Below are 57,671 nucleotides of genomic sequence, written 5' to 3' on the forward strand. Positions count from 1 at the left end.
AGGGCAGCGATCATTGTCCCGTTGAGCTGGATATTGAATTGGAGTAATTAATAATAACCTCTGACTGAGTGTTTATTCTGGCAACTGCTGTATGTTTCAGCGGCTGTATACTACAGCTGCCGAAGTACAAATCTGCTCGCAGACAAAATACGGAGACCGTTATTTTGCAAAGTGGATACAAGAAAAGTAAGGTGTATTTTCTGCAAAGTTTATATATGACAATAGCGAATGAAAGAATTATGCAATTTCAACATATGAATAATATACACGTCTTTTCATAAATACAGGTGCGTTTGAGGGGATTTGAGAATAAATGAAAAAGTTTAAGCTGGTTAATGAATATATATTCTCATTTTTAGGTGTAAAAGAAGCAAGTAACGGTATAACAATAATTGAAACTGAAAAAAGACATAACTGTATGCCAAGTTATGGAATGATTCATATGTTCTATATTGTTAAGTTTTATGATGGTTCCATTATTGCAAGTGTGCCATTGAATACTTCTGAAAAAACAAAAAAATTTTTATGTGAAAATTTTAATAAATATGATATTGATGATAACCTCTTTATTTCACCATTAAAAGAATTGGCGAAGGAAGAAGCGAAATTAATGTTTAATAAAGAGATAAAGAGTTACTGGAACTCTTTAATTTTTGCGTGTGATGCTGAAACTATAGCAAAGCCAAACTCAAACATAACAACAGTAAAAATTACGGATAATAGTTTTGAATGTTATGGGGATGTGAATTTCCCCGAGCATTGCATACCAAACGGCATTGTATATAGTGTTATCGAAAATAATAAAATTGTTTCTTTGGCCCATGCACATAAAACAGGGGAGTATCAAGACATAGTTGCCGATATTGGGGTAGATACTTCGAAAGATTTTCGGAAAAAAGGATATGCCCGGGAGTGTGTTAATTCCGTAGCTCGTCACGTTATAGAGGGTGGCGGTGAGTCAGTTTATATTTGTTCCCCTAATAATACCGCTTCAATTGGAACAGCTTTATCAGCGGGCTATAAGCCTTACGGAAAAATACTAATTTTCACTATTGAAGCGGATTAGTACCATAACAACATAACCGAGTTTAAGCCAAAATGGAGAAGTGTATGAAAATATATGATATTACGCAGGAAGTATTTACCTGCAGGACCTATCCGGGAGATCAGGTACCTGCATTTACAAGGGTAAGTGATATGGGGCAGGGAGCGCCCTGTAATGTTACGGTTTTTTCCATGAATGCACATAACGGTACGCATCTGGATGCACCTTTTCATTTTGTAAAGGACGGAAAAACCGTGGAGGAACTGGATCTGTACCGTTGTGTAGGCAACTGTACGGTAAAAGCTTTTGACAGTCAGCCAACACCAGAGGAGTTAAGAGAAGTCCTTAAGAACAGCGAGAAGAAAGTAATACTGAAAGGGCCGGTTACCATAACAATGGAGCTTGCCAGATGTATCAATGAATTCAGACTGGAGCTTATTGGTGTGGAAAGTCAAAGCGCTGCTCCCATGGATGCTCCACTGGAAGTGCATAGAGAGCTTCTGGGGCAGGAGGTCATATTACTGGAAGGTCTTAAGCTTGAGGAAATTACCGACGGTAGCTATTTTCTGATGGCGGCTCCCTTAAAATTGGGAGGCAGTGACGGAGCTCCAGTAAGGGCGCTGCTCCTGGACATGAAATAAAAAGAAAGAGAGAGTATCTGTATGGAAACCATGAAATATATTATTGAAACTATAAATAAGCTTGTTAATATCCCAAGTCCCTCCGGCTATACCAGAGAAGTAATGGAGTATGTAAGGAAAGAAGCTGAGGGGTTCGGATATTCCTGGGAATACAGTAACAAAGGTGGTCTTATTATCTCGGTACCTGGTAAAACGAAAGAAACTCTCGGTCTGTCCGCCCATGTGGATACCCTGGGAGCTATGGTTCGTTCCATTACACCGGGAGGGATGCTTAGGATTACACTGGTTGGCGGCTTTACCATGCACAGTATTGAAGGCAGCTACTGCAAGATACATACCAGAGAAGGAAAGACCTATACCGGCACGATTCTAAGCAAAAGCCCTTCGGTTCACACCTACGATGATGCCAGAACGCTGGAACGTTGTGAGAAGAATATGGAGATTCGTATTGATGAACAGGTGAAAGATAAAGAAGGCGTTTTGGCACTTGGAATCAATACAGGTGATTATATCAGCTTTGATGCTAATTTTCAGTATACCGATACTGGCTTTGTGAAGTCCAGACATCTGGATGACAAAGCGTCTGTAGCAGTTCTGCTAGGTCTGTTAAAGGATATGCATGAAGACCATATTATACCGGAGAGATGCTTAAAGCTTGTAATAAGCAATTACGAGGAAGTTGGTTTTGGAGCAAGCTGGATTCCGGAAGAAATAACGGAGTTCATTGCCATTGATATGGGAGCAATGGGAGAGGATCTCAACGGCAGTGAGTATGCAGTCTCCATCTGTGCCAAGGATTCTTCCGGTCCCTATGACTATGAGCTTACCACAAAACTAATCAATTTAGCCAAAAAGTCCGGAATTGATTATGTGGTAGATATATTCCCTCATTATGGTTCGGATGTTTCCGCAGCATTAAGAGGCGGAAATAATATTAAGGGAGCCTTGATTGGACAGGGAGTACATGCTTCCCATGGAATGGAAAGAACTCATGTAAAGGGTCTGGAAAACACATTGAAACTGCTGGAGAAATACATTCTCGAGTAAATCCTTACAGGTATTCCTGTACATGAATGATAGAGTTAATTACTTTTCCCATATCATTAAGATTAACAATGCCAAAGCCCCAATTTGGATTCGGATAATCTTCCCCCGGCTTCCTGCTGGCGCTTTGGGTGATGATTTTCTTCATAAGTGCGTTGTTCATGGTAGGGAAGTTACCTTCTGTTATGCCCCATTCCATCAGAAGAGCCATTACCCCTGCTAAATAGGCAGCGGAAATACTGGTGCCGGTTACCTCAAGAAAGGTATTGTTTAAGAACGGACTTATGGAATGGACACCCGGAGCAGTGATGTCGGGTTTGGGGTGATTATTTGGCGCCTTTCTCTTATTTCTCTATAATTCCCATACTCTGTTAATAAACCAAAGCAGGAAGGAATACTGTTAACCCCAAATTTATCAATACTGTCAAAGGTCATATTATCAACGGGTATATGAATTATTGAAAAATCGGAAAAGTCCAGACTTATAGTGCTGTCAGGAAAGTTATCTAAGACGTCCTGCCGGTTGGTTTCGTTGACAATAAGATCTGCATATTCTTCATTTATTATCTTAAAATTCTCAGAATAGGTCATATTGCCGCCTCGGATGTATCTTTACTTCATTTATATGAATATAACTTCATTTATATGAAGTAGGATGTCAGGAACATGGATAATCTCTTTATTTCATGTCCTGCACTCTTAGGATAGAATTAATCACACTGCCCATATTACTGATATCTACAATACCATAACCCCAATCCGGGTTGGGATAACTGTCTTCCGGTCTTCTGCTGGCACTTTGAGTAATGATTTTTTTTAGCAGAGCATTATTCATTTCCGTGTAGTTACCATTGGTAACACCCCATTCCATTAACAGAGCAAGTACACCTGCAATGTAGGAAGAGGAAATACTGGTACCTGTTGCTGTTACATAATTACCATTGATAAAAGGAGCTACGGAATTGACACCGGGTGCGGTGATATCTGGTTTGGGAAAGTTGGTGATGGTATTACCTTTGCTGGCATAAAAATAGAGAGTAGCATTCTGGGGATTGTAAGCGGTAGCGCAGATTAAGCTGCTGTTGTTACCCGGGGCAACTATGGTTGTATAATTATTGGGATTGCCGAAGACTGTTCCTGTTGTAAGAAAATTATGGAGCGGCAGCCAAAAATGAAAGCGCATGGGCAAATCCCCTGTAAGACCGTATACATAGAAGTGCCAGTCACCGGGTATGGGATTACTGAAACGCATAACAATAAATTGCTCTGTGGTAAAGGGTTCCTTTATCTGACTGTCTATAATAATTGACATATCTTCTAGAACAAAGAAGATACTTTTGTTAGGAACTGGCGGAACTCTGGAAATAAATCCTCCATCAGGGGCGTATAAATCAATCCAGAACAGGTTGGGAGAGGTTCCCCAGAACTGCAGTGTAAAGCCATAGCTATCCTTTCCAACCGTCAGCACTACATCGTCAAAAGAGTCAGGTGGTTTGATATCCCCATAGTAATGACTTCCCCGGTTGCTTTCATTACCAGCGGAGACTACGACACCTCTTCCCGGTAATTCACCTATGGAGGAGAGGTAGCGGCTTAATGCTCTGTTACCGGTATGGTCACTTTGACTGGTACCAATACCAAGGCATAAAACCAGAGGTTTCTTTAACTGATTTGCAAGCTGGTTCAGATAAGTGACACCATTAATAATGTCATTTTCCTGAAAACAGATTGACTGGGGAGGAATGACGAAAAATTCCTTGAGATAAGACTTGGCAGGCTTTAATTTAACCATAGCAATGTTAATATCGACAGCAACGCCAGAAAAACCGAAACTGGCATTGGGATTACCGCCTGCGATGCCGGCTAAGATAGTTCCATGTCCGATTTCATCAATACTTGGTACAATCGTAAGAGGTTCCGTCGATGTCAAGGCTGTATTGATTTGAGCATTGCCATATTGGGTACCGTAGAAGAAGCCTTCGGGGTAATTCGAACTTTCGATTGTCTGATCCCAAATAGATAAAATCCGGCTGGTACCGTCACTTTTGATAAAGGCAGTATTTCGGTAATCAATTCCTGTATCAATAAATCCGATTAATACCTCTTTACCGCTGTAGCCATCTTTTATTTGAAAGGGTTCAGGAAGAGCCCCCAAACTAATATCAGGTATAAAGGTATCAGCTGTTAGGAGACCGAAGCAGGCAGGGATACTGTTATAACCAAATCTATTAATACTGTCAAAATCCATATTCTCGACAGGTAAATGAACAATAGAAGAATTGGCGAAGCTCGAACTAACAGAACTGTCAGGGTAAGTCCTTAAGAAGTCATCCCTATTGGTATTGCTGATGATTAGATCTGCAAAATTCTCACTTGTAATTTTTAACCGTTCGGAGTCGGTCATGGAACTACCTCTGATGAATTATTTATTTAATTTATATGAAAGAAAGAGATAGAACTGACCAAAAACTTTTGAAAGATTAGTGGATGGATTTCTTGATACCACTACAGCGCCTAAACGTAACCTACTCTCATCTGTTTATTTCAAATAAATCCTTTACGTGTTACCGTAGATAACAAACAAATAGACTAGAATCACCAGCCTGTGTTATGATAGACAGGTAGTAAATTAAAACGCAGATACAACGTTAGGAAAAAAGAATGGAGCATAAATACATAACCAGGGAAATGTTATTACAAATTCCCCGGCAGCCGGGAATATACAAAATGCTGGATGCTAATGGGAATATTATATATGTAGGCAAGAGTAAATGTCTGCGCAACAGGGTACAGTCCTATTTTGTGAAAAATCCGAAGTGGGAAAAGGTCGGCCGTATGGTATCCATGATAAAAGATATAGATTATATAGTAACGGATACCCATCTGGAGGCCAGGCTCCTGGAATGCACCTTAATAAAAGATATCAGACCCCGTTTTAATGCCCAGATGAAAAATGACGGCAGATATTTTTATATCAGGGTAGAGAATTATAATAAGCATAATGCCTTATCAATAACAGATGAAAGAACGGACAACTGCTTCGGACCCTTTCGCAGCAGGTATACCATCAGTGATTTTCTTGGAAGGCTTAAGAACCTCTATCCCATAAGAAAAAGCAACGGCAGGTATGAAGTGGAATATCATATGTTTCCTTTAACCATGGAGCAGGATACCTTTAATGAGAACAGAGAAGTTCTCCTGGAGCTTCTTAATGAGGAGGAGAATATTGTCCTGCTGACAGAAGCCCTTCAGGAGAAATTGGAGGAAGCTGCCACGGCCTGCCGGTTTGAGATGGCATCCGTATACCGGGATATGATTATCTGTTTCGGTATGTTAAGGAACGGACTGAACGGTTACAAAGCATTGGCTTCAAGAGATATACTCATTAAACTTCCGGTAGGAGATGGCTGCAAAATGTTCTATGTATCCGGCGGAAATGTAATTAATACTTCTTATATGGAGACTATTACGGAGAAAGAGAAGAAAGTATTCATAAAAGAGAGCAAGGCAATTTTCAAAGCTAAAATACCATCGGAAAATGAAAAAGCAGGGATAGACTTTAGAGATGTACTTTACTCTGAAATATCGGACCTGCCCATGGAAGCGATAGAATTCTTATCCTGACAGGATTGTTTTGAAGGCTCTTTAGCTGGCAGCGGAAGAAGCCGCCAGCTAAAGCAAAGCAAAGGCTTATGTAACAGCGGAGCAGCTTAAAAGACAACGAAGCCTTTAAGAAACAGAACTCTGTACGGTCAGGTATTCTGTTCCATAACCATGCATTAATTCAAGAATCGGTATAATTTTTTGGCCCATTTCCGTCAGGGAATATTCAACCTTTGGCGGAACCACCGGGTAAACATTTCGGAGGATAAGTCCGTCATCCTCCAGGCTTCTAAGCTGTTGGGTAAGCATTTTCTGCGTAACATCCGGCAGCTTCTTTTTGATTTCATTAAAACGAAGTGCTCTATAGCTGAGATACCATAGAATGAGAATCTTACGCTTACCGGACAGAATATCCTGAACCAGAACCATGGGGCATTTGTCAAACTTTATGCATTTATCACGCATATGGCACACTTCATGCATGTCTTCATTAATTGTCATAGAAACTCCTATCTGTAGGTTTGAGCAGTTTTAAGTATCTTTTTGGGTACTATAGTACTTTTTAGTGCCTACTTGTCTTAAAGGTACCGTATGTTATAATTATAACAGTCTTGATCATAAAATCAATGGTCAGTCTTCATATTGCACTATGGATAAAAGGAGGCATTCATGGCAAATATTAATAAGGCGATTAACAGCTTGCTTGATATCTGCACAGCCTGTGCAAACTTTGGCACCGAAAAGTGCCTTCGGGATAAATGTAATATTGGATATTCCCTGACACTTTTAGAGAATCTGAAAATTCACAACCGTATGTTTCTGGATGAGGAGATCTCACTTATACCAAGTGAAGATACCAAATATTATGATGAAAAGAAACTGGCAGTGAGCATAGCTTCAATTTGTAAACTATGCAGAGAATGCAATGCTATGCACCGGGAATCCTGTGCCATCTCTTTGGCCAGAAAATCCGTAGAGGCTGTAATCTTAAAGGATATGGAAGATTATCCGGGAAATGTATTTACTTACCTGGTTAATGTGAGCCGGCAGAATGCAGATTTCTCGAATCTGGTTATGGAGGAATACCGGAAGCAGTAAAATCATCCGTTTACTGATATATAGTAACCAGAGACTATGGGTAAAACTATAAAACCTGAGGTTGAAGAGTGAAAGAAAATTATAAATTGAAAGAATGTCACGCTGAGATTCTTTCACTCCTTATTATTTGTGGCACTATCGCAGGCCAGCCTGCGGTATGCAATGGGTAAATAATGCAACCTACTATTAGGAGTGTACTTAAGCACACAGAATGGAGAGTAAATGAGTAAAGTACTTTATATTAAAGCAAATGCAAAACCTGAAGGTATATCAAGAACCTATAAAATAGCAGATGAGTTCATAGAAAGTTATAAAAAGAACCATCCCTCCGATGAAGTTATCACACTGGATTTATATAAAGAAGGAATTGACAGCCTTTCTGTAGAGGATTTACAGAAATTAAGAGCAAATACAGGAGACAACAATGAAAACCCTGTTATGAAATATGCATATCAATTTCTTGAGGCAGATAAATATGTATTTGCAGAGCCTTTATGGAATTTAGGCGTACCTGCAATTCTAAAAGCCTATATCGATTATATCTGTGTTGCTAATGTAACTTTTAAGTATACCGCAGAAGGCCCTGTTGGTTTATGCAAGGATAAGAAGGCAGTTAATATTACCTCCCGCGGCGGAGATTATACTTCCGGTTATATGGCTGAAATAGAGATGGGAGATAAATACCTTAAGACGATCCTGGGATTTATGGGAGTGACAGATTACACCACTATAGCTGCTAACCAGCTGGATGTAATCGGACAGGATGTTGACGGTATTATCGGAAAAGCTATTGAAGAAGCAAAGAACCTGGCCAAAGAGTTCTAATCTGATTATTGTTAATCCATAAATTTATTTACAAAAAAGCAGTAAGAAAGGGATTTTCCTGTCTTACTGCTTCTTTTGGTGATTATCTGATTGCAGCTTTCGGTAATCGGTGGGACTCAGACCAAGATTCTTAAGGAATACCCGGGAGAAGGTCTTATAAGATTTAAAACCTGTTTCATAGCAGATATCAAGGACAGAGGAATCTGTGGAAAGGAGCAGGTCACAGGCTTGAGCCAGTCGTATCTTCTCCAGATATTTGTGAAAGTTTTCCCCTAACAGCTGGTGAAAGGAGGAGCTGATATGAGAAGCACTCATATGAAAGCGCTTGGAAAGCAGCTCTAAGGTGATATCCTCCTGATAGTATTGAGATACATAGGTAATAATATCCCATACACCGCTCTTCTGGCTTAGGATACGCTTTCCATCAGCCTGCAGCTGATTGGGGGTACGGTTTCTGTCATAGGTAATCAGCAGCTCCATCAGCTTGCTTTTAAACATCAAAGCACTCCATTTGCCTCGCTCCATAAGCTCTTTTTCCATGGATTTTAAAATATCAGTCAGTTCTTTCTTGATATCTTCCCCGAATTCATTATAAGGAGTTTTGTCCAGGGCTGCCTGGCTTAAGAGCTCCGTCAGAGCAAGAAAATCTCCTTTTTTATCATAAAAGCTTTCAATTTTTATGCTTCCTACAATTACGGTAACCGGGGATTCTGGTGCTGCCAGGATTTCATGAATGTGATGAGGGAATAATAATGTAAAGGTACCGGGCCTTAAGGTATGTTCTGTTCCGTTGATTTTTTCTATGGCACTGCCGGCCACTGTAAAATTGAATTCAATGTAATTATGGCAGTGGGGTATCACATGTGCTGTTATAATATCAGTTCTTAATGCAAAGGGGAGGTCTTTGCTGATCCACTCCTCATGGGAAACCAATAGAGGGTTCATTGATGGATTTCACCTGCCTTTCTGGAATGTTATAAAAAAATATGATATTGGTGTGGTAAAAGGGAGGGGCTCACAAGGGGACGGCAAATTGCGCAAACCAGAAAAACGATTGCTTCAATTCCAAGGTATAAGAAGTCCTAATTCTCTGAATACTTTGTGCTTGGCATGTTATAAAACAGATAACTCGCTTCGCTCAAACAATCTGCTTTATAACATAGCACAAAGCATCCAGAGAAAAGGACTTCTGTTATGTAGTGACTTTTGTCAAGTGTAAATTTTGAAGAAATCACTTTTGGGTTTTCCAATGTCTGAGAGCATATGGAAAAAGCCTTAGACGTAACAGCTTCCGGCTTTGACCACTCTGTTATACGTGGATTGGTTACCACAGGTCAATGGTCCGCCGTGAGTTCTACTGTCTAATGGCGTGAATCAAAGTATTTTATTACAATGTCACATAGAAGTCCCGTAGATAACTCGAACCATAAATGTTTTCTAAAGCTTCTTCCATATGTCCTCAGTCGTTGGTTGGGCAGATGGAAAGCTGACATAGTCTGCCTTACATCTGCTTAACTACCCTGCATGTTATCCGGCGGCTCCTGTCAAGGTCTCTTGCCGCTTTAGCGGTGCGAAGCAGCCTTGACCGGAGTTGCCAGATAACATATCTCTTTTTATGCCATGTGATCTGTCATCAGACCCCATATGAAACAAGCCAATTCTCTAGCGACTGCTGTTGCTGCTACATTTCGATTCGTGTTATTTTTTAATGTCATCCTGTAAAACTTCCTTCGGAGTCTTTCGTTCGCTTTATCTGCATAGGCTATTACTTGTGCAGAATTTCCCTTCTGTCTTCTCTTTAGATCTAACGACTTATGTCCGATGGCACCTCTTGTATAACTTTGTGCCGATTCTACTAAAAGCTTTCTGATATGAGAATTTCCAGCTTTGGTAATACCTATTCGTTTCTGCTTTTCTCCACTGGAATCTTCCCCGGGTACAAGTCCCAGGTAGGCAGCATATTTTTCTGCTTTGGCGAATCGCACAAAATCGCCTGTCTCAACTACAACAGATAATGCCGTATGTGTTTTTACACCTATAAAACAACGAAGCTTCTTCACTTTTTCCTGATACCTCTCACCGCAAGCCAGTTCCTCTATTCTTTGGTCAAACCTTGCAATTTTATCGGTAAGATATTCGTAGGTAATAAAATATTCCTCCAGACTTTCTTGTATAAGGCCACCCAGATTTAAAGATTTTAACCAATCTATATGCTTAAGGGTCCAGTAGTTTTTACCCTCTGTAAAATGAAACCCTTGCCGGAGAACCAACGCCAGAATCTGTTGTTTTACGATTTTTAATGCTTTCTTGTTATCGTCACGCATACGGAGATATTCCTTTACCGCTTCGTCCTCTTCCGTTGGTATATGCACCGCACTATAGGTGTGAAATGCGAGGCATCTGGCTATATTACCTGCATCCTTTTTATCTGTTTTAACCCGGTTTGTATTAGTTATTCCCATGGTTGTCGGTGCTAGTATGATACATTTAACACCATGGTCTGTCAGCTGATGATATAACGTATAGCCAAGACATCCTGCTTCATATCCACAAACAAAGGTTACATCGTCTGTAAAACGAGCCCTTACCTGCTCCAGATATTTTAGAACCTGCCTATAATCAGGAGCTATCTTTTGGTGGTACTGAAGTTTATCCTCCTCAAATCTGTAGCAGCAAAGGTTGTAACTTTCCTTATGGACATCCATTCCGATATAAACTATACTATTCATTGTAGTGGCCTCCTTTTGTATGCGGTAATTCCTATCACCATTATTCTTAACAAGTAATAGTATATAGGTAAATCCACGATGGTGCAAATGTGTGGTCACTACATATTGTCTAATACCTTTCCATAGGCGCATTCGTTCTTTCTGGTTTGCGCAATTTGCCTGACACATGTGGGTTGAGGTTTTTTCGCTTTAATTATAAGGTTATCAATATGGACTTGTGGTAATAAGGACTTATGTCTATTAGGGCATAGGGTTTGATTTTTGGATGCAGTTATGCTGCTTTAGAGCAGCCTGGTGAGTTAAGTTATTAATGGCACCATGAATCATTTTTTTATATTTTATCGTGTAAACTTTTAATTTTTCTGTCCAGGCTTATATAGTAATATCATATATACTAACACCCAAAGTTTAAAATCAGTATTTATTATAATATAAAGTTTGTAGGAAATAAAAATTTTATACTAACAAGAAAGTTGATAGTAATAAGGGACTATGCTGGCACCTGTACTATAGTCAAGTGAGTTTTTACTAGCTCCAAAGTTGATAGAAATAAGGCTTTATATAACATTACAGATTATAGGAATAAGGTTTTTGAATAAAGGTTGCTATACCTATAAAATGGAGATGTTAGTTTGGTAGCAGTTTAATTATAAGTGTAAGTGTTATGTCCGTCAATTGCTGTTTATTATTTTATTGTGAAGGTATTAAGAAAATTAAAAGAGATAAAAAAATGAGATATTTTGAGTTGTTATTGGCATGAAAATAATGCGGGTCTTTATTATGATAAGGATACAAGAATGTTAAGGATATTGAATGATTGGATACAGAATGATAGGACACAGAATGATATGGATACAGACTATGATAAAATTATTGCTATGATAAAACTATAAGGAGGTTATTATGCCATACTATTTGCCTAATATGAAAGAAAGACTGCCCGGGGTACAGGATAGAATTAAGAAAGCCATATTTCAAATAATAGCACCTCTGGATATGAAGGTTTATCTGACACCGGAACCGGTTGCTTTTATGAACAGAACTACGGGTAAAGAGAAGAAGATTGAGATAGGTGATAGCTGGGGAGGCCTGTTTGAATGCGGGTGGTTTCATTTTACCGGTACCGTACCTGAGGATTGGGAGGCTGCAGCAGCTGGTGGTAATGATTTAGAGGCTATGGAATCTGTTCTGCTGATTGACATTAACGGAGAGCTTTGCGTAGTGGATGAGGAGGGGAAACCGGTAAGAGGTCTTACCAATGTTTCCTCAGAATATGACTATTCCTTAGGAAGGCCGGGAAAGACGGTGTTCCGCTTTAACAGAACTCTTAAGGCGGGGGAAAGGATAGATCTGTGGGCGGATGCCGGTTGTAATGACCTCTTTGGTAAATACCAGGACAGCGGAATCGTAAGGCAGGCTTTTATTGCAGCCTGCAACAAGGACTTAGAGCAGCTTTATTATGATTTCGAGGTGCTTCAGGAATTGATGCTTTTCTTAAGTGAGGATAAGGCCAGATATCACAGCCTCCTCCACAGCCTTAACCGGGCTGCCAATGAGCTTCGTCTCTATAACAATGAGGAAGCCAGAAGGGCGAGAGATATACTGAGCAAAGAACTGAAGAAGAAGGGCGGTGATCCTTCCCTTAAGATTAATGCCTTAGGACATGCACATATTGATCTTGCCTGGTTATGGCCGATAAGAGAAACCATTCGTAAAGGTGCCAGAACCTTCTCTACTGTACTCAGGAATATGGAAAGATATCCGGATTATGTCTTTGGTGCCAGTCAGGCCCAGCTGTATCAATGGGTCAAGGATTATTATCCTGCCCTCTATGATGAGGTAAAAGAGCGAATCAGAGAAGGCCGCTGGGAGGTTCAGGGTGCCATGTGGGTAGAAGCAGATACCAATATCTCCGGCGGTGAAGCACTGATTCGCCAGGTACTCCTTGGCAAACGTTTCTTCCAAGAGGAATTCGGTAAGGATATAAAGAATCTCTGGCTGCCGGATGTTTTTGGCTATACCGCTGCTTTACCTCAGATTTTAAAGAAATCCGGTGTGGATTATTTTATGACAATTAAGCTCTCCTGGAGTAAATTCAATAAACATCCCCATCATACTTTCTGGTGGGAAGGACTGGACGGCAGCAGGATTCTGGCACATATGCCGCCGGAGGGGAATTATAACAGTTCAGCAGCACCCCGAGCCGTTGTTAATTCTGAGAAGGAGTTTCTGGATAAGGGTATCGGCGACGAGTGTCTGCTGTTATTCGGAATCGGTGACGGCGGAGGCGGACCGGGAGAGGAGCATCTGGAACGACTTAAGAGAGAGAAGAACCTGGAGGGTCTTATTCCCGTATCCCAGGGACCGGCGCAGGCTTTCTTTGATAGAATTGATACAGAGGATTCTCTCTATAAGACCTGGAAGGGAGAACTGTATTTAGAGTTTCATCAGGGTACCTATACTTCTCAGGGGCGTAATAAAAGGTATAACAGGAAGATGGAGCTGGCTTTAAGAGAGCTTGAATTCGCAGCTGCATGGAATGTTTTAAAGACTGGTAATAAGAAGATTACAGAAGATATATATCCTTCTGACTTCCTTGACAAGACCTGGAAGGAAACCTTGCTATATCAGTTCCACGATATATTGCCAGGGTCCTCCATTGCCAGGGTATACAATGAATCTCTTGAACGATATGAGAAAATGCTGCTGGAAACAGAAGTGGCAGTAAAGGGAATGTATACTGCTCTTTATAACTTTAAGGAGAAGCAAGAGACAGGTACAGCTGGCAGTAAGGCAGCTGCCGGTAACTGTGTACGTGTCTTTAACTCCTTATCCTGGGAAAGGGAGGAATGGCTGTCTTATAATGATACCTGGATAAAAGCTAAGGTTCCGGCTATGGGATACCGTGTTCTGGTTGTTGAAGACCTAAAGGGTGGTACAATAACAGATACAGATACAGATACAGATACAGATACAGATACAGATACAGATATAGATACAACTATAGATACAGATACAGATATAGATATAAATATAGATACAGCTACAGTTGCAGGGCAGATCTTAGCTGACGGAACACCTGCAAGGCTGCCGTACAATGATAATATCCTCTATAATTCTAAGATTTCAGAGAAGCAGAATACACTTGAAAATGAAAGCTATGTTATAGTATTCTCACCCGATGGTTTCATCCAGTCTATCTATGATAAAGAAGAAAAGAGGGAAGTTATAGCGGCAGGAGAAACTGCAAACAAGCTGGTTATATATGAAGACCAGGGAGATGCCTGGGATTTCCCCATCTATTATGATGAGATACCCGGAGAGGCTTTAATTCTCACGGAGAGCAAAGTTTATCGTGAGGGGCCGAAGCTTATAAGGCTGAATCGTTTCCGCACTGCCTCCGGTGAATCTCAGTTGGAGCAGAAAGTAATCCTGACAGGAGAAAGCCGTCGTATTGACTTTGTAACCCAGGCGGATTGGAAGGAATGTGCTAAGATGCTTCGTACCTCCTTCCCTGTAAACCTAAGAGCCCAGGAAGCCACCTGTGAAATACAGTTTGGCAATATTAAACGTCCTACTCACCGAAATACCTCCTGGGATATGGCTAAATATGAAGTCAGCGCCCATAAGTGGGTGGATATGTCCCAGGGAGATTACGGAGTGGCTCTTTTGAATGATTGTAAATATGGTCATAAATTAAAGGATAATGTCATTGATCTGAATCTGTTAAGAAGCACTGCGTATCCAGATACAGCTGCTGATAAGGGAAGACATGAGTTTACTTATTCCCTGTATCCGCATAAAGGGGATTATATGGAAGGCAGAGTGGTTAGGGCAGGCTATGAACTGAATGTACCTCTTCAGGTTCTTCCGGCGAATGATTGTCCTATGACAGGAGAAGCTGAATCACTGGTATCAGTAGAGGCAGAGAATGTTATTATAGAAGCTGTTAAGAAATGTGAGGAAAGCGGGGATTTGATCCTGCGCCTGTATGAATGCCATGGAAGAGGAGTCAGAACCAAAATAAATCTGGCTTTTGAACCAGAAGATATACAGCTGGTAGATCTGATGGAAAAGGAGACCAGTCAGGCGGGGCTTGTGAAAGATACGGTAACAGGTAATTCCTGTACACTGGAATTCAAACCATTTGAGATAAATACCCTGAAAGTATCTTTGGGTTTAAAAAACTAAAGACTTTATGAAAGACTTTAAGAAGAAACTGATAGCTATTTTGGTTTAATCATTGGCTCTTTCATCGAGACTGTAATAGAATTGTGTATTTACTGATTTTCAAAGCATAGAACTACAAAATCCCAGAAATGCAGTAAAGGCTGAACACTTGCCTTGACTGCATTTCTGGGATTTTTTTGTTGAACTGTTAAGCCGAAAATCAGGGTTTGTGTAAAAAGCACCAGCACAAAGAACTTAAGATGTTCTGTGCTGGTGCTTTTTAGCATCACATAAATTATTCTGATTTTGAACTTCTTTTTAAGACCGTTCGGTTTGAATGACCAAGGATCATTGGAACCTTTTCAATATAAACATCACTGGTGTCAAGGCCAAACCAGTTTGACGGAGATACCGTGAACTTCTGTATAAAGAATTTGGTTCTTAACAAAAAGGAATCCCAGCCGGATAAAGAAGATTCATGGGAAAGCACTTCTTCAATAAACACAAAACGGAAGTCTCCCAGCTTACGATTGGGTATAATGGAATAAATATTGCACTGTTGCTCAATTTCCTTATTGTTTACTAGCTCTGTTGATATCTGCCGTAAGAATATATTAAGATTCTGTTCAACACGAAATCCAAGATTGATCTGGATATTAACAATATAGGAAGTCTTGAATTTTTCAACTACATAATCTGCCTGATAAGGCTCATCTGTTACATATACATTTACAAACCAATAGACATCCGCTTTTTTGGGCTTTTTATCCAGCAGGAAGTACATTACCTTACGTTCTACTTCTTTTGGATTGGGGCAGTTTGTCAGGCACACAAGGTTACTTGCATATTTCGGGATGTCCGGGTCATGGCGCAGCTGACTCAGCTGTTTGATATAATTTTCAATGGGCACGATTTCACGGTGACGCATCTTAATAATATGTGACCTATCCCAGATGTACATTATAAAGAGTATTGAAACTGCAATAATTACCGCAACAAAACCACCATGAAAGAACTTTATAATATTTGAGAGGAAGAACGATACCTCAAAGGACATAAAGAAAACCAGCATGATGACTGCAAGTATAACAGGTGTCTTTTTCTTCAGCATATAATTATATAACAGGATGGTGGTCATAAGCATGGTAACTGTAATGGCAAGACCGTAGGCCGCTTCCATTTTCTCAGAGCTTCGAAAGTATAGAACAATTCCGATACAGACCACACATAATATCCGGTTAACGGCAGGTATATATAACTGACCTTTTGTAGAGGAAGGGTATAGTGTATGTAGTCTTGGAAACAGATTCAGTTTTATTGCTTCTGATACTAGCGTAAAGGAACCTGAGATCAAAGCCTGGGATGCTATGATTGCAGCAAGGGTAGAGATTATAATGCCATACATTAAAAATCCTGAAGGAATCATCTGGTAAAACGGATTGATATCCTCTAACATTGCATGGGAAGGATTGTCTTTCGCTGATAAAATCCAGGCACCTTGACCAAAATAATTTAATAATAAGCTTATTTTAACAAAGGGCCATGTAAAATAGATGTTCTTCCGTCCAACGTGCCCAAGATCAGAATAGAGAGCCTCAGCACCTGTTGAACAAAGAAATACACTACCCAGTATAAAAAAACCAAGCTTATTATCATCACTGAACAGGATACTAATGGCATAATGGGGTGATAATGCCCGCAACAGAGAAAAGTTTCCTGCAAGGTTGATAATACCAAATAAAGCCAAACTGCCGAACCATAAAAACATAATAGGACCAAAGAGTCTTCCGATAAATTCAGTACCTATATGCTGAATAAAAAACAGCAGGCAGATGATTACAATAACAAGAATAACGATATTATTCTGATTGCCATAAAAAAAGTCATGAAAAACCGGGAGCAGCTTTAAGCCCTCTACAGCTGAAGTCACGGTAACTGCCGGTGTAAGCATACCATCTGCTAACAGGGCGGACCCGCCAATCATAGCAGGGATGACCAGCCATTTGGAACGGCTTCTTACCAGCGTAAAAAGAGAGAAGATACCACCTTCTCCATTGTTATCAGCTTTTAGTGTTATAAATACATATTTTATTGTTGTTAAAATAGTTAGCGTCCAAAATACCAAAGATAAGGTACCGAGAATAAAATCTTCTGATATATTTTCTAAACCACCGTTCCCGATAAGAACGGATCTTATTACATAAAGCGGTGAAGTACCGATATCTCCGTATACTACACCCAATGTTACTAGAATTCCACCCAGTGTAAGTTTGGACATTCTAGATTTTTTTGATGAAACTTCCATCTTAGGCTCCCGTCTGCGTGCTTTAACACGCGTACATTATCAGGGGGAGTGAAAGTGTCTCCGAGTGGCAGCCTTTCGATATTAAATTTAATTTCACTCTTTTACCCCTTTGCAAAAATGTTAATTAACCTTTCCAGCGCGTCAAAATGCTGGATTATAATTTTTCTTCATTTATATAGCACGAACTTGATCGAATATTTTCGGCTAAAAATATACTTGACCTTGTAAAGGCATTATAATGATATTGTTTACCTCTACCTTAAAAAATATTTTTATAATTAATGCCGTTTGTATGTTATAGCATAGCTGGCTGGCCTTATAAACTATGCTGCGGCTGTTTGATCATCTCCTGATTCTTACTTGAAATTATTAAGAAAAAACAACTTGCTTCTTTGGAATTATGACATTTTGAACTGAGGTTGCTTTGCTTAACGACGGAGTGAATTTTGTAACTCTTAACACTCCTGTAATATATTATAGTAATTGCTGTCATTTGTCTATTACTTAAGAGTAAAAGTGGAACAAAAATTATCAAAATTTCAGGTGTCTGATGTTAGCACCAGAGTATGCTTGAAAAATACCTGTGCCGGGTTCAGGTTCCGCTTTGGAGGCAAAGCAGTCAGAATGGTATAAGGATTTATCAAACCTGCTCTAGCATATTGATTTTACCGAGCATATATATTCAGAGGGAGTCATTCCTGTTGACTTTTTAAAATGCTTGGAGAAATAATGAACCGAAGAATATCCAAGCTTTTCGGAAAGTTCAGTAAAATTCAATTCCTCCTCCCGCATTATTCTTTTGGCTTCTTCAATCTTTAATTGCTTATAATATTCAATCACACCGGTACCGGCCCGGTTCTTAAAGGTAATTTTTAGGTTTGTCCTGCTCATATTTGCAAATCTGCATACATCTTCAAAAGTTATCCTGTCATAAATATTACTCTGCAGATAATTAATAATTCTATTGGTGATATTCTCTTCGGTTCTTTCCTTTGCTGCCGATGAGAGCCTGATTTCTTTTGTAATACTGGAATCCTTTCTGACCAGGTGGATAAGAAACATCTCAAGGTACAGCTTGATCAGCTGTTCACTACCAAAGGGTGAGGATTCCTGTCTTTCCAGTTTTTCCAGAGTTGAAATATTAAGAGGAGAAGAAAAGGAATTTTCAGCCTCCTTCATAATTTTCGCTAAGAGCTGTCTTTCACTGTCACCAATGGATAAGAGTTTATTTTCAAAAAATGACATGGAGGGTGAGGTACAGTAGAAAGATATGACCATCAGATTGGGAGCGGTTCTGCCATTTGCCCAGAGATTATGAAATTCATTGGGCTTATGAAAGATGACCTCTCCCTGCTTAAGCTTGTAACCTTCCGTATCTGCCATGATCTCAACCTCGCCTTTATCTACATAGACGAACTCCCAGAAATCATGGGATTCCCCTTCATAAATATAATCCCTGGCAAATTCAAAGTAATGAACTGTTACAATATCTTTTATTGTAAATTCCTCCGTAAGAGCTGTTTTCATATAATTCATAATATCACCTGAGTTTAAGATTATTAATTCGTAACCAAAATTCTTATCCTCCATAGATTACGATGGCATCAGACCTTTACCTGACTAAAATTACAAAATGATAGGCCTTTTCAACAAAGAATTTACGGTAAGAAAGAAATATAATTTATTGTAACAGACATAGAAATTTACTTCAATATAACGATTTATTTAACTAAGTGAGAATAGGAATATCAGCCATCATGAGTTTAGTGTCTGCCTTTGGCGGGGAAAGAGAGGAAGCAATGAACAAACCAACACTAGTGGTTATGGCAGCCGGTATGGGCAGCAGATATGGGGGCTTAAAGCAGATTGACCCAGTCGGACCAAATGGAGAAATAATTATGGAGTACTCCATTTACGATGCCCTGAAAGCAGGCTTTGGCAAAGTCGTATTTATAATCAAAAAGGAAACGGAGCAAATATTCCGGGAAGCAATCGGGGACAGGGTAAGTAAATTTATTGATACGGCTTATGTTTATCAGGAGCTGACGAAGGTTCCAAAGGGGTATGAGGTTCCGGCAGACAGAAGGAAACCCTGGGGTACAGGGCATGCGGTATTATGCTGTCAGGAGGTTGTAGATACTCCCTTTGCCGTAATCAATGCAGATGATTATTACGGTCTGTCCTCTTTTCAGGAGCTTGCTGATTTTCTTAGGAAAGCAAAAGATACGGAAAAGTATTTTCAATATGCCATGGTTGGATATATCCTGGAAAATACACTTACTGAATTTGGTACAGTGGCACGTGGTGTATGCGCTGTGGATGAAAGCGGTTATCTATTGGATATACAGGAAAGAACAAAGATTAAAAGAGAGGGAGACCGGGCGATGTATTACAGTGAGGAGGGAGACTTAGTAGAGCTTCCCCGGGAAAGTACGGTTTCCATGAATACCTGGGGATTTACTCCGAGTATCTTTCAAGGGCTTGAAGCCGGATTTAAGGAGTTTTTGGATAGTAATTCTGACAATATTCTTACTGCAGAGTACTTTTTACCCAATCTGGTCAATGCTATGATGAAGGAAGAGAAAGCCAAAGTAAAGGTGTTGACTTCAAGAGAACAATGGTATGGAGTAACCTATAAAGAGGATAAACCTGCGGTAAAAGCTGCAATCAGCCATCAGATTCTTACAGGAGTTTATCCGGAAAGATTATGGGGTAAGGAATAATGGAGCCAAAGTATAACTTTCAGGAAATTGTAAAGTCCTTTCAATACCAGGGAAATTTTATAAAAGCAGAACCCTATGGTTTTGGCCATATTAACAATACCTATGCAGTTTATTTTAAGAATCCCGAGGAAACCATACACAGGTATATATTGCAAAGAATAAATACCGGTATTTTCAAAGCACCTGAAAACCTGATGGAAAACATAGAAAATGTTACAGAACACATCAAAGGAAAGCTCAGGGACAAAGGTGGTAATCCAGAGCGGGAGACCTTAACCATAGTTAAGACAAAGGACGGCAATAGCTTCCACAAAAGTGAAAATGGAGACTATTGGAGGAGTTATTTGTTTATTGAAGAGGCACAGACCTATCAGCTGGTGGAAAACCCAAGCCATTTTTATAACGCTGGAAAGGCATTTGGAAGATTTGGACAGTACCTGGCGGATTATCCGGCTGAGAGCTTGTATGAGACAATCCCTGATTTCCATAATACCAGGAAGAGATATGAGGATTTTCTGGAAGCTGTAAGAAGGGATGCGAAAGGCAGGGTCAAAGAAGTACAAAAAGAAATACAGTTCATTATGGAAAGAGCTGATGATACGGAGGTTCTTGTGTCTCTTTTGGAGGCAGGAGCACTTTCCCTTCGTGTTACGCATAATGATACAAAGTTTAATAATGTTATGATCGACGATGCTACAGGGGAAGGTATCTGTGTTATTGATTTGGATACGGTAATGCCTGGGTTGCTGCTTTATGACTTTGGAGATGCAATCCGTTCCGGTGCAACAACTGCCAGGGAAGACGAGGAAGACTTGTCTGAGGTATGGCTGGATCTCACCTTGTTTGAAAGCTTCACGAAGGGATTTATAGAAACTGCCGGAGAAGCAATGACTGAAACGGAACTTGAGTATCTGCCTTTTTCAGCCAGGCTGATGACCCTTGAATGCGGTATGAGGTTCCTTGGGGATTATCTGAATGGCGATATCTATTTTAAGATCAGCAGGGAGAAGCACAATCTGGACCGTGCCAGGAATCAGTTAAAGCTGACGGCTGATATGGAGAAGAAGTTTGAGCTAATGAAGGAAATTGTAAACCATTCGAAGGGCAGATAAGCGTCTAGTCATTTGGGAAGAATGAACTCTTAAGACAATGGCGGGGAATATTTATAATAAAGAAAATGTTAGGTAGTTCCTGGTATACACTTTATTGAAAAAGTTCCGTAAGCAATTAAATAGTAAAAAAGAAAGAATATAAAAATCAGCAGTAATCTGATTTTTATATTCTTTCTTTTATTATACTATAAAGCGCCTCTGATGTTGGGTATTATAATATTCTATAATCAATAACTGAAATCGGTGTTTTCCAATTTTATGAACGTTTGAAATCTTTTTGATTACAGGAAAATTTTAAAATAGCTCTTGCATTTAATAATTACAAGTGTTATATTAGTTATAGAACAACCGAAAGTATTTAGAAGGGGGTAGTTAAATGAATATTAGCAAATTCACTCAGAATTCCATTCAGGTAGTCCAAAGCTGTGAGAAGCTGGCAATGGATTACGGACATCAGGAAATTGACCAGGAACATCTGCTGCTTAGTCTGCTGACCATAGAGGACAGCCTTATCATGAAACTCCTTAAGAAAATGGAGATAGTAGGAGAAGTCTTTACTGCACAGGTAGAGGGGCTTTTAAATAAAAGGCATAAGGTATCTGGCGGTCAGGTTTATATCAGTAATGATCTAAATAAAGTACTGATTTATGCGGAAGATGAAGCGAAGCGTATGGGAGATGAATATGTCTCCGTGGAGCATTTGTTTCTGAGTCTGTTTAAACAGCCGAATAAAGCCTTGAAGGAACTCTTTCAGACCTTTGGCATCTCCAGGGACAGCTTCTTAAAGGCTCTGCAATCTGTTAGAGGCAATCAGCGGGTAACCACTGACAATCCGGAGGCTACTTATGATACGCTGGAGAAATACGGCTCTGACCTGGTAGAAAGAGCGAAGGAACAAAAGCTTGATCCTGTAATCGGAAGAGATGCTGAAATTCGTAATGTTATAAGAATTTTATCCAGAAAGTCCAAGAATAATCCGGTTTTAATCGGAGAACCCGGTGTAGGTAAGACTGCCGTGGTGGAAGGCCTTGCTCAGAGAATTGTAAGAGGAGATGTTCCGGAGGGACTTAAGAATAAGAAGGTATTTGCACTGGATATGGGTGCACTGGTTGCAGGAGCGAAATACCGTGGTGAATTTGAAGAGAGATTAAAGGCTGTTCTTGAAGAGGTCAAAAACAGTGAAGGTGAGATCATTCTCTTTATCGATGAACTTCACACCATAGTAGGTGCCGGTAAGACAGAAGGTGCCATGGATGCCGGAAACATGTTAAAGCCTATGCTGGCAAGAGGCGAGCTTCACTGTATCGGTGCGACTACACTAAATGAATACCGCATGTATATTGAGAAGGATGCAGCACTTGAAAGACGTTTTCAGCCGGTTATGGTGGAAGAACCAACCGTTGAGGATACTATCTCTATTCTAAGAGGCTTAAAGGACCGTTATGAGGTCTTTCACGGAGTAAAGATAACAGACAGTGCCCTGGTGTCTGCCGCAGTCTTATCGAACAGATATATCTCTGACCGTTTTCTACCGGATAAAGCCATTGACCTGGTGGATGAAGCCTGTGCCCTCATTAAGACGGAACTTGATTCCCTGCCTACGGAGCTTGACGATATCAGCAGGCATATCATGCAGCTTGAGATAGAAGAAGCAGCCCTTAAGAAAGAAACAGACCGTTTAAGTCTGGAGCGCCTTGAGAGCCTGCAAAGAGAGCTGGCAGAAGAAAAAGAACAGTTCGCAGCGGGGAAGGCAGTATGGGACAATGAAAAATCCTCCGTGGAAAAAGTGCAGAAGTTAAGGGAAGAGCTGGAGAGTCTGAATAATGAGATAGAGATAGCTGAAAGAAACTATGACCTGAATAAAGCCGCAGAATTAAAATACGGTAAGCTTCCCCAAATAACCAGGTTACTGCAGGAAGAAGAAGAGAAGGTTAAAAAGGAGGGTCACACGCTTGTCCATGAGAGCGTAAGTGAAGAAGAAATCTCAAAGATCGTATCCCGATGGACCGGTATTCCTGTTTCCAAGCTGACGGAAAGCGAGAGGGCGAAGACCCTTCATCTGGATGCAGAACTGCATAAACGTGTAATGGGACAGAACGAGGGAGTAAGACTGGTTGCAGATGCTATCCTAAGGTCCAAAGCCGGTATCAAAGACCCTTCTAAACCCATAGGTTCCTTCTTATTCCTGGGTCCTACCGGTGTTGGTAAGACAGAGCTAGCCAAAGCACTGGCAGAAGCTCTCTTTGACAATGAGCAGAATATGGTTCGCATCGATATGAGTGAATATATGGAGAAATATTCGGTATCCAGGTTGATCGGAGCACCTCCCGGTTATGTAGGTTACGAAGAAGGAGGACAGTTGACGGAAGCAGTCAGGAGAAAACCTTATTCCGTAGTACTGTTCGATGAGATTGAAAAGGCTCATCCCGATGTGTTTAATGTACTGCTCCAGGTATTGGATGACGGACGTATTACAGATTCACAGGGAAGAACCGTAGATTTTAAGAATACCATTCTTATAATGACCTCCAATATAGGCTCTTCCTATCTTTTGGAAGGTATCGGAGAAACGGGAAATATTATGGAGGGCTGCAAAGAACTTGTAATGAATGATTTGAGGAACCATTTCCGGCCGGAATTCTTAAACCGTCTGGATGAAATTATCCTGTTTAAACCATTATCACCAAAGGATATCAGAGGAATCATAGAACTGTTGATTGGTGAGCTTAACAAACGGCTGTCCGACCGACAAATAACCATAGAGCTGACGGAAGCTGCCAAGGATTTTGTAGTAGAAGAAGCATATGACCCTGTCTATGGTGCAAGGCCACTAAAACGGTATCTGCAAAAGAATGTGGAGACCTTAAGTGCCAGATTAATCTTAAGTGATGAAGTGGATGCGGAAGATACAATAGTAATTGATGTAAGCGATAACAGGCTTACAGGCAGTGTCAGAAAAGCAGTGTCTGTCTAATTATAGTTTGAGTCCTGCCCCCTGTGAAGCTAACAGCGCTTAGTTAATCAATTGCAAAGTCTATGTAATTAAAATCAGAAGGCAGTACTATATATAAGCAGTATTATATATTATTGGTAGTATTATCATTTGTAGAAGAAGTGAAGAAGTAGAAAAAGTATAGTATTTGAAAACTGTACAATTTGAGGGATAGGCTATATCAGCGGGAGAAAGACTCGCTGATAAACCTATCCTTTTTTGATGTCATTGAGATATGCGTCCTGTTATAAAAGCCCTGCCGGCCTGGAGGCGCAGGACACCCTGAAGGAGGATAATCAGCTATGGTAACAGCACATTATGTTAGTATCTGGGCAAGTCAGACTCTTTGTTGCATTTCAGCATAAGGCAATAAACCTCAGAGTAGTGTATAAAATGTGTAAATAATGGTTTTTCGTGCATTTTACCATGTAATAGTATATAATACCCATAAATGGCATATCAGCAGCATATGTTATAGAAGGCTTTGGTGACTGGGGGTATGAAAGTGACAAAGTTAGATAACCTGATATCGTTAATAAAAAATAAACATGTTTATATACAAACACATAATTATCCGGATCAGGATGCTTTGGCTTCCGCCTTTGGTCTGGCAGCACTCTTAAAGAACAGGGGAATTAACGCAACCATCTGTTACAGCGGACAGATTGATAAGTATAATACCCTTAAGATGGTGGAGCTGATCCCCATTCCTGTCAGGAGAGGAGAAGAACTAATCATAACAGCAATGGATGAGATTCTTTTGGTGGATTCCCAGGAGGGAAATATTAATGTAAAGAAGTTCCCCGGGAAAATCATAGCCTGTATAGATCACCACCCTCTGCAGGAGACAGACAGCTATCGTTTCTTTGATATTCGCAGTACCATGGGTTCCTGTGCTTCCATTATCGGTGAATATTTTATGGAAAATGACATAGAGCCGGAAGAGCCGGTAGCAACGGCCCTTACCTATGGAATTAAAATGGATACAGGAAATCTGACCAGAAGAGTATCGGAGCGGGATGTAGAAGTATTCAGCTTTCTCTTTAGAAGGGCAGATGAAGAGAAATTGCGGGAGTTAGACAAAAGTTCCCTAACAAAAGATGATCTCAATGCCTATAAAGAAGCAATAACCAATTTAAAGATCTATGGCAGGTTAGGAATCGTAAAGATTGGAAATGATTACTCCGAAGCTATCCTTGCCAGTATTTCAGACTTTCTCCTTAGTCTCTCGGAACTGGATGTGACTTTAGTATATGCTTACCGGGTAGGGGGCCTGAAATTTTCCATCCGCAGTGCGACTCCTTTGATTGATGCCGGAAAAGCAATTAAATGGGCACTGAAAGGACTTGGTGACGGAGGCGGTCATGCCGTAATGGCAGCAGGCTTTATTCCGGGACTTGATACGGAAACTTCTATCTATAATATGTCCTCTCTGGTAGAACAGCGCCTGATTCAATATGTTGCGAAAAAAATAATTGACTAATGTATTTAATCGTGATATAATACCAACGGTACATTTATCTGGATTAAGCATCTGGAGCAAAGGAATAATTACGGAATACAGCTAATATAAGATATAGAGCTCTCTGTCCTAATCGACCAAGAGCTTTTTTTATGGGTTAAAGCTCCTTTTATAGATGAATATCTTTTTACAGATGCTTATATATAAGTTACAATTATTTTATCCAAATTTCACATAAAAGCTTTGAGATGCAGAATGAAACTTCTAACAATAATAAAGGAATGAAGTTTTATAAAAATTAAAAGACCGGCAAAACTTTAAGTGTTAAAGTATTGCCACGGAAAATGGAGAAATATAACTTATACAGCGGTTCTAATAACTTAATGGAAGTCTGTGTGCAGTAAAGATTAGCAGTAAATTATGTAAGGCTGCACATTAAGACTGATAAGAGCGGGATACTAATTATAAGCAGATTGATGAAATTATACAGCCGCAGCAGGATAAACACTGAAAGAATTCAAGAATAGAAAGGGTATATTTATGAACACAGTTAGATTTGAAGAGTTAGGGCTCAGCGAGCCGATATTAAAAGCTATCGTAGATATGGGCTTTGAAGAAGCCTCTCCCATACAGGCCAATGCAATACCGGTTATACTGGAGGGAAAAGACATTGTAGGACAGGCACAGACAGGTACTGGTAAAACAGCAGCCTTTGGTATACCTCTGTTAGAGGCAATAGATATGAAGAATAAACATTTACAGGCAGTGGTATTAAGCCCCACAAGAGAGCTTGCCATTCAGATAGCCGAAGAAATAAGAAATCTCGGTAAATACATGCATGGAATCAAAGTACTTCCTATATACGGCGGACAGGAAATTTCCAAGCAGATTCGTTCCTTAAAGGCTGGAACACAGATCGTAATCGGTACTCCTGGCCGTGTAATGGATCACATGAGAAGAAAGACCGTTAAGTTCGATGAAGTAAAATTAATTGTATTAGATGAAGCAGATGAAATGCTTAACATGGGATTCCGTGAGGATATCGAGACCATCCTAAAGGATGTTCCCGAAGAGAGACAGACAGTACTCTTCTCCGCTACCATGCCAAAGCCTATTATGGACATTGCAAGAACTTATCAGAAGGATGCCCAGATTATCAAGGTGGTTAAGAAGGAACTTACAGTTCCCAAGATTGAGCAGTATTATTATGATGTAAAACCTAAGAACAAAGACGAAGTATTATGCAGACTTCTTGATATGTATGATCCTAAGTTATCCCTGGTTTTCTGTAACACAAAGCGACAGGTGGATGAACTGGTATCCGTTCTTCAGGGAAGAGGATATTTTGCAGAAGGTCTTCACGGAGATTTGAAGCAGCAGCAGCGTGACAGGGTTATGCACAGCTTCCGTAACGGCAAAACTGAAATTCTGGTAGCTACAGATGTTGCAGCCAGAGGTATAGACGTTGACGATGTAGAAGCGGTATTTAACTTTGATGTGCCCCAGGACGATGAATATTATGTTCACCGAATCGGAAGAACCGGAAGAGCCGGAAGAACCGGAAGGGCCTTTACCTTAGTAGTAGGTAAAGAAGTATACAAATTAAAAGATATCCAGAGATATTGCAAGACTAAGATATTAGCACAGCCCATACCGTCCATTAATGACGTAACAGCAGTAAAAGCTGAAAAGATCCTGGATCGTATTCAGAACATTCTCGCTGATGAGGACTTGACAAAAATGGTGGAAATCATTGAAGAAAGAGTTAATACGGCGGATTGTACTGCTCTTGATATTGCAGCAGCTTTCCTTAAGCTGTCCATGGGCGATGAGAACGAGCAGATTGAAGAAAAAGCAGCTTTTGAAGATTACGGTGATACCGGAGCAGAAGCCGGAATGGTAAGGCTCTTTATCAACATCGGAAAGAAGCAGAACACAAGACCGGGAGATATCCTGGGTGCTATTGCCGGTGAAACCGGAATGCCTGGTAAATTAATCGGCTCCATCGATATGTATGATAAATATACCTTCGTGGAAGTACCAAGAGAATATGCTTCTGATGTAATCCAGGTAATGAAGGATGCAAAGATTAAAGGCAAGAGCATTAATATCGAACCTGCCAATAGAAAGTAATATGTAATATGTACAGGCTGTTCCTTTTTGGAACAGCCTTATTGTTGTATTTTCTCATATTTGGTTGAATTATGAAGTATATAATTGTAAACTGAGATATTTTATAATATAATGAAAAAAATACAAAGATGGGTATTTATGAGAAAGAAGTTTAGTTATATCATTGTCAGCGGTATTTTATGCTGCAGTTTATTTTTCAGTACACAGGCAGTTACAGCCAAAACAGCTGATACGAAGGAAAAGGCGTTAAAAGCCTATGAAGAGCTCCTGGTAAAGGACCCCTATGCAGATGACATGGAGGGAGGATTCTCCGCAGAAACCTTCAGCGTTAAGGATATAACAGGAGATGACCTTCCGGAACTCATTATAAACGGTGATGCTCCTCAAATCTTTACCTACAAAGATGGTGAGGTTAGATGGATTTACAATTCCTGGGTTTTAAGCACTATGTATTATTCCGAGAAGACAAATAATGTAATGAACTATTACTCCTGGAATGGAGAAAGTAGCTACAGTATTTATAAATACGATAAAAAGACCGGTGAGTATTCATCCATAATCAGCCTTACCAGCAAAAACAAAAAATACTATACATATAAAGATGGTAAAGAAGTAAAGATTACAAAAAAAGAGTTTGACAGCTATATTAAAAAATATATGCCTAAAAAAGAAGAGCTAAAGACTCCTAATAAGAATACTGATAAAAACAGAAGCAAGTATTTAAAATAACGAAAGCTTTGTTAAGCTCTTTGAGATTAATTAAGATTACTACTAATTACATAATAAGTAAATATGATCCCTTACTACTTAATTAAGGATATACTTCTTGTATTAAACAGTTCGAATATAGACTGTCTGTTACAAAGGAGATTAAGTAGTAAGGGATTATTTTAAGGGATTACAAGATAACATAATCCAGAGCGGCTCTCCTCCTCTCTCCATAACTTACCGGAGCCGTAACATATAGCGAATTTAAGAAAAAAGATAATTTTAAGAAGATAATAAGTTAAGTAATTTTTTCTTTTTAGATTAGGATATACTATCTTTAATCCCTGAGAACCAGATAAAGAAAAATAAAATGCACTAAATATGCACTATAAAATCACATATAAATATGCAATAAAAGTGAACTAACTTCTTGTATTTGCTCAAAACTATGTTATAATAACCATGAAAGCGAAGGTAAAAATTTGAAAGGACGTGAAGATACAGTGTTTATTAATGAAGTTAAAGAGAATCTAACACAGCAGATAATTCCCTTCTGGAAGAGTTTTAAGGATGAAAAATTCGGGGGCTATTACGGATTTTACGATTTTGACTTAAATTTGCACAAAGAAGCAATAAAAGGTGTAATATTAAACAGCAGAATATTATGGTTTTTCACTAATGCATATACCACAATAGGAGATAAAGAGTGCTTAGAGCATGCAAAACATGCATATGAATTTCTGAAAGACCATTGCCTGGACAAGGAATACGGCGGTGTATACTGGTCACTTACCTATGACGGCAAGCCAGAGGATTCCATAAAGCATACCTATAATCAGGCTTTTGCTATCTATGCCCTGTCTTCTTACTATGGAGCCACTGGTGACAAAGAGGCTCTTAGCATCGCGTATGACTTATACAAACTTATTGAAAACAAATGCAAGGACTCTGTTGGATATCTGGAAGCCTTCGACAGAACCTTCCAGCCTGTAGATAATGAGAAATTATCTGAGAACGGACTGTTAGCCAGCAAGACTATGAATACCCTGCTTCATGTATTTGAAGCATATACAGAACTTTACCGTGTGGATAAAAATCCCCAGGTAGGTGAGGATTTAAAATGGATGATGGATCAGTTTGCGGATGCGCTTTACAATAAAGAGAGCAGGATTTTAGAGGTATTCTTTGATGAGAACATGAAGTCTATTTCGGATCTTAACTCTTATGGACATGATATAGAAGCTTCCTGGCTGATTGACAGAGGCTGTGAAGTTCTTGGAGATGAAGCGTATACAAAGAAAATGTTTGCTGTAACCGAAGCCTTAAGACAGCACATATTAGAGGTAGGATATGACGGTTTCTCTTTGAATAATGAGGATTTTAAAGGTGAGATAGATACAACCAAGATCTGGTGGGTACAGGCAGAGGCACTCCTTGGCTTTATCAACGGCTATCAGCTTACACCTGAAAGAGAAGATTACTTAAGTGCTGGAAAGACTATCTGGAATTTCATCAAAGAGTATATTATCGATAAGAGAGAAGGCTCTGAATGGTTCTATGACCTTGATAAAGATGGACATCCTGTTAGCAGGAAGGAAATCGTCGGACCTTGGAAATGCCCTTATCACAACGGAAGAATGTGCTTTGAAGTTATTAAGAGAGGCATTGACTGGTAAGAAGCGACCATTGATAGGAAGAAAAATAATAAAAAGAAATATTTTTTAAATCAAGTTTAAGAAGCAGTAACGTAAAAGAAGAAATCAAGTTTAAGAAGAAGTAATGTAAAAAAGAATCATATTTAAGAAGAAATAATATAAAGAAGAAATCGTGTTTAGGAAGTATTAAGTAAAAATGTGTTCGATGTAATAATGAAATCATGCTTAAAAAGAAATAATATAAAAAGACTTTATGGTAAAAATACATTGAAAAGTTGAATGCAAAAGAAACAATCGAAAGGAAGGCAGAAAATGCATCCCAATTATTACGTACAGTTAGAGAAATACAATAAGTTAGTTAATAAGAGTAATGAAGTAAGCCCTATCTTTAACGGTATCTATGACAGATATGTTAATCCCGTGCTTACCAATGAGCATATTCCCCTGTTCTGGAAATACGATTTAAACGAGGAGACGAATCCATATTTTATGGAACGTCTTGGTGTAAATGCGGTATTTAATTCCGGAGCGATTGAATTAAACGGAAAATATTATCTGGTTGCCAGAATTGAAGGAAATGACAGAAAATCCTTCTTTGGTGTAGCAGAAAGCGACAGTCCTACAGAAGGCTTTAAATTCTGGGATTATCCTATCCTTCTTCCTGATACCTGCAAGGAAGAGACCAATGTCTATGACATGAGGCTTACCAAACATGAAGACGGTTATATTTACGGTGTATTCTGCTCTGAAAGCAAGGACACTACAAGTTCTGATCTTTCCGCTGCCAAAGCAGAAGCCGGAATTGTAAGAACCAAGGATTTAAAGACCTGGGAGAGACTTCCCAATTTAAAGACCTTAAGATCTCCTCAGCAGAGAAATGTAGTACTTCATCCTGAATTCATTAATGGAAAATATGCTTTCTATACCAGACCTATGGATGATTTTATTAATACAGGTTCCGGCGGCGGTATTGGCTTCGGCTACTGTGATGATATTACCAATGCGGTAATCGATGAAGAAATCATTACAAGTGAGAGAAAGTACCATACCATAACAGAAGCAAAAAACGGTGCAGGTGCAGTTCCTATTAAGACAGAAAAAGGCTGGCTTCATATCGCACACGGCGTACGTAATACAGCAGCGGGACTTCGTTATGTTATCTACGTTTTTGCAACGGATTTAAAAGATCCTGCGAAAGTGATAGCAGAACCCTCCGGTTTCTTCATAGCTCCTTTAGGTGAAGAAAGAGTCGGTGATGTATCCAATGTAGCTTTTACAAACGGTGCCATTGCAAAAGATAACGGAGAAGTATATATCTATTACGCTTCTTCCGATACAAGGCTTCATGTAGCGGCAACAACTATTGACAAGCTATTGGATTATACTTTTAATACTCCTGTTGATCCTCTTCGTTCCGTGGACTGTGTGAAGCAGAGATGTGATTTTATTGCTAAGAATCTGGAATATTTAAAGTAAGCTTAAAGGCTGATTTTTCTGCGAAGATGAATCAGCCCTTTTCTGTATGCTTGTAGAAACTACTAATTTGGAAAGAGGTTATAATTGGTTTTATACTCTCTTGCTTTCGTATTTTAACAGAGCCTTATGACAGTATCCTGCAGATAAAATACTTCAAGAGGATAGACGGTAAAATGCTGTATACACGAAAAGAGGAAGGTCCAGGGGGAGCTTCCTCTTTTCGTGTATGTATTTAATTTAGCATTAGTTAAATTATTATTGAATAAGGTCACGTATAATGAAAAGGAGTACTTCTTACTTTCCGAAATATCTTTCAAGTAAACCGGCAAATGCCTTACCATGTCTGGCTTCAACCAGGGACTCTAATTTATTATGTTGGGATTTCAAGGGATTGAACGGTCAGAGGTCTCATTTCCCGCGTATTTCCCTTGAGTTTTTCTGGTTTTTTTACCTTGATTTAAAAGGATTTCTCTTTGCTTTTTGATTTGAATTTGTTGTACCCTGCTGTATTTGTGAATCAAATACTTCCCCGTAAAAATTACTTATATAATTCACAATTTGAGATTCGCTTTGAGCTTTGTTTTTTTCTTCAGTGGTAAATTGTAGCTCTTCGCCAAGAATTCCATTTTCTTCAAGAGTAATAGCCCAATCAAGTATTTTATTTTTTACTTGCTCTATTATATTGCTAAGTGAATTTTTTGAAATCATAAGTGAATATACAGTTTCAAAATCAGTCAATTTATTGAAATATGCAGTCATTTCCGCAGGAATAGAAATTGATAATTGTGAATGTCCCTCTGATAACAAGCTATTAAGACTTGGTATTGAATCCGGTATTCTTCTTGTATTAAACATTGTTTCCAATTCATTATTAGGAGCAACAACTGGAATCCATCCATGATAAGGATTCCAAGCCTTCAATTCGCCTCTAATTTCTCTATAATCTGGGATATTACTACCATTTCTATATCCATTTAATTCATTATTTAACCATTCTTGAAAATCCTTTAAATCTAATTTTCTAGCAATAAGACTTGATTTTCTTAAAAGTGATAGTATATCAGCATCACTTTTTAAAGCCTCTTCTTGTAAATCTATAACAATAGCCATAATCCACTTCCTCCTACCAAATAGGTAATTGAGCTATCATAGTACAGATTCCAGTAGCTATAATATTTTCACCAACACCAATAGCTATATCCTTTAGAAGGCTCAATGCTTTCTTTATCTTCATTGGTTCTTCCTTTTTTTGGACCATTTGAATTGTATCAGATACAATCTCTTTAACCTGTTCTGCTTTTCCTGCAAATTCCTCTTGGAAACCAGTAGAGTTTGCTGCTCTTTGAATTTTGTTTAATACATCCATTACTTTATCATAATCAAAATTATTTTCAACTGTCATTGTTTGGCTTGAATTTATAGTGCCTTGTTGTATCTGTGAGCCTGTAATAGGAGCAGAAAAACTCAAAGTATTGTTAATAAAATTTCCCTTTTCCATATAATTCTCCAATCTAGATGCTGCATTACCAGCGTCTTGCAGTGTAACAAAATAATCTCTACCTTCGGAGTAAATTTTTTCTGCGACCTGAAAATCTGGATTTCCATAATCTTTCCATAAATGCTCATCTTTATAAGTCTTACCATATTCACGATTATATTCTCTGGATTTTCTTCCAATATTTCTAAGTAATATAACTTCTTTTTCAGTTATGCAATTATTCTCAATGGATTTTTTCACTATGTTTAAATCATATAAAATTGTGTCAAAATAAGATATTGTTGTAAGTATAGTCATCTGAAAATCAAAAGGTATTTTGTCCCAAAATAGGCTAATATCTAGCTTCTCTCTTTGGGTCAATATAAAAGCTTTTCTATCAGAAGTATAATCTATCCAGCCATTTATATCACCCAAAATATCCAATAAAGATTGTTCTTCATATGATGTTGCTCCACCAATAATTCCTTGTGCCATATTTCTATCCCCCTCTAAGTAATTACCTTATTATACCATAATATGCTAAAAAAGTCGCCTACTAATTGTAAACGACTTTTTAGAAGGTATCTCACTTTAACACTTTAAAAATATTTAAAATTGTACGGAAGTTAATTGAGATATTTATTATAAATGAGCCATTTGATACATATGATAAAACTTAACCTTATCTAATATTTTGTAAATTTTATAAATAACATCTTCATTAATACTGCACAATAAAAATTCTTTAGTCGGAATTGCATCATAATACTGATGGCGCCAAATTGATAACAGAACTTTCTCAGAACTACTTAAGTTTTCTTCATAATCTGAATATTTAATATCTGTAATTAAATCCTGCTCTTCATCAATAGCCCAGTAATCTTCAAATAATAAGAGTTTAGGGAATATTATATAAATATAGGACTGAAAGTTTCTTATTATAGAAAACGTAAAGGTTATACTCAAGAACAGATGGCAGCTAAAATGGAAGTTGCAACCTCGTTTATAGGTCAAATAGAGGCACCAAACATTTACAAATCCATATCTCTTGACACGCTCTTTAGAATTGCTAGAATTCTAGAAGTGGAACCGTATAAATTTCTTATATTTGATTGATAGATTTTACAGAATACTTAGGAGATAATATGAATAAAAAATTACAAGTTTTTATATCATCTACATATGTTGATTTACAAGAAGAAAGACAAAGTGCAGTACAAGCTATCCTAGATGCAGGTCATATTCCAGCTGGAATGGAATTGTTCAGAGCGGGAAATAATTCACAATTAGAAGTGGTTAAGAAATGGATTGATGAATCAGATGTGTATATGTTAATTTTGGGCGGAAGGTATGGTAGTATAGAACCTGTATCACAAAAAAGTTATACTCAATTAGAATATGAATATGCAATTTCTAAAGGGATACCTGTCTTTGCTGTTATTTTAAGCGAAAAATTATTACATAAAAAGGCTGCTATGGATACAAGAGAGGAATACTTTGAGAAAATTAATTGTGAGAAATATTCAGAATTCAAAGAGTTGGTTTTATCAAAGATAGTGAGATTTATAGATAATATTAAAGATATTAACATAGCTGTATTATCAACATTAAATGATTTTGAAAAAAATTGTAATCTAAAGGGCTGGATTAAAGAAGAAAAAGAAGTAATAATTACTGATGTTTTACATAAATGTTATAAGTGCGGTAAAGAGGAAATTCTGCCAAGTTCAATAGATTATGAAGAGCAAAAAGGCTTTGACTATTTAATAAAAATAAATCAATGGCATACAGTAGACGCAGGGGAGCCAGGTTATGGAAGTGTATTAGATACTTTCAATCTGAAATTTGAGTTATGCGATGAGTGTCTTGAAAAATTTATTGATAGTTTTAAGTTTTCAAATATGATTTATGGGGAAAACTACTATGATAATGAAAATCAAACCTAAAAAAGCCAAACTCTTTTAAGTACAGTAAAATCAACGCTTCTAGCCATTCTCAAGGGAAATTTCCCTTGAGTACCTCGTATTGGCTTATAAAACCGCTGTTATTTCCCACGGATTTCCCTTGAGATTTTATAATTGAGTATCAGCACCATTTCAACGTAAAAAGAAGATAGGCTCCTTGGGAGGGAACCTATCTCTTTTTTGGGAACAATATATAAGGGGGAAAGTGTATATAATGAGGGGTTAGATACACTTTAGATGTAAGCAAAATTAAATCTATGAATTAACCAAAATATCTGTTAAGTAATCCCTGAAATGCCTTGCCATGTCTTGCTTCGTCTCTTGCCATTTCATGAACAGTGTCATGAATAGCGTCAAGGTTAGCAGCCTTTGCACGTTTTGCAAGGTCAGTCTTTCCAGCAGTAGCGCCGTTCTCAGCATCTACTCTGAGCTCAAGATTTTTCTTGGTGCTGGGAGTAATAACTTCACCTAAAAGCTCTGCAAATTTTGCAGCATGTTCAGCTTCTTCAAAAGCAGCCTTTTCATAATATAAACCGATTTCAGGATATCCTTCTCTATGTGCTACTCTGGCCATTGCTAAGTACATACCTACTTCGGTACATTCACCTGTGAAATTAGCTCTTAAATCTTTTAAGATATCTTCGCTTACACCCTGTGCTACGCCAACAACGTGCTCAGCAGCCCAAGTCATATCTCCGCTCTGCTCTGTAAATTTAGCAGAAGGTGCCTTACATACTGGACATTGCTCCGGTGCTGAATCTCCTTCATGAACATAACCACAAACCTGACAGACAAATTTCTTCATTGTATTAATCTCCTTTGATATTTATTAATATAGTAACAATTACTGTTATTATGTTATTATAATATCTTATAGAAGTCAACCCTTTTTTATAAAAAATTATCATTAATCCTGAAATATTCATGGCGATAAAAAAACAATAGGTTTCATCACCAAAAGTTACTTTTAACGATTTTATAGATATTTTCCCTATCAACTAACCTAAAAAAGGACGCAATATCCCTGTGAGATGTAAAATTTCCACAAAACCGTTAATGTTCATTGTTACTGTTACTCCAGCCTTATTTGAAGCTAGATGAATCATCTAGGTATATATATATTTTAGAATCCTCAAAAAAGTTACTAAAAACAAAAATAAATGTCATATTGTTTCTGTCAGTAAAAAACATAAATGAAATAAAAACTTAAACAAAGTTATGGTATATAAAACATAGATAACAAATATCGTGGCTTAGATTGATGAGAATGAGATATTAATTCTCCTAAAAATAAGGAGCATTAAATAAAATCATACAAATTGAAAGGGGATAAAAAATGGCAGGAACCATTAGAATTACACCGGAAGAACTAAGAGAAGCAGCGAATTTTATCAAACAGAAACAGGATGCAATGACAGCAGATGCAAATGCATTGAATGCAAAAATCAATGAAATTGCAGCGAATTGGGAAGGTGCTGCTCAATCTGCATTTATCAGCGGATTTACTTACGACTTATGGCCGGTTCTGGACAAAACGATGCCTCAGATACTTACTGGAGTTCAAACGCAGTTAACGGAAACTGCAACTACGTTGGAGGAGACAGATAAGGCAATCGCTGACAGACTAAAATTATAAGAATTAAGTTGTAAAGAGGCTGCAGCAGGAAGGGGATGGCAACGATAAAAATCCTTTCCTACTGCAGCTTTTTTCAGAATTTACAATAAGACAGTATATGCTTAGACAAAGTAAAATGAAATAGAGTGGATAATAACTAAATAGGAAGGAGGTATGAGATGTATTACTGGGATTCGGTTGGTGATTTTTTTCATATATCGGACAATGAACGAAAAAGAGAGGAATACAGTAAATTACTCAAATATCTAAATAAGAAGATTCTCAAGGAGGAAGAACTCTATAACAATTTAAAAACAGGCTGTGATATGGTGTTTAGGATAATGAAAAGGACCGAAAAGAAGGAAATCCTGGCTGGGGAGTTAGTTAAAATGTATGATAATAAATTTAGTATCTGCCAGATGGATAATACAAATTTATTGGCATTGCAGCGGGGGGTGGTGAAATGGTAAGACAACTGGGAAGAGAAATAATAGACAAATACACCTGGCTGGAGAGAGCAAATATTACCATGGGTTATTCCACTAACCTCCTCTTTGATTTCGTAGATCTGGATGATCTGTGCAAGGATATCGAAGGCGAACTGGACTCCCAATCCCTGGGGGCAGGATTCTCTTCCCAAGGGCAGCGGATCGATGAGTTCGTGGAACATAGACGTGCATTGTTAAACTATACCAGCGACGTCTTATATGATATTGATGAATATCTGGAAAATCCACTTTATAAAGGGTTTAATAATGCCATCGATAGGATGGCTGCCATTGATATGAGAGATGCAAAGACGGATAATACCATTGGGTTACAGGAACATACTAGTTTGTATGTGGGTGCTGGAAGGTATGATGAGGTTGGGGGAGATATGCTCTCTCTTAATCTGGAGGATTTTATAGGCAGCCGTAATAAGAATAAAAGTCTCACCAATTATCAGAAAGTAGATGATTTTGCGGATTTATTTGCAAAAGACTATGAAGATCTGGTAAATAATGATAAAATAGACCCAAGTAAAAAGACTTTACAGGAGTATCTGGACAGCCTGGTATTAAAAGAATTTACCCATAAAAAGGACGCCCCCTTCTGGAAAGAACTATTAGAATCGTTAAGCGAGATTACTGTCGTAATTCCTATGATTGAGGCAGCAACAGGTAAAACCCTTGTAACAGGAGATTATCTAACGGGTGATGAACAAGCTTTTAAGGTAGTATCAGGGGTAGTAAGCCTGGCGACCTTAGGATATGGAGCGTATGGAGCGATAGTCACGAAAGGCGGGGGAGCGACATTCGGCAAGATTTTTGCTGCAGATATACTGGCTGAAGCGGTGTCAGGGTCAACCGTAATCGTTTGTGATAAGGCAGGAGTGCCTTCTACTGTGACGGTCGCTTTGGCGATTTTTTTAGGATCTACTACAGGAGTCATTGCGGATAAAGCATTTCTTAAAAATACACCGTTGCTTAAGAACGGAATTGAGATTGATGATACTGTAAAATACAAAAAGTATTGGGATGATGTTGCTAATGGGAAGTATGATATACCTTACGGAATGACCTCTGAGGAATATGCTCAGTATTTGAAAGGTTTGGATAAGGTTGATAAGGCTGTTAAAGGGTCAGATGATGTAATTAAGGGTGGCAGTAAGACAAAATTAACAGAACCGATACTTGAAAAAGGAAGTAAACCTAAGGGTAATTATGAAAAAAATAGACCAGGTACCGACGGACAACCAATTATTCGTCAAAATGAAAGTGCTGATTTATTAGCTAGTGAGGGATATGATATTGAGATGCTTCCAGAGACAAAAGGGGGAAATGGTTATGGAAAAAAGCCGACATCAAATCCAGATTTTCTAATTAATGGAGAGGCTTTTGATTGTTATTCACCAGATGGTTCGAATATAAGAAATATATGGTCAACTGTAGAACAAAAAACTATAAAACAAGCAGATAAAATTGTTTTAAATTTAGATGATTACACGGGGTCTATTGATGAATTATATAAACAATTTAAATCGTGGGATATTGAAAATTTAAAAGAACTTTTGGTAATAAAAAATGGAAAAATAACAAGATGGATACCCTAATAAGGAGGTCATAATGTTTTATACATTTTATCTAGGGAAGCAAAAAGATTTTAACAGTCTAAAGGATATCATAAAAAATATTATTAATAATATTGCTAATAATGATATGGTATTAGCAGAAGATAGCAATCATGAATTTGAAATTGATTGTGTTTGGTTTAATTTAAATGCGAGTGATAATGCAAAAGGTATTTTATTTACTAGTGAAGATTATAACATGCAACTGGAATACCTATTATGGTTTGAAATTCACTATTTAGAAAATTATTCATCTGAAAAAATAATGATGGAAGTAATAGGGGATCTCATGAAAGTTTTAGATTGTGATTGTATTTTATTTTCAAATAATGATAAGCCTATATTGGAAAGAAAAGATAACAAAGTTACTGTTGATGATAGCAAATTGAATTCTTCAGAAAGATTTCCTTTCAAGTATATGGATATAGAATATTTGGAAGGGCATTTAGCCCAAATTTGATTTTGAATAGATATTCTTTAATTATGGTTATAATTTAGGACTTCCAACAATCTAAATCTTATCTCTTAATTTAATATCATGACTCTCACGAAGTGACGTTATCCCTGACATGAATTAAGAGACTTAGCTAAAAACTGCATTGGGTATACATCGGATTTCAAGGTGTATAATCGAAATTGGTTTTCAGAAATGTAGCAAAGTGTCTGACAAGTTTTAAATGAAATTCTAAAAAATTTGCTATGAATGCTTTACAACTAAGGGGGATAACCTGTATTCCGAAGAGGTGTATACAAAATGCCACAAAGATGTATACAATTAAATTGTAATATTTTGTTCCTCATTATTACATGTTATGCAATAATGGAAATCTATATAAGAGATAATGATAAACAGATTTATAAAATATCTTACAATATAAATTTGGAGGTGTTTTCAAGGTTTCTTAAATATTGGAAATACCTCTGTTTTCTGTGAGCTATTTCAAGTGAGCTTACGGTATGACATCTGAGGAATATGTTCAGTATTTGAAAGGTTTGGATAAGGTTGATATATGGTTATACTTTAGGACTTCCAACTACCTAAATCCCAGTCTCTATTCAATATCATGGCTCTCACGAAGTAACGACATCCATGATATGAATTAAGAGACTTAACAAAAAAATTTGCTTTGGGTATACGATTGGATCTTTAGGTGTAGTTCCAATATGCTCATATAAACGTACTTTTTGTAGCAAAAAAATTTGTTGCGAAAGGTGCGTTTTATTTGCGAATTTCAAAATTAATTTTTCTCCATGAGGAGACCGAAGTATAATTCAAAAACAGTGGGAAACACTCGAGAAGTCCAGTTTTCTGCAGGAGTTAACAGAGTGATAAGCAGTTACCTCAGACTACAGCTATTTAGGAGCACAGGTGTTATTTAAGCGTCCCAGCAAAGTTTTGTATTCCTTTATTTATAGAAAAAGAAAAACAGTTCAGAATTTTAGATGCAATAAATGCTCCTTCATATATAAAAAGCCCCATTATCCTGATCAGATAAGGGGCTAAAGTTATCACAAGCTTAATGCTTATTTTCTGAACATTTTTTACAGAGTCCATAGAAATAGGTACTGCTGGCTTCAATGGTTCCTTCGAAGTTCTCATCTGCAGAATGAAGAAATTCTTCAACTGCCTCTGCAGGCATTGAAATATCCGCGATTGCGGAACAGTTTCTGCAGATAAAATGATAATGGGGTAAGACATTGCCATCAAAGTGATCACTGCCATTACCATAGGATACCTTTATGATAGATCCCTGTTCAACCAGAAAATTCAGATTGCGGTATACGGTTCCTAAACTGATATTCGGATATATCTTCTTGATATGGTCATATACCATATCAGCCGTAGGATGATCTTTGGTAGTAGACAAGTATTCTTTTATAGATTCTCTTTGTCGGCTAAACTTTGTAGTTGTCATAGCTCACCTCCAATAACAATAATTATTATCAATATTACCACAGATGAGCTAAAATGTCAATATTTAAAAATTCCCCCCGGCTATGAACTTATACATTAGTATAAAATGGCATACAGTACCGCCGATACAGAATAAATGAAAAATCTCGTGGGAGCCGAAATTCTTATGACGGCTGTTAAAGATAGGAAGCTTCAGCGCATATATCACACCGCCTACCGTATAGATTATTCCGCCTGCCAGCAGCCAGTTAAAACCTTCTCTTGGCAGAGTGTTTAAAATAGGTGCAAATGCAAGTACACAGGTCCAGCCCATTGCGATGTAGATAACGGAGGATACCCATTTTGGGCAATACACCCAGAGTGCTTTTAATAAAATTCCAAGTATAGCCATTCCCCATATAAGTATAAGGAGGGCAGTTCCTACTTTTCCTTTCAATGGAACAAGGCAGATTGGTGTATAAGTACCGGCTATTAATATAAAGATCATCATATGATCAAATTTTTTCAGGGCTCTATTGACCTTGTCAGATAAATCAAAGGTATGATATACTGTGCTTGCGGTATAGAGAAGTATCATGCTCAAGGCAAATATACCAAGCGCAATGACTCCTGTTTTATCTGGGGCTTTAGAGGCTTTGACGAGTAAGGGAAATGCGGCGAAGGCAGCCATAAGCATGCCGATAAAATGGGTAATTGCACTTCCTGGATCTTTTGGATGTTTAATAAAGTGAGCCATAATAATCATTCCTTTCATAAAACGTTATTGATAGACGCGTCATGTAGTTTTCGATACTACATGTAATGTATGAATATACTATATCACGTGGTGAGAAAAAATCAAGGGGTTTTTTAAAATTTTTTTATTTTTTATTTTGGGTGTAATAAATAGAAAGAATCACCCGGGAAAGGTTGGAACATAAATGGATATTAAAGTAGGAGATGTAGTGAAATTAAAAAAACAGCACCCATGTGGAAGCTCTCTTTGGGAGGTACTTCGTATTGGCATGGATTTCCGACTGAAATGCCAAGGCTGCGGTCATCAAATTATGATACCGAGAAAACTGGTAGAAAAGAATTTACGGCAATTAATCAGAAAAGACGAAAACCAGGAGAATTTATAACATGGGAATACATTATTGGTAGAAGATACACCATTTCGAATAAATATAATTAGTGTTATAATATCCAGGATAATGCTTCGTTATACAGAAGACCTGAATGATTATTGTTAAACTTTCGCTGATATAAGTTCAAAAGATATGACAGTTCACCCGGGATCCAATGTTGTAAGAGAGCAGTTATAGGAAGCAGACAGTACCATAAACCTGCTTTATGCAAAAAACTATTCATATTGGGTTCAACAGATCCAAAACACGGGTGTTTACAAAGAAATATAAGAAAGTCAGCGAGGAGTAGACATGTCAAATTCAAATGTACGTAACATGACAGAGGGAAAAGAGTTCTCTCTGCTTATCAGGTTTGCCTTTCCTATGCTAATAGGAAACATATTTCAACAGTTTTATAATCTGATAGATTCTATTATTGTAGGTCATTTTGTTGGGTCCGATGCTTTAGCGGCAGCCGGAACTTCAGCGTCCCTGCATTTTTTATTCTTTTCACTATGTATTGGTATGTCAACCGGTATCGGTATATTGATTTCCCAGTACTTTGGTGCCAATCAGGAAAAGGAAGTTAAGAAGACCATTGCGAATGCAATTTATATTATTATGACTGCCGGTATTCTTATGAGCAGTATAAGTGTAATCTTTGCAAGGCAGATACTGGTTTTGTTAAATACGGATCCTAAAATCCTTGACGATTCGGTAGCTTTCATGCGGATCATGTGCGGAGGAATTATTGCAGTAGCAGCATATAATGGAGTGGCAGCAATATTAAGAGCCCTTGGTGATGCCAAGACCCCTCTTATATTTCTGATTATGGCCTGCCTTCTTAATGTGGTGTTGGATTTGCTGTTTGTCTGCGTATTCCATTGGGGTGTAAGAGGAGCAGGTATAGCAACGGTGATTTCCCAGTTTATGGCTGCGGTCACCTGCGGAATCTATGCTGTCATTAAAAATCCCTACTTCCGTATCAAAAAGCAGGATATGAAATTTGATAAATTTATCATGAAGAGAAGTATTTTAATTGGGCTTCCCGTAGCAGCACAGACGGCTTTGATTGCAGTTTCCTGCGTTATCTTACAGGGTGTTGTCAATTCCTTCGGAAAAGATGTAACAGCAGCATTTACAGCAGCCGGACGTATAGAGCAATTGGTACAGCAGCCGTTTAATTCACTGGGTGCAGCTGTTTCTACCTTTGCGGGGCAGAATATCGGTGCCAGAAAACTAGACCGGGTAAGAAAAGGCTTTAACAAGAGTGTTATTATGGTTGCCGTATTCAGCTTGTTTATGCTCGTACTGATACAGCTGACAAGCAGACCTATTATGCAGCTTTTTGTTGATAATGCAGAGGTTATCCGTATAGGCAGCAAGGCTTTAAAGATTACAAGCCTGTTCTACTTTCCTCTTGGTATGATCTATGTTGCCAGAGGTACCTTAAACGGAGCCGGCGATGCAGCATATGCCATGCTGGTTGGTCTGGTAGAGGTAATCGGAAGGGTAGGCTTTGCAGCTATATTAGTTACAATTCCTTTTATCGGTATTTGGGGTATCTGGTATACTTCCGGTTTAACCTGGTTTATTACAGGGCTGTTCAGCGTTGTTCGCTATAAGCAGGGGAAATGGAAGAGGATGTCACTTATTGATAAGAAAATAACGGTTATGGAAACCTAATAAAATACTGCCGGATTGATAAGAGGCGAAACAATTGTTCCGGGAATAAAAGTTCCAGCCTTAGCTTATCTATCCGGCAGTTTTGACTTGCGAGCAGGAGATTTCTGGCGTTAATACGGTGACTCTTATTACTATAATAAACACATTAAAAGGAATCTTTAGAGAAGTTTATCTGTATAAATTTAGGGGCACAAGTGTGATATAACTTGTGCCCCTACTCTTTTTAATTATTTTACAGAAGTCTTATTTTACAGAATTTTTGCTCTTTTACTAATTTAAAATCTTACTCAAGCTCTAATAATGCCAGTTTAATACATCCCATAATACCCTGGTCATCCTTTAAAGCTGCTGGAACAATGTAGTTGTCCATGTCATCTAAAAGAGCAGTTTTCAAATATCCATTCAGCTGTGCTTTAACCTGTTCTCTGATCAGAGGAAACAACTGCGTCTGGTGCATAACACCGCCGCCTAATACGATTCTGTGAGGGGATAGAAGCAATATGTAACCTACTAAAGCCTGTGCGATATAATATGCTTCCAGTTCCCAGGCTTTATGAGCAGGCTCCAGCTCATAAGCCTTCTTACCCCAGCGTTTCTCAATAGAAGGACCGCTTGCAAGGCTTTCCAGACAATTAGGATGATAAGGGCATACACCTTCAAAGGAATCCTCCGGATGTCTGCCTAAAGGAACATGTCCAGCTTCCGGATGCAGCATACCGTGGAGAAGCCCTCCGTTCTGATATACACCAACACCAACACCGGTACCAATGGTAACATAGATACTGGTGCCAAGACCTCTTGTGCTGCCCCAGGTAGCTTCTCCCAGTGCGGAGCCGTTGACGTCCGTATCAAATCCTACGGGAATGCCAAGACCTTCCTTCATGATGCCAACAATATTACAGTCAATCCAGGCTAATTTAGGTGTCGATGTAATATAACCGTAGGTCTTCGAGGTTTTGTCAGGATCAATGGGACCAAAGCAGCCAATACCAAGTGCTTCAATCTTTTTTTTCTTAAAGTAATCTATGATTTTCGGTAAGGTAATGTCAGGGGTTTCTGTTGGAATTGAGATTTGTTCCAGTATTTCACCATTTTCATTGCCGACTGCAAGCACCATTTTGGTTCCGCCGGCTTCTAAAGCACCAAGTAACATAAATAGTATCCTCCGTTGTAGAAATATTTATTGTCCCTATTTTAACTTATAACGGTAAAAAAATATAGGTCAAATTATATGATTATTATAGGATTTTCTGTGTTGGTTAAACAGTGGAGGGAAATGATTCTCCTGCAATATATTTTATTCCGGTATAACCATTGAGGGTTTGATCTATTGGTGCTATAATGTAGTAAATTATTGTTTATAAACTGACAGTCAGATTGGGTTAGAAAGGAAGGTATTGGTACTTATGAGGTGTTTTACCACGGAGATTAAACTTGAGTTTGGAGAATTAAAGGAACCGGCTGTATTATGGGGATACATTCCGAATAATTTCTCTGAGATTGATATAGACAGAAAACATCCGGCAGTTTTAGTATTACCGGGCGGTGGTTATGGCTACACTTCCGAGCGGGAGGGTGAAGCAGTGGCCCTCAGACTGGCAGCGGAAGGTATATGTGCTTTTGTCCTGAAATACCATACAGCACCTGCCAGATTCCCTGTAGCGCTTAGTGAGGCTTTAACGGCAATTGCATACATAAGGGAAAACAGTGAAGAATATCATGTAGACAGCTCAAATGTCAGTGTCTGCGGATTCTCTGCGGGAGGACATTTAGCAGCATCTACAGGTGTTCACTGGAACAAAGAAGAGATACTGAAGGGAATTGGCAAGGAAGCTTCTGAGGTAAGGCCGGACAGTCTGATATTATGCTACCCTGTTATTACCAGCGGTGAATACACCCACGAGGGTTCCATGAGCAATCTTCTGGCTGAGAGAAGACAGGACCCAGAGCTTATCGCTTTTAACTGTCTGGAGACTCAGGTAACGAAGGATACACCAAGAACCTTCCTATGGCATACTTGGGAGGATGGTGCTGTTCCTGTTGAAAATTCCCTGTTTTTTGCGGCGGCTTTGGCTAAAAATAAGGTGTTAACAGAGATGCATATCTATCCTCACGGCCACCACGGTCTCTCTCTTGGAAATCATGTAGTGAACGGAGATTGGAAATACGAAGAAAAACATCCCTCCGCTGAATGGATAAACAAAGCAGTAGATTTTGTATACAACAAATAGAGAATCTTAATAGAGTAAAGACAAGACAAGGGAGAAAAGTGTGGCAGAAGATACAAAAGCCTTTTGCAGAAAATGTCTGCTGGAGGATATGCCGGAAAATGAATATTTCAAAAGTCTGAAAGAATATGTAGCCCATCTGGATGAAGACATAAAGGTGCCTCCTAATGTGTATGAAGAACGGTTAAAGCATTGCAGGCAGTGTGATCAGCTGTTAAACGGCATGTGCAGACAGTGCGGCTGTTATGTGGAACTAAGGGCAGCAATGAAGAAGAATTATTGCCCGGCGGCGAATAAGAAATGGTTATCTGAATAAAGCTATTGCAAGAAATCAGGAAATCCGGTGTATAAGTGAACGGGTTCCGGTTTTTTGCAATAGCTTTTGCTATGAGCCGGAATATTTCCTAAAGGAAGCAGACAAAAACGGCCAAGGCCGTGGTTGTTGTAATTTGCCTGTTAGCAGCAGGAAGAAAAGAGGAATTGCAATGTTTCACTCATTGAAAATAGGAGATCTTACCGCTAAATTACCGATTATACAAGGTGGAATGGGCGTGGGCATTAGTTTAAGTTCTCTGGCAGGTGCAGTAGCTGCCAAAGGAGGAATCGGAGTGATATCAACTGCCCAGATAGGCTTTACCGAAGTTGATTATGACAGGAAACCCCTTGAAACGAATTTAAGGATGGTGGGAGAACATATAAGAAGAGCAAGGCAGGCTGCCAAAGGAGGTATCCTGGGTGTTAATATCATGGTTGCCACCAAGAATTATGAAATGTATGTAAAAGAAGCGGTGAAGAATGGCATTGATATTATCATTTCCGGGGCAGGTCTTCCCACTGAGCTGCCGGCATTAGTAAAGGGAACGAAAACAAAGATTATTCCCATTATATCCTCTTTAAAGGGAGCCAGAGTACTTCTAAAGCTCTGGGACAGAAAAGAAAATACCGCACCGGATGCAGTGCTTATTGAGGGACCCAAAGCCGGAGGACATTTAGGCTTTACGGCAGAGGAGATTCAGAACCACGATGAGGGTGCCTACAAGAAAGAAATAGAAGAGATCGTTAGTCTTGTAAAGGAATACAGCGAAAAGTATGAGAAAGACATTCCGGTCATTACAGCAGGTGGAATCCTGAATAAACAGGACATGGAAGAATATTTCTCTCTTGGTGTCAAGGGCATACAGGTGGCGACCAAATTCGTGACCACCGAGGAATGTGATGCTGATTATCGTTATAAAGAAGCCTATATAAACTGTAAAAAAGAAGACATTATGATTGTAAAAAGCCCTGTGGGAATGCCAGGAAGAGCAATAAGGAATGATTTTATTGAAAAAACGCTCCTTGGCAGGGTTCCGGTTAATCATTGCCACGGTTGTATAAGGACCTGCAACCCAAAGGAAACACCTTATTGTATAACAGAAGCATTGATTAATGCAGCAAAAGGAAATATTCAGAAAGCCTTGCTATTCTGTGGGGCCAACGCATATCTTGAAGACAGGATAAGAACCGTTGATAATGTGCTGGGGGATTATTTTGGTTAGATGTAAACACTAAACCAAGATTCTATTAGCGGCGAAACCCAGAAATAAAAAAGAGAATATCCTTTGATTGAAATAATCAAAACGGATGTTCTCTTTCTTTGTATATTCCATTGATAATTTTGCTGTAATTTGGTATTATTTACATATTACGTGATTGTTCCAAGGAAAGGAACTGGGAGGAAACGAAGTTATAAATTTGCATTATATGATTACCAGTAAAGCTATTAATTATTTAGTACACATATTAATAAAGCACAACATTGTAAAATTAACTTGCCAAGCTTTACAAAATATGATAAAATACATATTTGTGATATGTTATAAATAATTTTCCTTGCTCTTTCCATACAAAGGGATTCCATGAATCCGACTTTGTCAATTACCGCAGCGGTAATAGCGAGAGAGGGCCAGAGACCAGAAGGAGGTGCAGACAACTATGAACCAGTATGAATTATCCTTAGTTGTAAATGCAAAAATCGAAGACGAAGCCAGAAACGCAACAGTGGAAGCCGTTAAAGAACTTATTACAAGATTCGGCGGCAACATTACAAACATTGATGAATGGGGTAAGAAGAAATTAGCTTACGAAGTTCAGAAAATGAAAGAAGGCTTTTATTATTTTATCCAATTCGATGCTGACTCAACATGCCCAGGCGAAGTTGAAGATCGTATTCGCATTATGGAAAATGTAATCAGATTCTTATGCATTAGACGGGACGCATAGTAAAAGGAGGTATTCCTTAGTATGAATAAAGTCATTTTAATGGGTCGTCTTACCAGAGACCCGGAAGTTAGATACTCCCAGGGGGAGAATTCCACAGCAATTGCCAGATATAGCCTGGCAGTAGACCGCAGATTTAAAAGACCCGGAGAAGCAGATGCGGACTTTATCAATTGCGTAAGCTTTGGTAAAAGTGCAGAATTTGCAGAAAAGTATTTTAAACAGGGAACTAAGATTGCTGTTACAGGAAGAATCCAGACAGGCAGTTATACTAACAAAGATGGGCAGAAAGTATATACAACGGATGTAGTAGTAGAAGAACAGGAATTTGCAGAGAGCAAAGGTTCATCGAATAACGAGTCCGGCTATCAGCAGACCCAGAGGCCGACACCCAGCCAAGCCGTAGGCGATGGATTTATGAATATCCCTGACGGACTGGATGAGGAGCTGCCATTTAGTTAAAGCATAAAGAATAGAGAATAATCAGTTATTCATTGGATAAGGAGGTCAAGTCATGGCATACAATAAAAATGACAGAAACAATAGAGATGATAAAGGCGATTCACCTATGAGAAGAAGAAATACTCGTAGAAGAAAAAAGGTTTGCGTATTCTGTGCGGATAAGAACCATACAGGAATTGACTATAAGGATGTAAACAAGTTAAAGAGATACGTATCCGAAAGAGGTAAGATTCTTCCCAGAAGAATTACCGGAAACTGTGCAAAACATCAGAGAGCTCTTACCGTAGCGATTAAGAGAGCAAGACATATTGCACTTATGCCTTACACACTGGATTAATAATGTAAAGCCGTTACATGACTAATGTAACGGCTTTTTTGTAATCTTTAGAAAGAGAGGTTTCTTATATGAGAAGTTATAAATTTAAACCCGTAATCTGTTTTTTTGTTATTATATCAATCCTTTTATTAGGCACAGGGCCGGCAGCTTTTGCTGCTACAGCAATAAAAGCAGAATACACAATGAAAAAAGATAAGGTGATTTTTAAAGATAATAATGGGAAAGTAAGAGGCGTAATCTTTTTTCAATACCCTGTTATGAAAGGGGATACAAGGGCTGCAAAGAAAATCAATGAGGTTTTAGCAAAAGACAGTAAGGCCTTTATGCAGGATGAGAATGCGAAAGGATTGAAGGAATCTGCAGAAACAGCAATAAGTAATAATTTATTTTACAGTGAAGAGGAGCAATATTATTATAAAACAGAATGCAAGGTGACCTATAACGATAACTCCATCATTAGCTTGCATATGATAACTGGCTGGTATGCAGGCGGAGTTTATAATCAAACGGATTACGGATATACCTTTGATTTAAAGAGTGGAGAAAAGCTTGAATTAAAGGAGGTTGCCCCAGGAGATCCCGTAACAATTAAAAAAAATATATTGGTTGCCGCTAAAAAATATCTTACTTCCGGTAATGATTTTGAAAAGGGGGCCTATGATTATATTAAGTCCTGTAAGTTAAAGGAATATAAATTTTATCTAAGCAAGAGTAAAATATATATTTGCTTTGAGAGTTATGAATTAGGAAGAGGAACTGGCTGGGATATTTTTTCTATAAAGAGATAAGTATTGTTTTATACGTTCCTAGTCACTGGTACCTTAAATACACCTGTGCGTAGGTATTGTGACAGTACATTGTGCCAGGAGGGAAAGACTGTGGAAGACCGCTGTATACTTCTTGTATACAGTTTGAATAAAATGAAAATAGCCGTTACATGACTTCGTGATATGATTCCTACAAAGTGACAGATTTTTATTAATTCTGTTTTCTTTGGCGAAATATCATATCACTTTGGTTGTGGAGCGGTTTTTTGTTTGTGCTTTTTTTGTTTCACTTTCCTGCGAATATATTTACCTATAATGCTTTAAACTGCACATCGCTTGATGTTTGCTCTGTTTTATTATAACCTCAGTTTAAGACATACAATTCTGATCAATAACGTGAAGGAAAGAGGTATTCCAAATGTAAAAATACTGATTTCTGAACAACTTAGCTTTGCAGGCGGAATTGTATCAAATCCAGGAGGTTAATTTTATGCGGTGGAAAAAGAATATGGATCCTTTAGATATGTCACGTTTTCGTGATATTTTTATTGAGGACGAGGAGGGAAATCTTCAGACAAAGGATGAGCCATACTTTAAGGCTAATCTGATAGCACCGGGCACATGGCAGGTACTCAGTGACGGTGATTATACCTATGTGGTTGAAGGGGATGATGAAATCATTGCAATTGACAGTGGTATGGGTGCCGGCAATATCAGAGAGTTCTGTCAGACCTTGTCCGAAAAACCTTTGTATCGCCTTTTCAATACCCACAATCACTTTGATCATACTGCCAACAACTATTTGTTTGATGTTGTCTATATGTCCCAAAAGAGTTATGAGGGCAGATGCCAGCCCTTCGGAGGCTTTGAGGGGATGGATATCCCGGCGGATTATCCGGTGGTTTTCCTAAAGGACGGTGATGTCATCAACCTGAATGGCCGTGAACTGGAGGTTTACAATATAGAAGAACATTGCAGCGGGTCATTGCAGTTTCTGGATCGTAAAGCACGCATTCTGTTTTGCGGTGACGAGCTGAACGGAAATTTCTTTGACAGCAGGATTTCTGTAGAGCATTCTTACCGTAATATCAAACGCTGGAGGTCCTTTCGGGATTCCTATGATCTTCTCTGTGCCGGCAATGGAATTCACGATGCAAACTATGTTGACAGATACTATGAGACCTTGAAGTATATTCTTGAGGGTCATGAAAATGAGGGAGAGGAATTCTATGTTCCTTATGAAGACCCCAGAGCAGCTTCTGACAGCAAAGATGGTAGACCTGTTTTTGCAAGACGCAGCCCGGACATGGATTTTGTGGCAGATGCCATGAAAGCTTCGGGGTTTGAAAAACATCTTGAGCTTAACGGCGGCAGAGGCTGCTTTTGCTTCATGAGAAAGCTGAGTCCGGATGGAATATTTGACCGGCAGTTAGAGAAAAACGGTTGCAGGGTCTGCTATTACCTCAATCGAATATGGGATAAATAAAAGGAGCGAAGAAATATGAATAAATCAAAACCGCGAGCAATTATTACGACAGATCTGGAATGTGATGATATGAACTCATTGATTCATCTTTGCCTGTATCTTAATGAAATCGACCTGGATGGGATTGTATACACCTCCTCACAGTTCCATTTTAACGGAGACGGAGTACATACCCTTGGAGAAGTAAATCCAAATTACCGGTGCCAGGGAGAAGCTGCCTATATGACTCATATAGGCTATCCGCACCCGGATCCCGAAGCAAAGAATCTAAAAAGCTACCGGCCCTTTGAAGCTGGCTGGATAGAGTCTCTTTGGTCGAATGAATATACCTTAGCCTATCCAAGCCTACTGCAAAATCATCCGGACTTTCCTTCACCGGAAAGATTACTTAGTATCACAAAGTATGGAAATATTGCCTTTGAAGGGGATGTCAGAGAAGCTACAGAGGGTTCAGAGCTCATAAAAGAAGCTATTCTGGATAAGGATGAAAGGATACTGTACCTGCTTTCCTGGGGTGGTGTGAACACGATTGTGCGAGCACTATTATCCATAGCGGAGGAATACAAAAATACGAACCTGTGGGAGGATATCTACGAATTAGTATGCCGTAAAGTCAGAATATTAGGTGTATTTAATGGTGTAGGGCAGGATAATAGTTATGAAGACCATGCAAAGGGACTTTACCCGGACATAAAAATATTGTGCACGGATTTTATGTATGGAGGTTTTATGGCCCCAATTAGTGAACAGGAGGATTGTATTGAGACCTTTCACAGTGAATGGCTGAAGAAAAATATTAAGTATAACCATGGTGTTTTGATGTCTAAGTACGGTCTTTTCGGAGATGGGACTTATTATGAAGGGGAGCCGGAGGTCTTTCAATATGGTAAGCAGCTGTCTTTGAACTGGGGATTTGATGCTATACCAAACACAACCTTTCATCCATATGATTTCCTGGGAGAGGGAGACAGCGGGACGTATGTTCTATTATTTGATGTAGGGTTAAGAGGACTTGAGAACGGGAATTATGGGACTTTGCTGGGCCGTGTTTTTGAAGGCAGCAAAGGACCCCAGGAGGGCTACAATTTCTTCACCGGAAGTGAGGGCACCCCTAACCGGTTCCTGCGTGGATATCAGGAAGAGTGGGCAGCTCGTGCTGAATGGTGTGTCAAACCTTTTAAAGAGTGCAATCATCCACCCATTGTCAAAGTGGCAAAGGGGGATATAACAGCAGCAGCTGGGGAAGTTGTGCTGCTTGAGGGGAGTGCTTCGGACCCGGATGGGGATAATTTAAGAGCAGGTTGGTATTTATATCATCAAGGCAGTAACTACTCCGGGCTGGCAAAGGATCTGCGTGTATGGGAGCCAATGCTTTTCCGCACTCGTTTTACAATTCCAAAGGATGCCAGGCCAGGGGATTATTTTAATCTGATATTAGAAGTGCAGGATGATGCGGAAAAACCGATTACCCGCTATGCACAGGTAATCGTAACAGTGAAAGAACCAGTAGATGGGCAGGCGCAGAAGAATGAATACAACAAGCTAAATATGTTTGAAGCGTTATAAAATAAAAACAGCAAATAACGGTGGCTTTATAGTAAAATGCTTGTGATAAAGATAATTAAATCCAACTGTCCCGAATTGGTTATCCAATCTGAAATAGCTATGGAAGGAAAAACAGTTTGTAGTGTGTTATGGATAAGAAGGGAGACGTTTTAGTCACATTCACTATGATAATATAGAGATATTTAATAACGGAAACTTTAAAAGCTCTGCTGGTACCGGCAGAGCTTTAATATATTTGGAGGAACTTTATAGCTGTAATTATAGATTAATATATATTATAATAACAGAAAGATAGTTTAGGCAGAATTGTGAAAGGAAAATACGTTATTAATATTTATAGTATTAATAATGGACATATCTTAAGTTGACTTGAGATATAAAAAGGTAAAAGAATGAAGATAAACGAACCGAAAATAACAAGCTTAAGAGAAGCGGGTCCCCTTATAAATCAAATAATTGAACTGCAAGCACTGGAACAATCGGCAGAAGGCTTAAAGTTCTCATCAGATTATCTGTCAGGAGAAGATCTGTCAGGTATAGATTATAACTGCGTTGAATTTGACAATTGCAAGCTGGTAAGCTGTGATTTTAGTAAAGCAGGTTTTGCCAATGTTTATTTCAAGTACTGTGATATATCGAATTGTAATTTTGAAAACTGCTATTTTAATCAGGTGGAATTTATCTCCTGCAAGGGGGTGGGAAGTAAATTTCAGAATTCAACCATCAAGCATGTGCTAATCAACGATGGGAATTTTACCTACGCTAATTTTGAGCATTCAAAGCTTCAGAAGGTTATAATAACTAATTCTAACTTTAGCAATGCTGCATTAGCAGAATGTATACTGAAAGAGCTTGAACTTCAAAAGGTAACATTTAACAACTGTGATTTTTTCAAAACACCTTTAAAAGGAATTGATTTTAGAGATAGCAGTATTGATGGAATCGTATTATCAGACACCTACAAAGAACTGGTTGGGGCAATTGTGGATACATATCAAGCTGCAGCCTTAGCCCGCTTTTTAGGAGTTGAGGTTAAATAATTAAACATTTTTGCAGTATATTTCTTAAATCTTTAAGTTATTAAAATTAAAGATGTCGATTTTGTAAAAATCAGTAGAATTATTAGGCTCCTTCAACTATAATAGCTAAAAAAACACATGAGTTGAAAGTTTGAAATCTTATTAACATGAGAGTAGAAGGAGAAAGCAGAATGGCTGAAGTACAAAAAGGCATAAAGTTTAGTGAAATGCTCTATGAAAGACCGGATATGGATGAAGTAATGACAGGGATGAAGGATTATTTAGAGCGTATTAAGAAGGCTGGCAGCGCTAAAGAGCAAGAGGATTTGTTCAGGGACTATGAAAAAATGGTTTATAAAGCTGTCACGATGCAGGAAATAAGTGAAGTCAGAGCTTATCTTGATGTTAACGATGAATTTTATAGCAAAGAACAGGAATATTGGGACAATGTGCAGCCGGGAATAAAAGAATTAGAGACGAAGATACATGAAGCTATGGTAAATTCTCCTTATATTGAAGAACTGAAAGAACGGTTGGGCAATACAATCTTCTATAAATGGGAAGCAGAAACTAAAGCTATTAATGAATCCATTTTGCCTCTGATGGCTGAAGAAAATGAACTAACCACGAAATATATGAAACTACTTGCAACAGCCACAGTTAACTACAAAGGGGAAGAAGTACCTCTATCTAAGATGAAAACATACTTCTATGAAGTAGACCGGGATGAGCGCCGTAATGCGTTATACACCTATAACCATTGGTTTTATGAGAATAGAGAGGAACTGGATGAGCTCTTTGACAAACTGGTTAAAAACCGAACCAAGCAGGCAAAGGAACTGGGCTTTCAAAGCTATACCGAACTTGCCTATATACTAAGGGGGCGAATTGGTTATGGTCGTTCAGAGGTTGAAATCTTTCGCCAGGAGGTACTTAAGAAATGGGTTCCTTTCATAGTGGAGTTAAAAGAAGGACAACGTAAACGTTTGGAGGTGCCTACTTTTCGAATTTATGATTCACCTATGCGGTTCAAAGACGGCAGCCCTGTTATGAAAGTAAAAGAGGAAGATTTTATCAAAGCAGGTGTTGAAATGTTTCATCTAATGGGTAAAGATACCGGCGAATATATCGATTTTATGCTTGTAAATGAACTAATGGATTTGTTTGACCGTCCGGGGAAAGCACCTTATGATGGGTTCAGCGTGGATTTTACGGCTTACAACGAGAACTTCATATTTGGCCGTTTTAATGGAGATGAGTCTGACCTGGAAGTATTTACCCATGAGTTTGGGCATTCTTTTGCAGGTAAGATTTCCACGGAACAGCCGGAGCTGCTAGTGGAATCCAGAAATCCTCTGGGTCAGGAAATAGCAGAAACCCATTCAAAGACAATGGAGCTGATTACCAGTAAGTATGACTATCTGTTCTTTGATGAGTACAACCTGAAAAAATATCATCAGAAGAAAATTGAGTATTCAGCATATTTTATCAGTTCAATCTGCATCGGAGATGAATTTCAGCATCTGATCTATGATAACCCTGATTTGACACCCGAGGAACGAAACAGGACATTTGAAGAAATACATAAGAAGTACAATCCTTATATTGATTATTCAGACCTGCCCTTTGATTCCTGGGGCTGTATGTGGCAGGACATGACGGTTATTTACGCAATGCCGTTCTATCTTATTGACTATGCACTGGCTCAGACACTGGCCTTCCAATTCTTTGCAGAATCCTTAGAGGACATGGACAGTGCCTGGAAGCGTTATATTTCATTTTTGAGTGCTGCAGGTACAATGACCTTTCCAGAAATAATTGAGAAGTGTGGACTTCGTTCCCCTTTTGATAAAGACTGTTTTGATTATATTTATAAGATGGTAAATACTATGCGGGAGAATCTTTAATTTACAATTAATATAATTTTATTGTCAAAGGTCAGTGTTTTACAAGAGGTGAAAAATATCACACAAAACCAGAAAGAACATTTTTTGCCTTTTTATAGGCGAATTCGTTCTTTCTGGTTTTTTATAATTTGCCTGTACTCTTATGGAGGCAGTACTTTTGACGTTCAAATCATAATTTATTAGTTTATAAAAGCTATTCTTTTATAAAGTTGAGGATTATGTTGAGTAAGGGTGGCATTAATGTTAGTTTCGATGTTATTGTTATTTTATGGCTGCGTCTTTGAAGCTTAACTTTAGAGTCATCATCTTTGAATCACCAGCTTCGAATTATTATTTTTGAATCTAAGTCTTTGAGTTACCTCTTTAAGATATAAACTTTTAAACACCGACTTCGGATATCAGACAATAAATCTCATGCTCATAATCTAGTCGCTGATCTCTCTTTAACTTTTTTCTTTGGATATTATCATTCTTATATTTAGTCTTTGAAGCTCTTTTTTTGGCATCCTATTTCTGCATCTCAATAACTCAATATCCATTATCAAATAAATATATTCTAAGCTGTAGGGAAAGTTGGTATAGACAAAGATTATAGAAAAAGAAAGCAAAATAACTTATATGTTTTAATTGACAAAATATACCAATACGTTTATAATCTACAAACAAATACATATAAAATAATATGAATACTATGATATAAATTATGGAATAAATATAACCAAATGCAGTTTATTTTGTAATTTACATATAGGCTTTTCAAAGGAGGTTATATGAAGGGAATACACTTAACTTTAGGACGAAAAATATATAAAAATACAGCACTTATTATATTTCTCATATTGTGGGAAGTCCTTCCGAGAATAGGAGCTGTTCCTGCCAATTTTCTTCCGCCGCTTAGTATTGTGCTAAAGGAAATCCTTTTGGAGGGGAAAGAGGGATATCTGTTTCTTAATCTCCTTCTAAGCCTATATCGTATTATGGCAGGGTTGCTGCTTGCAACTGCAGCAGGAGTCAGCGCGGGACTTGTCTTGGGATATTTACTGCCGGGTACAGCAAAAATGCTATATCCCTTGCTGCGCTTGTTTGGTCAGATTAATCCTTATTCCCTTCTGCCGTTATTTATTGTTTTTCTGGGGATTGGAGAGAGTGCTAAAATTGCCATAGTTGCCTGGACTGCTGTATGGCCCATACTGTTTCATACCATAACCGGTGCAGGGAGTGCTGATATTGAAGTGTTAAAAAGTGCAAGGGCTATGGGAGCCGGCAGGTTTCAAATTCTTAGAAGTGTTATTCTGCCCTCTGCGGGACCAGCAGTATTTGATGGGCTGAGAGTTGGTGTTGAAATGGCTTTTTTTGTACTTATTGCCGCGGAAATGACAGGAGGAACGGGAGGTCTGGGGGCAATGGTACATCTTTCTGGCATGAATTTTTTAATAAATAAATTGTTTGCCTCAGGGGTCTGTATTGTGATCCTTGGAGTAATGATAAATTTTCTTTTATACGATTTACAGAAAAGATTATTTTTCTGGAAAGAAACTGTAAGATTTTTTCAAACAGAAAAATCCTCAGGACAGCATAAGGCACTGGGAGCCAAAGGGATTGCTTTTATAGCTATTCTGTGTGTTGTGATACTGATAGGCGGATACTACCAGAGTCTTAGGGCTTTCAGACTTATGAATGATTCAGGAGCGGGAGAGGAGTTTAATCATTTTTTCTCGGAATAAGGTAATATTCATAGGGATTATTTTAAAAAAAGCAGGCAATATAATTTTATTTTTTTACTTGACGGAAAATCTAATTAATGTTATAATTTCCCAAAATATAGTAAATTAATATGAATAGTAGGAATAAAATAATTCAATCACAGTATTAGTTTTGCTGATTAGATAACTAAAGGCAGGTTTTTCCCATCTTGGCATGAGGAAAACCTGCCTTTGTTTTATAGAGAAGGAAAAACCTTGTAAATTCATTCATAGGAGGGAATTATATGGCAGAGGTAAGCGTTATACGTGAGAGAGTACCCGATAACAGTAAAGAAACAAAAAT

At 38.4% G+C, this 57,671-nt stretch carries 51 protein-coding genes (2 of these 51 cut by a window edge); 37 read left to right on the plus strand and 14 right to left on the minus strand.

Annotated elements, in window-relative coordinates; genetic code table 11:
• The 4 genes from BR73_RS0103120 to BR73_RS0103135 form a co-directional block, all read left to right on the plus strand.
• Positions 1-47, plus strand: partial view of an exodeoxyribonuclease III gene (locus tag BR73_RS0103120; protein ID WP_033164360.1) — the 3' end only. It extends 712 nt beyond the left edge of the window; only the last 47 of its 759 coding nucleotides appear in the window; its start codon lies beyond the left edge, outside the window; the stop codon is at positions 45-47.
• A 266-nt stretch (positions 48-313) separates the two neighbouring features.
• A complete protein-coding gene (locus BR73_RS0103125; RefSeq protein ID WP_033164361.1) occupies positions 314-1,066 on the plus strand; it encodes a GNAT family N-acetyltransferase in 753 nt (250 codons plus the stop codon).
• A 44-nt stretch (positions 1,067-1,110) separates the two neighbouring features.
• Positions 1,111-1,686, plus strand: a complete 576-nt coding sequence (locus BR73_RS0103130) for a cyclase family protein (RefSeq protein WP_033164362.1) — start codon at positions 1,111-1,113, stop codon at positions 1,684-1,686.
• A 21-nt stretch (positions 1,687-1,707) separates the two neighbouring features.
• Positions 1,708-2,733 carry a M42 family metallopeptidase gene (locus BR73_RS0103135; RefSeq protein ID WP_033164363.1) on the plus strand — a complete coding sequence of 342 codons (1,026 nt, stop codon included), beginning with the start codon at positions 1,708-1,710 and terminating at the stop codon, positions 2,731-2,733.
• Positions 2,734-2,737: 4 nt separating this feature from the next.
• On the opposite strand, the gene BR73_RS0103140 is transcribed toward BR73_RS0103135, so the two are convergent.
• The 3 genes from BR73_RS0103140 to BR73_RS0103150 all read right to left on the minus strand — a co-directional run bounded on the left by BR73_RS0103140 (position 2,738) and on the right by BR73_RS0103150 (position 5,134).
• The gene (locus BR73_RS0103140) at positions 2,738-3,040 is read right to left on the minus strand and encodes a S8 family serine peptidase (protein ID WP_156034575.1); all 303 of its coding nucleotides are present in this window, start codon (positions 3,038-3,040) and stop codon (positions 2,738-2,740) included.
• Entirely contained in the window at positions 3,013-3,321 is a 309-nt protein-coding gene (locus BR73_RS0103145) for a hypothetical protein (RefSeq protein WP_033164365.1), read from the minus strand. The genes BR73_RS0103140 and BR73_RS0103145 overlap by 28 nt, the downstream gene beginning before the upstream one ends.
• Positions 3,322-3,409: 88 nt before the next feature.
• Positions 3,410-5,134 (minus strand): S8 family peptidase, encoded by a 1,725-nt coding sequence (locus BR73_RS0103150; RefSeq protein WP_051684925.1) that lies wholly within the window; start codon positions 5,132-5,134, stop codon positions 3,410-3,412.
• 257 nt (positions 5,135-5,391) lie between these two features.
• On the opposite strand from BR73_RS0103150, the gene BR73_RS0103155 reads away from it, so the two are divergent.
• Positions 5,392-6,354, plus strand: coding sequence for a GIY-YIG nuclease family protein (locus tag BR73_RS0103155; RefSeq protein ID WP_033164366.1), 963 nt, complete (start codon positions 5,392-5,394; stop codon positions 6,352-6,354).
• Positions 6,355-6,459: 105 nt separating this feature from the next.
• Here BR73_RS0103155 and BR73_RS0103160 read toward each other — a convergent pair whose 3' ends face one another.
• Positions 6,460-6,834, minus strand: a complete 375-nt coding sequence (locus tag BR73_RS0103160) for a helix-turn-helix domain-containing protein (protein ID WP_051684926.1) — start codon at positions 6,832-6,834, stop codon at positions 6,460-6,462.
• Between the two features lie 168 nt (positions 6,835-7,002).
• On the opposite strand from BR73_RS0103160, the gene BR73_RS0103165 reads away from it, so the two are divergent.
• Positions 7,003-7,431: a hypothetical protein gene (locus tag BR73_RS0103165; protein ID WP_033164367.1), complete on the plus strand. Its 429-nt coding sequence runs from the start codon at positions 7,003-7,005 to the stop codon at positions 7,429-7,431.
• A gap of 222 nt (positions 7,432-7,653) precedes the next feature.
• Positions 7,654-8,256 carry an FMN-dependent NADH-azoreductase gene (locus BR73_RS0103170; protein ID WP_033164368.1) on the plus strand — a complete coding sequence of 201 codons (603 nt, stop codon included), beginning with the start codon at positions 7,654-7,656 and terminating at the stop codon, positions 8,254-8,256.
• A 63-nt stretch (positions 8,257-8,319) separates the two neighbouring features.
• Here the strand turns inward: BR73_RS0103170 and BR73_RS0103175 are convergent, their stop codons facing one another.
• Positions 8,320-9,201, minus strand: a complete 882-nt coding sequence (locus tag BR73_RS0103175) for an AraC family transcriptional regulator (RefSeq protein ID WP_033164369.1) — start codon at positions 9,199-9,201, stop codon at positions 8,320-8,322.
• A gap of 668 nt (positions 9,202-9,869) precedes the next feature.
• A complete protein-coding gene (locus BR73_RS0103180) occupies positions 9,870-10,985 on the minus strand; it encodes an IS110 family transposase (protein WP_033164370.1) in 1,116 nt (371 codons plus the stop codon).
• Between the two features lie 903 nt (positions 10,986-11,888).
• On the opposite strand from BR73_RS0103180, the gene BR73_RS29285 reads away from it, so the two are divergent.
• Positions 11,889-15,176, plus strand: coding sequence for a glycoside hydrolase family 38 C-terminal domain-containing protein (locus tag BR73_RS29285; RefSeq protein ID WP_033164371.1), 3,288 nt, complete (start codon positions 11,889-11,891; stop codon positions 15,174-15,176).
• Between the two features lie 274 nt (positions 15,177-15,450).
• On the opposite strand, the gene BR73_RS0103190 is transcribed toward BR73_RS29285, so the two are convergent.
• Entirely contained in the window at positions 15,451-17,460 is a 2,010-nt protein-coding gene (locus BR73_RS0103190; protein ID WP_033164372.1) for a KUP/HAK/KT family potassium transporter, read from the minus strand.
• Positions 17,461-18,111: 651 nt separating this feature from the next.
• Complete coding sequence (locus tag BR73_RS0103195; RefSeq protein ID WP_033167027.1) at positions 18,112-18,996, minus strand: AraC family transcriptional regulator; 885 nt, start codon at positions 18,994-18,996, stop codon at positions 18,112-18,114.
• Between the two features lie 263 nt (positions 18,997-19,259).
• Here BR73_RS0103195 and BR73_RS0103200 point away from each other — a divergent pair, with 263 nt between their 5' ends.
• The 8 genes from BR73_RS0103200 (at position 19,260) to BR73_RS0103235 (ending at position 31,721) form a co-directional block, all read left to right on the plus strand.
• Complete coding sequence (locus tag BR73_RS0103200) at positions 19,260-20,183, plus strand: sugar phosphate nucleotidyltransferase (RefSeq protein WP_033164373.1); 924 nt, start codon at positions 19,260-19,262, stop codon at positions 20,181-20,183.
• The gene (locus tag BR73_RS0103205; protein WP_033164374.1) at positions 20,183-21,295 is read left to right on the plus strand and encodes an aminoglycoside phosphotransferase family protein; all 1,113 of its coding nucleotides are present in this window, start codon (positions 20,183-20,185) and stop codon (positions 21,293-21,295) included. The genes BR73_RS0103200 and BR73_RS0103205 overlap by 1 nt, the downstream gene beginning before the upstream one ends.
• A gap of 376 nt (positions 21,296-21,671) precedes the next feature.
• A complete protein-coding gene (clpB, locus tag BR73_RS0103210) occupies positions 21,672-24,269 on the plus strand; it encodes an ATP-dependent chaperone ClpB (RefSeq protein WP_033164375.1) in 2,598 nt (865 codons plus the stop codon).
• Between the two features lie 523 nt (positions 24,270-24,792).
• Positions 24,793-25,770 carry a DHH family phosphoesterase gene (locus BR73_RS0103215; RefSeq protein WP_033167028.1) on the plus strand — a complete coding sequence of 326 codons (978 nt, stop codon included), beginning with the start codon at positions 24,793-24,795 and terminating at the stop codon, positions 25,768-25,770.
• Between the two features lie 519 nt (positions 25,771-26,289).
• Positions 26,290-27,882, plus strand: coding sequence for a DEAD/DEAH box helicase (locus BR73_RS0103220; RefSeq protein WP_033164376.1), 1,593 nt, complete (start codon positions 26,290-26,292; stop codon positions 27,880-27,882).
• Positions 27,883-28,020: 138 nt separating this feature from the next.
• The gene (locus BR73_RS0103225) at positions 28,021-28,611 is read left to right on the plus strand and encodes a hypothetical protein (RefSeq protein ID WP_033164377.1); all 591 of its coding nucleotides are present in this window, start codon (positions 28,021-28,023) and stop codon (positions 28,609-28,611) included.
• A 461-nt stretch (positions 28,612-29,072) separates the two neighbouring features.
• Entirely contained in the window at positions 29,073-30,266 is a 1,194-nt protein-coding gene (locus tag BR73_RS0103230) for an AGE family epimerase/isomerase (protein ID WP_278248522.1), read from the plus strand.
• A gap of 291 nt (positions 30,267-30,557) precedes the next feature.
• Complete coding sequence (locus BR73_RS0103235; RefSeq protein WP_033164378.1) at positions 30,558-31,721, plus strand: glycosidase; 1,164 nt, start codon at positions 30,558-30,560, stop codon at positions 31,719-31,721.
• 447 nt (positions 31,722-32,168) lie between these two features.
• On the opposite strand, the gene BR73_RS0103240 is transcribed toward BR73_RS0103235, so the two are convergent.
• Together BR73_RS0103240 and BR73_RS0103245 are read right to left on the minus strand one after the other, a co-directional pair.
• On the minus strand, positions 32,169-32,831 hold the full coding sequence (locus BR73_RS0103240; RefSeq protein WP_051684928.1) for a hypothetical protein: 663 nt from the start codon (positions 32,829-32,831) through the stop codon (positions 32,169-32,171).
• Positions 32,832-32,844: 13 nt separating this feature from the next.
• Positions 32,845-33,693: a hypothetical protein gene (locus BR73_RS0103245; RefSeq protein ID WP_033164379.1), complete on the minus strand. Its 849-nt coding sequence runs from the start codon at positions 33,691-33,693 to the stop codon at positions 32,845-32,847.
• Positions 33,694-34,122: 429 nt separating this feature from the next.
• Between BR73_RS0103245 and BR73_RS29290 the strand changes: the two genes are divergently transcribed.
• Both BR73_RS29290 and BR73_RS27060 read left to right on the plus strand, forming a co-directional pair.
• On the plus strand, positions 34,123-34,314 hold the full coding sequence (locus BR73_RS29290; RefSeq protein WP_278248536.1) for a helix-turn-helix transcriptional regulator: 192 nt from the start codon (positions 34,123-34,125) through the stop codon (positions 34,312-34,314).
• 29 nt (positions 34,315-34,343) lie between these two features.
• Positions 34,344-35,144: a DUF4062 domain-containing protein gene (locus BR73_RS27060; protein ID WP_051684929.1), complete on the plus strand. Its 801-nt coding sequence runs from the start codon at positions 34,344-34,346 to the stop codon at positions 35,142-35,144.
• Positions 35,145-35,424: 280 nt separating this feature from the next.
• Here BR73_RS27060 and BR73_RS0103265 read toward each other — a convergent pair whose 3' ends face one another.
• A complete protein-coding gene (locus BR73_RS0103265; RefSeq protein ID WP_033164382.1) occupies positions 35,425-35,967 on the minus strand; it encodes an NADH peroxidase in 543 nt (180 codons plus the stop codon).
• 531 nt (positions 35,968-36,498) lie between these two features.
• On the opposite strand from BR73_RS0103265, the gene BR73_RS0103270 reads away from it, so the two are divergent.
• From BR73_RS0103270 to BR73_RS0103285, 4 genes are all read left to right on the plus strand, one after another.
• Positions 36,499-36,798 carry a WXG100 family type VII secretion target gene (locus BR73_RS0103270; protein ID WP_033164383.1) on the plus strand — a complete coding sequence of 100 codons (300 nt, stop codon included), beginning with the start codon at positions 36,499-36,501 and terminating at the stop codon, positions 36,796-36,798.
• Between the two features lie 158 nt (positions 36,799-36,956).
• Positions 36,957-37,247 (plus strand): hypothetical protein, encoded by a 291-nt coding sequence (locus BR73_RS0103275; RefSeq protein WP_033164384.1) that lies wholly within the window; start codon positions 36,957-36,959, stop codon positions 37,245-37,247.
• Entirely contained in the window at positions 37,241-38,869 is a 1,629-nt protein-coding gene (locus BR73_RS28100) for a hypothetical protein (RefSeq protein ID WP_081848520.1), read from the plus strand. Before BR73_RS0103275 ends, BR73_RS28100 begins: the two co-directional genes overlap by 7 nt.
• Positions 38,870-38,882: 13 nt before the next feature.
• On the plus strand, positions 38,883-39,347 hold the full coding sequence (locus BR73_RS0103285; protein ID WP_033164385.1) for a hypothetical protein: 465 nt from the start codon (positions 38,883-38,885) through the stop codon (positions 39,345-39,347).
• A gap of 1,057 nt (positions 39,348-40,404) precedes the next feature.
• Here BR73_RS0103285 and BR73_RS0103300 read toward each other — a convergent pair.
• Positions 40,405-40,803, minus strand: a complete 399-nt coding sequence (locus BR73_RS0103300; protein ID WP_033164388.1) for a transcriptional repressor — start codon at positions 40,801-40,803, stop codon at positions 40,405-40,407.
• Positions 40,804-40,866: 63 nt separating this feature from the next.
• Positions 40,867-41,538, minus strand: a complete 672-nt coding sequence (locus BR73_RS0103305) for a hemolysin III family protein (RefSeq protein ID WP_033164389.1) — start codon at positions 41,536-41,538, stop codon at positions 40,867-40,869.
• Positions 41,539-41,722: 184 nt separating this feature from the next.
• On the opposite strand from BR73_RS0103305, the gene BR73_RS0103310 reads away from it, so the two are divergent.
• Both BR73_RS0103310 and BR73_RS0103315 read left to right on the plus strand, forming a co-directional pair.
• On the plus strand, positions 41,723-41,923 hold the full coding sequence (locus tag BR73_RS0103310) for a DUF951 domain-containing protein (protein ID WP_033164390.1): 201 nt from the start codon (positions 41,723-41,725) through the stop codon (positions 41,921-41,923).
• A 297-nt stretch (positions 41,924-42,220) separates the two neighbouring features.
• Entirely contained in the window at positions 42,221-43,594 is a 1,374-nt protein-coding gene (locus tag BR73_RS0103315) for an MATE family efflux transporter (protein ID WP_033164391.1), read from the plus strand.
• 283 nt (positions 43,595-43,877) lie between these two features.
• Here the strand turns inward: BR73_RS0103315 and BR73_RS0103320 are convergent, their stop codons facing one another.
• Positions 43,878-44,747: an ROK family protein gene (locus BR73_RS0103320; RefSeq protein ID WP_033164392.1), complete on the minus strand. Its 870-nt coding sequence runs from the start codon at positions 44,745-44,747 to the stop codon at positions 43,878-43,880.
• A 253-nt stretch (positions 44,748-45,000) separates the two neighbouring features.
• Here BR73_RS0103320 and BR73_RS0103325 point away from each other — a divergent pair, with 253 nt between their 5' ends.
• From BR73_RS0103325 to BR73_RS0103385, 13 genes are all read left to right on the plus strand, one after another.
• Positions 45,001-45,825 carry an alpha/beta hydrolase gene (locus BR73_RS0103325; RefSeq protein ID WP_033164393.1) on the plus strand — a complete coding sequence of 275 codons (825 nt, stop codon included), beginning with the start codon at positions 45,001-45,003 and terminating at the stop codon, positions 45,823-45,825.
• A gap of 40 nt (positions 45,826-45,865) precedes the next feature.
• Positions 45,866-46,138, plus strand: coding sequence for a DUF6171 family protein (locus BR73_RS0103330; RefSeq protein ID WP_033164394.1), 273 nt, complete (start codon positions 45,866-45,868; stop codon positions 46,136-46,138).
• A gap of 169 nt (positions 46,139-46,307) precedes the next feature.
• Positions 46,308-47,360, plus strand: coding sequence for a nitronate monooxygenase family protein (locus BR73_RS0103335; protein WP_033164395.1), 1,053 nt, complete (start codon positions 46,308-46,310; stop codon positions 47,358-47,360).
• Between the two features lie 436 nt (positions 47,361-47,796).
• Positions 47,797-48,084 carry a 30S ribosomal protein S6 gene (gene rpsF, locus BR73_RS0103340; RefSeq protein WP_033164396.1) on the plus strand — a complete coding sequence of 96 codons (288 nt, stop codon included), beginning with the start codon at positions 47,797-47,799 and terminating at the stop codon, positions 48,082-48,084.
• Between the two features lie 21 nt (positions 48,085-48,105).
• Positions 48,106-48,543, plus strand: a complete 438-nt coding sequence (locus tag BR73_RS0103345) for a single-stranded DNA-binding protein (RefSeq protein WP_033164397.1) — start codon at positions 48,106-48,108, stop codon at positions 48,541-48,543.
• A gap of 52 nt (positions 48,544-48,595) precedes the next feature.
• Positions 48,596-48,880, plus strand: coding sequence for a 30S ribosomal protein S18 (gene rpsR / locus BR73_RS0103350; protein WP_033164398.1), 285 nt, complete (start codon positions 48,596-48,598; stop codon positions 48,878-48,880).
• A gap of 68 nt (positions 48,881-48,948) precedes the next feature.
• Positions 48,949-49,668 carry a DUF4163 domain-containing protein gene (locus tag BR73_RS0103355; RefSeq protein ID WP_033164399.1) on the plus strand — a complete coding sequence of 240 codons (720 nt, stop codon included), beginning with the start codon at positions 48,949-48,951 and terminating at the stop codon, positions 49,666-49,668.
• A 469-nt stretch (positions 49,669-50,137) separates the two neighbouring features.
• Positions 50,138-51,133, plus strand: a complete 996-nt coding sequence (locus BR73_RS0103360) for an MBL fold metallo-hydrolase (RefSeq protein WP_033164400.1) — start codon at positions 50,138-50,140, stop codon at positions 51,131-51,133.
• Positions 51,134-51,148: 15 nt separating this feature from the next.
• Entirely contained in the window at positions 51,149-52,699 is a 1,551-nt protein-coding gene (locus BR73_RS0103365) for a nucleoside hydrolase-like domain-containing protein (RefSeq protein ID WP_033164401.1), read from the plus strand.
• Positions 52,700-53,091: 392 nt separating this feature from the next.
• Entirely contained in the window at positions 53,092-53,739 is a 648-nt protein-coding gene (locus BR73_RS0103370; protein ID WP_033164402.1) for a pentapeptide repeat-containing protein, read from the plus strand.
• A 170-nt stretch (positions 53,740-53,909) separates the two neighbouring features.
• Positions 53,910-55,625: a M3 family oligoendopeptidase gene (locus BR73_RS0103375; protein ID WP_033164403.1), complete on the plus strand. Its 1,716-nt coding sequence runs from the start codon at positions 53,910-53,912 to the stop codon at positions 55,623-55,625.
• A gap of 770 nt (positions 55,626-56,395) precedes the next feature.
• Complete coding sequence (locus BR73_RS0103380; RefSeq protein ID WP_051684930.1) at positions 56,396-57,349, plus strand: ABC transporter permease; 954 nt, start codon at positions 56,396-56,398, stop codon at positions 57,347-57,349.
• Between the two features lie 263 nt (positions 57,350-57,612).
• Positions 57,613-57,671: the start of an ABC transporter ATP-binding protein gene (locus BR73_RS0103385; protein ID WP_051684931.1), read on the plus strand. The gene runs 808 nt beyond the window's last position; only the first 59 of its 867 coding nucleotides appear in the window; it begins with the start codon at positions 57,613-57,615; the stop codon falls past the right edge of the window.

This window comes from Clostridium sp. KNHs205 (assembly GCF_000702945.1).
GTDB lineage: Bacteria > Bacillota > Clostridia > Lachnospirales > Lachnospiraceae > Anaerocolumna.

Bases quoted from the DNA above. Each gene is read 5' to 3' on its own strand.
- BR73_RS0103380 (WP_051684930.1), top strand. From the start codon at position 56,396: ATGAAGGGAATACACTTAACTTTAGGACGAAAAATATATAAAAATACA.
- BR73_RS0103365 (WP_033164401.1), top strand. From the start codon at position 51,149: ATGAATAAATCAAAACCGCGAGCAATTATTACGACAGATCTGGAATGT.
- BR73_RS0103355 (WP_033164399.1), top strand. From the start codon at position 48,949: ATGAGAAGTTATAAATTTAAACCCGTAATCTGTTTTTTTGTTATTATA.
- BR73_RS0103170 (WP_033164368.1), top strand. From the start codon at position 7,654: ATGAGTAAAGTACTTTATATTAAAGCAAATGCAAAACCTGAAGGTATA.
- BR73_RS0103315 (WP_033164391.1), top strand. From the start codon at position 42,221: ATGTCAAATTCAAATGTACGTAACATGACAGAGGGAAAAGAGTTCTCT.
- BR73_RS0103205 (WP_033164374.1), top strand. From the start codon at position 20,183: ATGGAGCCAAAGTATAACTTTCAGGAAATTGTAAAGTCCTTTCAATAC.
- BR73_RS0103270 (WP_033164383.1), top strand. From the start codon at position 36,499: ATGGCAGGAACCATTAGAATTACACCGGAAGAACTAAGAGAAGCAGCG.
- BR73_RS0103335 (WP_033164395.1), top strand. From the start codon at position 46,308: ATGTTTCACTCATTGAAAATAGGAGATCTTACCGCTAAATTACCGATT.
- BR73_RS0103125 (WP_033164361.1), top strand. From the start codon at position 314: ATGAAAAAGTTTAAGCTGGTTAATGAATATATATTCTCATTTTTAGGT.
- BR73_RS0103130 (WP_033164362.1), top strand. From the start codon at position 1,111: ATGAAAATATATGATATTACGCAGGAAGTATTTACCTGCAGGACCTAT.
- BR73_RS0103220 (WP_033164376.1), top strand. From the start codon at position 26,290: ATGAACACAGTTAGATTTGAAGAGTTAGGGCTCAGCGAGCCGATATTA.
- BR73_RS0103370 (WP_033164402.1), top strand. From the start codon at position 53,092: ATGAAGATAAACGAACCGAAAATAACAAGCTTAAGAGAAGCGGGTCCC.
- BR73_RS29285 (WP_033164371.1), top strand. From the start codon at position 11,889: ATGCCATACTATTTGCCTAATATGAAAGAAAGACTGCCCGGGGTACAG.
- BR73_RS0103200 (WP_033164373.1), top strand. From the start codon at position 19,260: ATGAACAAACCAACACTAGTGGTTATGGCAGCCGGTATGGGCAGCAGA.
- BR73_RS0103155 (WP_033164366.1), top strand. From the start codon at position 5,392: ATGGAGCATAAATACATAACCAGGGAAATGTTATTACAAATTCCCCGG.
- BR73_RS0103285 (WP_033164385.1), top strand. From the start codon at position 38,883: ATGTTTTATACATTTTATCTAGGGAAGCAAAAAGATTTTAACAGTCTA.
- BR73_RS0103175 (WP_033164369.1), bottom strand. From the start codon at position 9,201: ATGAACCCTCTATTGGTTTCCCATGAGGAGTGGATCAGCAAAGACCTC.
- BR73_RS0103150 (WP_051684925.1), bottom strand. From the start codon at position 5,134: ATGACCGACTCCGAACGGTTAAAAATTACAAGTGAGAATTTTGCAGAT.
- BR73_RS0103160 (WP_051684926.1), bottom strand. From the start codon at position 6,834: ATGACAATTAATGAAGACATGCATGAAGTGTGCCATATGCGTGATAAA.
- rpsF (WP_033164396.1), top strand. From the start codon at position 47,797: ATGAACCAGTATGAATTATCCTTAGTTGTAAATGCAAAAATCGAAGAC.
- rpsR (WP_033164398.1), top strand. From the start codon at position 48,596: ATGGCATACAATAAAAATGACAGAAACAATAGAGATGATAAAGGCGAT.
- BR73_RS0103320 (WP_033164392.1), bottom strand. From the start codon at position 44,747: ATGTTACTTGGTGCTTTAGAAGCCGGCGGAACCAAAATGGTGCTTGCA.
- BR73_RS0103375 (WP_033164403.1), top strand. From the start codon at position 53,910: ATGGCTGAAGTACAAAAAGGCATAAAGTTTAGTGAAATGCTCTATGAA.
- BR73_RS0103310 (WP_033164390.1), top strand. From the start codon at position 41,723: ATGGATATTAAAGTAGGAGATGTAGTGAAATTAAAAAAACAGCACCCA.
- clpB (WP_033164375.1), top strand. From the start codon at position 21,672: ATGAATATTAGCAAATTCACTCAGAATTCCATTCAGGTAGTCCAAAGC.
- BR73_RS0103190 (WP_033164372.1), bottom strand. From the start codon at position 17,460: ATGGAAGTTTCATCAAAAAAATCTAGAATGTCCAAACTTACACTGGGT.
- BR73_RS27060 (WP_051684929.1), top strand. From the start codon at position 34,344: ATGAATAAAAAATTACAAGTTTTTATATCATCTACATATGTTGATTTA.
- BR73_RS0103305 (WP_033164389.1), bottom strand. From the start codon at position 41,538: ATGGCTCACTTTATTAAACATCCAAAAGATCCAGGAAGTGCAATTACC.
- BR73_RS0103195 (WP_033167027.1), bottom strand. From the start codon at position 18,996: ATGAATTATATGAAAACAGCTCTTACGGAGGAATTTACAATAAAAGAT.
- BR73_RS0103265 (WP_033164382.1), bottom strand. From the start codon at position 35,967: ATGAAGAAATTTGTCTGTCAGGTTTGTGGTTATGTTCATGAAGGAGAT.
- BR73_RS0103360 (WP_033164400.1), top strand. From the start codon at position 50,138: ATGCGGTGGAAAAAGAATATGGATCCTTTAGATATGTCACGTTTTCGT.
- BR73_RS0103145 (WP_033164365.1), bottom strand. From the start codon at position 3,321: ATGACCTATTCTGAGAATTTTAAGATAATAAATGAAGAATATGCAGAT.
- BR73_RS28100 (WP_081848520.1), top strand. From the start codon at position 37,241: ATGGTAAGACAACTGGGAAGAGAAATAATAGACAAATACACCTGGCTG.
- BR73_RS0103135 (WP_033164363.1), top strand. From the start codon at position 1,708: ATGGAAACCATGAAATATATTATTGAAACTATAAATAAGCTTGTTAAT.
- BR73_RS0103245 (WP_033164379.1), bottom strand. From the start codon at position 33,693: ATGGCACAAGGAATTATTGGTGGAGCAACATCATATGAAGAACAATCT.
- BR73_RS0103235 (WP_033164378.1), top strand. From the start codon at position 30,558: ATGCATCCCAATTATTACGTACAGTTAGAGAAATACAATAAGTTAGTT.
- BR73_RS0103165 (WP_033164367.1), top strand. From the start codon at position 7,003: ATGGCAAATATTAATAAGGCGATTAACAGCTTGCTTGATATCTGCACA.
- BR73_RS0103275 (WP_033164384.1), top strand. From the start codon at position 36,957: ATGTATTACTGGGATTCGGTTGGTGATTTTTTTCATATATCGGACAAT.
- BR73_RS0103345 (WP_033164397.1), top strand. From the start codon at position 48,106: ATGAATAAAGTCATTTTAATGGGTCGTCTTACCAGAGACCCGGAAGTT.
- BR73_RS0103240 (WP_051684928.1), bottom strand. From the start codon at position 32,831: ATGGCTATTGTTATAGATTTACAAGAAGAGGCTTTAAAAAGTGATGCT.
- BR73_RS0103225 (WP_033164377.1), top strand. From the start codon at position 28,021: ATGAGAAAGAAGTTTAGTTATATCATTGTCAGCGGTATTTTATGCTGC.
- BR73_RS0103180 (WP_033164370.1), bottom strand. From the start codon at position 10,985: ATGAATAGTATAGTTTATATCGGAATGGATGTCCATAAGGAAAGTTAC.
- BR73_RS0103300 (WP_033164388.1), bottom strand. From the start codon at position 40,803: ATGACAACTACAAAGTTTAGCCGACAAAGAGAATCTATAAAAGAATAC.
- BR73_RS0103325 (WP_033164393.1), top strand. From the start codon at position 45,001: ATGAGGTGTTTTACCACGGAGATTAAACTTGAGTTTGGAGAATTAAAG.